The 57,671-nt window shown below is 47.4% G+C and carries 55 protein-coding genes, 2 rRNA genes and 1 riboswitch (2 of these 58 cut by a window edge); of the genes, 48 read left to right on the forward strand and 9 right to left on the reverse strand.

The genetic code is table 11. The features are described from left to right. The 3 genes from MNQ98_RS04445 to MNQ98_RS04455 form a co-directional block, all read left to right on the forward strand. A 23S ribosomal RNA gene (locus MNQ98_RS04445) occupies positions 1-1,420 on the forward strand; it begins 1,506 nt to the left of the window's first position. Between the two features lie 126 nt (positions 1,421-1,546). Next, positions 1,547-1,663: ribosomal RNA gene (rrf, locus tag MNQ98_RS04450) — 5S ribosomal RNA — on the forward strand. 217 nt (positions 1,664-1,880) lie between these two features. Continuing rightward, positions 1,881-2,861 (forward strand): ketoacyl-ACP synthase III, encoded by a 981-nt coding sequence (locus tag MNQ98_RS04455; protein WP_277883728.1) that lies wholly within the window; start codon positions 1,881-1,883, stop codon positions 2,859-2,861. 262 nt (positions 2,862-3,123) lie between these two features. Here the strand turns inward: MNQ98_RS04455 and MNQ98_RS04460 are convergent, their stop codons facing one another. After that, positions 3,124-3,384 (reverse strand): GlsB/YeaQ/YmgE family stress response membrane protein, encoded by a 261-nt coding sequence (locus tag MNQ98_RS04460; protein WP_241932097.1) that lies wholly within the window; start codon positions 3,382-3,384, stop codon positions 3,124-3,126. A gap of 264 nt (positions 3,385-3,648) precedes the next feature. On the opposite strand from MNQ98_RS04460, the gene MNQ98_RS04465 reads away from it, so the two are divergent. Next, a complete protein-coding gene (locus MNQ98_RS04465; RefSeq protein ID WP_241932098.1) occupies positions 3,649-4,347 on the forward strand; it encodes an N-acetylmannosamine-6-phosphate 2-epimerase in 699 nt (232 codons plus the stop codon). Positions 4,348-4,469: 122 nt separating this feature from the next. On the opposite strand, the gene MNQ98_RS04470 is transcribed toward MNQ98_RS04465, so the two are convergent. Further along, positions 4,470-5,243, reverse strand: a complete 774-nt coding sequence (locus MNQ98_RS04470) for a MurR/RpiR family transcriptional regulator (protein WP_241932099.1) — start codon at positions 5,241-5,243, stop codon at positions 4,470-4,472. 197 nt (positions 5,244-5,440) lie between these two features. On the opposite strand from MNQ98_RS04470, the gene MNQ98_RS04475 reads away from it, so the two are divergent. The 24 genes from MNQ98_RS04475 (at position 5,441) to MNQ98_RS04590 (ending at position 32,749) form a co-directional block, all read left to right on the forward strand. Continuing rightward, the gene (locus tag MNQ98_RS04475; protein WP_241932100.1) at positions 5,441-6,169 is read left to right on the forward strand and encodes an acyl-[acyl-carrier-protein] thioesterase; all 729 of its coding nucleotides are present in this window, start codon (positions 5,441-5,443) and stop codon (positions 6,167-6,169) included. 64 nt (positions 6,170-6,233) lie between these two features. Next, positions 6,234-6,938, forward strand: coding sequence for a response regulator transcription factor (locus MNQ98_RS04480; protein WP_241932101.1), 705 nt, complete (start codon positions 6,234-6,236; stop codon positions 6,936-6,938). Beyond that, positions 6,935-7,921 (forward strand): sensor histidine kinase, encoded by a 987-nt coding sequence (locus tag MNQ98_RS04485; protein WP_241932102.1) that lies wholly within the window; start codon positions 6,935-6,937, stop codon positions 7,919-7,921. Before MNQ98_RS04480 ends, MNQ98_RS04485 begins: the two co-directional genes overlap by 4 nt. A gap of 237 nt (positions 7,922-8,158) precedes the next feature. Next, on the forward strand, positions 8,159-8,929 hold the full coding sequence (locus MNQ98_RS04490) for an ABC transporter ATP-binding protein (protein WP_241932103.1): 771 nt from the start codon (positions 8,159-8,161) through the stop codon (positions 8,927-8,929). Beyond that, entirely contained in the window at positions 8,904-10,835 is a 1,932-nt protein-coding gene (locus tag MNQ98_RS04495) for an ABC transporter permease (RefSeq protein ID WP_241932104.1), read from the forward strand. The genes MNQ98_RS04490 and MNQ98_RS04495 overlap by 26 nt, the downstream gene beginning before the upstream one ends. A 435-nt stretch (positions 10,836-11,270) precedes the next feature. After that, positions 11,271-13,412, forward strand: coding sequence for a DNA topoisomerase III (locus MNQ98_RS04500; protein ID WP_241932105.1), 2,142 nt, complete (start codon positions 11,271-11,273; stop codon positions 13,410-13,412). A 65-nt stretch (positions 13,413-13,477) separates the two neighbouring features. Then, on the forward strand, positions 13,478-13,615 hold the full coding sequence (locus tag MNQ98_RS04505) for a hypothetical protein (protein WP_241932106.1): 138 nt from the start codon (positions 13,478-13,480) through the stop codon (positions 13,613-13,615). 209 nt (positions 13,616-13,824) lie between these two features. Beyond that, positions 13,825-14,088 carry a DUF1294 domain-containing protein gene (locus MNQ98_RS04510; protein WP_208920730.1) on the forward strand — a complete coding sequence of 88 codons (264 nt, stop codon included), beginning with the start codon at positions 13,825-13,827 and terminating at the stop codon, positions 14,086-14,088. A 117-nt stretch (positions 14,089-14,205) separates the two neighbouring features. Continuing rightward, positions 14,206-14,640, forward strand: coding sequence for a universal stress protein (locus MNQ98_RS04515; protein WP_241932107.1), 435 nt, complete (start codon positions 14,206-14,208; stop codon positions 14,638-14,640). Positions 14,641-14,814: 174 nt separating this feature from the next. Then, positions 14,815-14,916, forward strand: a riboswitch (purine riboswitch). Positions 14,917-15,110: 194 nt separating this feature from the next. After that, positions 15,111-15,596 carry a 5-(carboxyamino)imidazole ribonucleotide mutase gene (purE, locus tag MNQ98_RS04520; RefSeq protein ID WP_241933846.1) on the forward strand — a complete coding sequence of 162 codons (486 nt, stop codon included), beginning with the start codon at positions 15,111-15,113 and terminating at the stop codon, positions 15,594-15,596. After that, positions 15,593-16,777: a 5-(carboxyamino)imidazole ribonucleotide synthase gene (gene purK, locus MNQ98_RS04525; RefSeq protein ID WP_241932108.1), complete on the forward strand. Its 1,185-nt coding sequence runs from the start codon at positions 15,593-15,595 to the stop codon at positions 16,775-16,777. Before purE ends, purK begins: the two co-directional genes overlap by 4 nt. Positions 16,778-16,780: 3 nt before the next feature. Further along, positions 16,781-18,076: an adenylosuccinate lyase gene (gene purB, locus MNQ98_RS04530; RefSeq protein WP_241932109.1), complete on the forward strand. Its 1,296-nt coding sequence runs from the start codon at positions 16,781-16,783 to the stop codon at positions 18,074-18,076. Positions 18,077-18,154: 78 nt separating this feature from the next. After that, entirely contained in the window at positions 18,155-19,057 is a 903-nt protein-coding gene (locus tag MNQ98_RS04535; protein ID WP_241932110.1) for a phosphoribosylaminoimidazolesuccinocarboxamide synthase, read from the forward strand. 44 nt (positions 19,058-19,101) lie between these two features. Continuing rightward, entirely contained in the window at positions 19,102-19,347 is a 246-nt protein-coding gene (gene purS, locus MNQ98_RS04540; RefSeq protein WP_208915780.1) for a phosphoribosylformylglycinamidine synthase subunit PurS, read from the forward strand. Positions 19,348-19,349: 2 nt separating this feature from the next. Then, positions 19,350-20,042 (forward strand): phosphoribosylformylglycinamidine synthase subunit PurQ, encoded by a 693-nt coding sequence (gene purQ, locus MNQ98_RS04545; protein ID WP_241932111.1) that lies wholly within the window; start codon positions 19,350-19,352, stop codon positions 20,040-20,042. Further along, complete coding sequence (gene purL / locus MNQ98_RS04550; RefSeq protein WP_241932112.1) at positions 20,017-22,263, forward strand: phosphoribosylformylglycinamidine synthase subunit PurL; 2,247 nt, start codon at positions 20,017-20,019, stop codon at positions 22,261-22,263. Before purQ ends, purL begins: the two co-directional genes overlap by 26 nt. Next, entirely contained in the window at positions 22,248-23,726 is a 1,479-nt protein-coding gene (gene purF, locus MNQ98_RS04555; RefSeq protein WP_241932113.1) for an amidophosphoribosyltransferase, read from the forward strand. Before purL ends, purF begins: the two co-directional genes overlap by 16 nt. 245 nt (positions 23,727-23,971) lie before the next feature. Continuing rightward, positions 23,972-25,012 carry a phosphoribosylformylglycinamidine cyclo-ligase gene (gene purM, locus MNQ98_RS04560; protein WP_241932114.1) on the forward strand — a complete coding sequence of 347 codons (1,041 nt, stop codon included), beginning with the start codon at positions 23,972-23,974 and terminating at the stop codon, positions 25,010-25,012. Beyond that, on the forward strand, positions 25,012-25,635 hold the full coding sequence (gene purN, locus MNQ98_RS04565) for a phosphoribosylglycinamide formyltransferase (RefSeq protein ID WP_241932115.1): 624 nt from the start codon (positions 25,012-25,014) through the stop codon (positions 25,633-25,635). Before purM ends, purN begins: the two co-directional genes overlap by 1 nt. A 138-nt stretch (positions 25,636-25,773) precedes the next feature. Continuing rightward, positions 25,774-27,321, forward strand: coding sequence for a bifunctional phosphoribosylaminoimidazolecarboxamide formyltransferase/IMP cyclohydrolase (gene purH, locus MNQ98_RS04570; protein WP_241932116.1), 1,548 nt, complete (start codon positions 25,774-25,776; stop codon positions 27,319-27,321). 139 nt (positions 27,322-27,460) lie between these two features. Continuing rightward, the gene (gene purD / locus MNQ98_RS04575) at positions 27,461-28,729 is read left to right on the forward strand and encodes a phosphoribosylamine--glycine ligase (protein ID WP_241932117.1); all 1,269 of its coding nucleotides are present in this window, start codon (positions 27,461-27,463) and stop codon (positions 28,727-28,729) included. A 455-nt stretch (positions 28,730-29,184) separates the two neighbouring features. Then, positions 29,185-30,492 carry a sugar ABC transporter substrate-binding protein gene (locus MNQ98_RS04580; RefSeq protein ID WP_241932118.1) on the forward strand — a complete coding sequence of 436 codons (1,308 nt, stop codon included), beginning with the start codon at positions 29,185-29,187 and terminating at the stop codon, positions 30,490-30,492. 101 nt (positions 30,493-30,593) lie between these two features. Next, positions 30,594-31,907 (forward strand): carbohydrate ABC transporter permease, encoded by a 1,314-nt coding sequence (locus tag MNQ98_RS04585; protein WP_241932119.1) that lies wholly within the window; start codon positions 30,594-30,596, stop codon positions 31,905-31,907. Next, the gene (locus MNQ98_RS04590) at positions 31,904-32,749 is read left to right on the forward strand and encodes a sugar ABC transporter permease (RefSeq protein WP_208915770.1); all 846 of its coding nucleotides are present in this window, start codon (positions 31,904-31,906) and stop codon (positions 32,747-32,749) included. The genes MNQ98_RS04585 and MNQ98_RS04590 overlap by 4 nt, the downstream gene beginning before the upstream one ends. Before the next feature lie 436 nt (positions 32,750-33,185). Here MNQ98_RS04590 and MNQ98_RS04595 read toward each other — a convergent pair whose 3' ends face one another. Continuing rightward, positions 33,186-33,935: an SDR family NAD(P)-dependent oxidoreductase gene (locus tag MNQ98_RS04595; protein ID WP_241932120.1), complete on the reverse strand. Its 750-nt coding sequence runs from the start codon at positions 33,933-33,935 to the stop codon at positions 33,186-33,188. A 155-nt stretch (positions 33,936-34,090) separates the two neighbouring features. Here MNQ98_RS04595 and MNQ98_RS04600 point away from each other — a divergent pair, with 155 nt between their 5' ends. Both MNQ98_RS04600 and MNQ98_RS04605 read left to right on the forward strand, forming a co-directional pair. After that, positions 34,091-34,987: a LysR family transcriptional regulator gene (locus MNQ98_RS04600; RefSeq protein WP_241932121.1), complete on the forward strand. Its 897-nt coding sequence runs from the start codon at positions 34,091-34,093 to the stop codon at positions 34,985-34,987. Positions 34,988-35,247: 260 nt separating this feature from the next. Beyond that, positions 35,248-35,739, forward strand: coding sequence for a hypothetical protein (locus MNQ98_RS04605; protein ID WP_241932122.1), 492 nt, complete (start codon positions 35,248-35,250; stop codon positions 35,737-35,739). A gap of 195 nt (positions 35,740-35,934) precedes the next feature. Here MNQ98_RS04605 and MNQ98_RS04610 read toward each other — a convergent pair whose 3' ends face one another. Beyond that, positions 35,935-38,076, reverse strand: coding sequence for an alpha-amylase family glycosyl hydrolase (locus MNQ98_RS04610; protein ID WP_241932123.1), 2,142 nt, complete (start codon positions 38,074-38,076; stop codon positions 35,935-35,937). Between the two features lie 305 nt (positions 38,077-38,381). On the opposite strand from MNQ98_RS04610, the gene MNQ98_RS04615 reads away from it, so the two are divergent. From MNQ98_RS04615 to MNQ98_RS04640, 6 genes are all read left to right on the forward strand, one after another. Beyond that, a complete protein-coding gene (locus tag MNQ98_RS04615; RefSeq protein ID WP_241932124.1) occupies positions 38,382-39,521 on the forward strand; it encodes a serine hydrolase domain-containing protein in 1,140 nt (379 codons plus the stop codon). Between the two features lie 367 nt (positions 39,522-39,888). Continuing rightward, positions 39,889-40,503: an alpha/beta hydrolase gene (locus MNQ98_RS04620; protein WP_241932125.1), complete on the forward strand. Its 615-nt coding sequence runs from the start codon at positions 39,889-39,891 to the stop codon at positions 40,501-40,503. Between the two features lie 208 nt (positions 40,504-40,711). After that, the gene (locus MNQ98_RS04625; RefSeq protein ID WP_241932126.1) at positions 40,712-41,905 is read left to right on the forward strand and encodes a glycine C-acetyltransferase; all 1,194 of its coding nucleotides are present in this window, start codon (positions 40,712-40,714) and stop codon (positions 41,903-41,905) included. A gap of 15 nt (positions 41,906-41,920) precedes the next feature. Further along, complete coding sequence (locus MNQ98_RS04630) at positions 41,921-42,889, forward strand: NAD-dependent epimerase/dehydratase family protein (RefSeq protein ID WP_241932127.1); 969 nt, start codon at positions 41,921-41,923, stop codon at positions 42,887-42,889. Between the two features lie 31 nt (positions 42,890-42,920). Beyond that, on the forward strand, positions 42,921-43,490 hold the full coding sequence (locus tag MNQ98_RS04635; RefSeq protein WP_208915762.1) for a helix-turn-helix domain-containing protein: 570 nt from the start codon (positions 42,921-42,923) through the stop codon (positions 43,488-43,490). A 343-nt stretch (positions 43,491-43,833) separates the two neighbouring features. Then, entirely contained in the window at positions 43,834-44,034 is a 201-nt protein-coding gene (locus MNQ98_RS04640; protein ID WP_241932128.1) for a DUF6199 family natural product biosynthesis protein, read from the forward strand. A gap of 81 nt (positions 44,035-44,115) precedes the next feature. Here the strand turns inward: MNQ98_RS04640 and MNQ98_RS04645 are convergent, their stop codons facing one another. Continuing rightward, a complete protein-coding gene (locus tag MNQ98_RS04645; RefSeq protein ID WP_241932129.1) occupies positions 44,116-44,622 on the reverse strand; it encodes a DUF3231 family protein in 507 nt (168 codons plus the stop codon). Between the two features lie 264 nt (positions 44,623-44,886). Here MNQ98_RS04645 and ilvA point away from each other — a divergent pair, with 264 nt between their 5' ends. After that, positions 44,887-46,155, forward strand: coding sequence for a threonine ammonia-lyase IlvA (gene ilvA, locus MNQ98_RS04650; protein WP_241932130.1), 1,269 nt, complete (start codon positions 44,887-44,889; stop codon positions 46,153-46,155). 261 nt (positions 46,156-46,416) lie between these two features. Here the strand turns inward: ilvA and MNQ98_RS04655 are convergent, their stop codons facing one another. Together MNQ98_RS04655 and MNQ98_RS04660 are read right to left on the reverse strand one after the other, a co-directional pair. Further along, positions 46,417-47,079: a DUF1129 family protein gene (locus tag MNQ98_RS04655; protein WP_241932131.1), complete on the reverse strand. Its 663-nt coding sequence runs from the start codon at positions 47,077-47,079 to the stop codon at positions 46,417-46,419. After that, positions 47,076-47,417 (reverse strand): PadR family transcriptional regulator, encoded by a 342-nt coding sequence (locus MNQ98_RS04660; protein ID WP_208915757.1) that lies wholly within the window; start codon positions 47,415-47,417, stop codon positions 47,076-47,078. Before MNQ98_RS04660 ends, MNQ98_RS04655 begins: the two co-directional genes overlap by 4 nt. A 192-nt stretch (positions 47,418-47,609) precedes the next feature. Here MNQ98_RS04660 and MNQ98_RS04665 point away from each other — a divergent pair, with 192 nt between their 5' ends. Both MNQ98_RS04665 and MNQ98_RS04670 read left to right on the forward strand, forming a co-directional pair. After that, positions 47,610-47,900, forward strand: a complete 291-nt coding sequence (locus MNQ98_RS04665) for a hypothetical protein (protein WP_241932132.1) — start codon at positions 47,610-47,612, stop codon at positions 47,898-47,900. A gap of 230 nt (positions 47,901-48,130) precedes the next feature. Then, positions 48,131-48,958 carry an alpha/beta hydrolase family protein gene (locus tag MNQ98_RS04670; RefSeq protein WP_241932133.1) on the forward strand — a complete coding sequence of 276 codons (828 nt, stop codon included), beginning with the start codon at positions 48,131-48,133 and terminating at the stop codon, positions 48,956-48,958. A 119-nt stretch (positions 48,959-49,077) separates the two neighbouring features. Here MNQ98_RS04670 and MNQ98_RS04675 read toward each other — a convergent pair whose 3' ends face one another. Then, positions 49,078-49,608: a DoxX family protein gene (locus MNQ98_RS04675; protein WP_241932134.1), complete on the reverse strand. Its 531-nt coding sequence runs from the start codon at positions 49,606-49,608 to the stop codon at positions 49,078-49,080. Between the two features lie 287 nt (positions 49,609-49,895). On the opposite strand from MNQ98_RS04675, the gene MNQ98_RS04680 reads away from it, so the two are divergent. The 6 genes from MNQ98_RS04680 (at position 49,896) to corA (ending at position 55,028) form a co-directional block, all read left to right on the forward strand. Beyond that, on the forward strand, positions 49,896-50,135 hold the full coding sequence (locus tag MNQ98_RS04680) for a helix-turn-helix domain-containing protein (RefSeq protein WP_241932135.1): 240 nt from the start codon (positions 49,896-49,898) through the stop codon (positions 50,133-50,135). An 18-nt stretch (positions 50,136-50,153) separates the two neighbouring features. Beyond that, positions 50,154-50,663 (forward strand): peptide deformylase, encoded by a 510-nt coding sequence (def, locus tag MNQ98_RS04685; protein WP_241932136.1) that lies wholly within the window; start codon positions 50,154-50,156, stop codon positions 50,661-50,663. 209 nt (positions 50,664-50,872) lie between these two features. After that, on the forward strand, positions 50,873-52,114 hold the full coding sequence (locus tag MNQ98_RS04690) for a DUF3048 domain-containing protein (protein WP_241932137.1): 1,242 nt from the start codon (positions 50,873-50,875) through the stop codon (positions 52,112-52,114). A gap of 213 nt (positions 52,115-52,327) precedes the next feature. Next, complete coding sequence (locus MNQ98_RS04695; protein WP_208915753.1) at positions 52,328-52,942, forward strand: DUF47 domain-containing protein; 615 nt, start codon at positions 52,328-52,330, stop codon at positions 52,940-52,942. A gap of 13 nt (positions 52,943-52,955) precedes the next feature. Then, entirely contained in the window at positions 52,956-53,945 is a 990-nt protein-coding gene (locus MNQ98_RS04700; protein WP_208915752.1) for an inorganic phosphate transporter, read from the forward strand. Positions 53,946-54,071: 126 nt separating this feature from the next. Then, entirely contained in the window at positions 54,072-55,028 is a 957-nt protein-coding gene (gene corA, locus MNQ98_RS04705) for a magnesium/cobalt transporter CorA (RefSeq protein ID WP_241932138.1), read from the forward strand. A 203-nt stretch (positions 55,029-55,231) separates the two neighbouring features. On the opposite strand, the gene MNQ98_RS04710 is transcribed toward corA, so the two are convergent. After that, positions 55,232-55,819: a hypothetical protein gene (locus MNQ98_RS04710; protein WP_241932139.1), complete on the reverse strand. Its 588-nt coding sequence runs from the start codon at positions 55,817-55,819 to the stop codon at positions 55,232-55,234. 265 nt (positions 55,820-56,084) lie between these two features. Here MNQ98_RS04710 and MNQ98_RS04715 point away from each other — a divergent pair, with 265 nt between their 5' ends. The 3 genes in view from MNQ98_RS04715 to MNQ98_RS04725 are tightly spaced (at most 28 nt apart) and all read left to right on the forward strand, a layout consistent with a single transcriptional unit that may run on beyond the window. Next, positions 56,085-56,375: a YerC/YecD family TrpR-related protein gene (locus tag MNQ98_RS04715; RefSeq protein WP_241932140.1), complete on the forward strand. Its 291-nt coding sequence runs from the start codon at positions 56,085-56,087 to the stop codon at positions 56,373-56,375. Further along, positions 56,375-57,130, forward strand: coding sequence for a sirohydrochlorin chelatase (locus MNQ98_RS04720; protein ID WP_241932141.1), 756 nt, complete (start codon positions 56,375-56,377; stop codon positions 57,128-57,130). The genes MNQ98_RS04715 and MNQ98_RS04720 overlap by 1 nt, the downstream gene beginning before the upstream one ends. A 28-nt stretch (positions 57,131-57,158) precedes the next feature. Further along, a protein-coding gene (locus MNQ98_RS04725; RefSeq protein WP_241932142.1) for a diacylglycerol kinase crosses the window boundary here: on the forward strand, positions 57,159-57,671 show its 5' portion. Its footprint extends 369 nt past the window's final position; only the first 513 of its 882 coding nucleotides appear in the window; it begins with the start codon at positions 57,159-57,161; the stop codon falls past the right edge of the window.

The raw sequence follows: 57,671 nt of genomic DNA on the forward strand, positions 1-57,671 counted from the left end.
ATGTCCGTCCAAGCAGTGAGGCTGATGTGTAGGCAAATCCGCACATCGTTAAGGCTAGGCTGTGATGGGGAGTGAAAATTATAGTAGCGAAGGTCATGATCTCACACTGCCAAGAAAAGCCTCTAGTCAGGTGAAGGTGCCCGTACCGCAAACCGACACAGGTAGGCGAGAAGAGAATTCTAAGGCGCGCGGAAGAACTCTCGTTAAGGAACTCGGCAAAATGACCCCGTAACTTCGGGAGAAGGGGTGCCCCGGTAGTGTGAATAGCACGAGGGGGCCGCAGTGAAAAGGCCCAAGCGACTGTTTAACAAAAACACAGGTCTGTGCGAAGCCGTAAGGCGAAGTATACGGGCTGACGCCTGCCCGGTGCTGGAAGGTTAAGGGGAGTGGTTAGGAGCAATCCGAAGCTATGAACCGAAGCCCCAGTAAACGGCGGCCGTAACTATAACGGTCCTAAGGTAGCGAAATTCCTTGTCAGGTAAATTCTGACCCGCACGAATGGCGTAACGATTTGGGCGCTGTCTCAACGAGAGATCCGGTGAAATTTTAATACCTGTGAAGATGCAGGTTACCCGCGACAAGACGGAAAGACCCCATGGAGCTTTACTGCAGCTTGATATTGGATTTGGGTACGATCTGTACAGGATAGGTGGGAGCCTAAGAAACAGGAGCGCAAGCTTCTGTGGAGGCGCCGTTGGGATACCACCCTGATCGTATCTAGGTTCTAACCTAGTACCGTGAACCGGTGCGGGGACAGTGTCTGGTGGGCAGTTTGACTGGGGCGGTCGCCTCCTAAAGAGTAACGGAGGCGCCCCAAGGTTCCCTCAGAATGGTTGGAAATCATTCGAAGAGTGCAAAGGCATAAGGGAGCTTGACTGCGAGACCTACAAGTCGAGCAGGGACGAAAGTCGGGCTTAGTGATCCGGTGGTACCGCATGGAAGGGCCATCGCTCAACGGATAAAAGCTACCCTGGGGATAACAGGCTTATCTCCCCCAAGAGTCCACATCGACGGGGAGGTTTGGCACCTCGATGTCGGCTCATCGCATCCTGGGGCTGAAGTAGGTCCCAAGGGTTGGGCTGTTCGCCCATTAAAGCGGTACGCGAGCTGGGTTCAGAACGTCGTGAGACAGTTCGGTCCCTATCTGTCGTGGGCGTAGGAAATTTGAGAGGAGCTGTCCTTAGTACGAGAGGACCGGGATGGACGTACCGCTGGTGCACCAGTTGTTCCGCCAGGAGCATGGCTGGGTAGCTACGTACGGAAGGGATAAGCGCTGAAAGCATCTAAGCGTGAAGCCCCCCTCAAGATGAGATTTCCCAATTAGTAAGACCCCTTGAAGACGACGAGGTAGATAGGTTGGAGGTGGAAGTGCAGTAATGCATGGAGCTGACCAATACTAATCGGTCGAGGGCTTATCCTAAAAGTTTCACGAAGTGAAGCTTGCATCGAAAGCATACGCTTTGAACTACGGTGTGAGGTACTTCGGAAACACTATTCGCAAATAACGTTTCGTATCTAGTTTTCAAGTGATCAAACACTTGATCCGTTTGGTGGCGATAGCGGAAGGGTTCCACGCGTACCCATCCCGAACACGACCGTTAAGCCTTCCAGCGCCGATGGTACTTGGACCGAAGGGTCCCGGGAGAGTAGGACGTCGCCAAGCGAACAACCGGAGAAACCACTATCGAGCAATCGATAGTGGTTTTTTTTAGAGATAAGAAAGGTTTAGCTTCGTTGATTCTTTATAAGATGGCTAATATTAGGTATATAATATATATAATCTGAGTTTTTTTGCAGATGATTCGTAATTATTTGATAATATTAGTACCAAGTACTAGTACTTGGTGATATAATAAATACAAAAGATGGAGGTGTGCACTGTGACTCAATCAAAATCAAAAATTACTGCAATTGGGACGTATGTTCCTGACAAGGTGTTGGCAAATGCTGATTTGGAGAAGCTTGTTGAGACAAGCGATGAATGGATTGTACAGCGTACAGGCATGAGGGAGCGTCGTATTGCTGAACCAGAACAGTATGTATCCGATCTAGCGGTTGGTGCAGTTAGAGATATGATACAGCGTTACGGTGTAGATGTCATTGACTCTGATATGATTCTTGTGGCCACGAGCACACCTGATTATTCTTTTCCGAGCACCGCCTCCCGAGTTCAATCTCAATTGGGGATTAAAAGTACTGGAGCGCTTGATCTCAATGCCGCCTGTGCTGGATTTGTATATGCCCTTCAATTAGCTGATGGCTTGGTTACAAGCGGAATGTATCGTAAAGTTTTGGTCATCGGCGCAGAGACGTTATCCAAAATTACTGATTATAGTGATCGGACAACATGCGTACTGTTTGGTGACGGGGCAGGAGCAGTTCTTATTGAAAGAGATGAGAATTATTCGGGCTTTGTGGCTTCATTATCAGGTACCTTCGGTGAAGGAGGCATTCATCTATATAAAACAGCTCTCTCCGAGAAGATGGATGGCCGGGAATTGAAAAGCGGCTGCCTAGTTCAGAATGGCCGAGAAATCTACAAATGGGCTGTAAGAAATATCCCGGATGGTATGCGGGTGCTACTGGAAAAGGCAAAAATGAAAGCGGATGAAATAAACTGGTTCGTGCCGCATAGTGCTAATTTACGAATGATCGAAGCGATTTGTGAAAGAGGCCCCATCTCCATGGACAGAACATTAACAAGTGTCGAGTACCGCGGAAATACCTCCGCAGCTTCAATACCTCTAGCTCTGCAATTGGCAATTGATGAGGGTCGCCTAAAATTAGGTGATCATGTGATGCTCTATGGCTTCGGCGGAGGTATGACTTATGCCGGCTCCATTATTCAGTGGTCTATATAGAATCTGGTTTTTCGCAATAGATTAGCCGTATTTAGGCTTACACTGAACTTTCTATGAAAAATAATAAAAACCACGATCAATTCGTGGTTTTTTGCTGTCTTGAGACCACTAGATACGTACAGTAAAGTAGATAGCCGATAGTAATAGTAGATAGACTTCTCTTTTTCATAATACAGCAAAACCCCCTCACGGAGACAGTGCCGCGTTCGATTGAACGAACTGCTTATCACTGTCCATCGTGAGGGGGGGGCGCATTGGATGCTTATTTCGAGCGGCCTTTATTCATCGAGCCCATAATGAGGCTGACGATGAACACGAGCACAACTGCACCAATCAATGCTGGAAGGATGTAGAAGTTGCCGATTACTGGACCCCAAGATCCAAGCAGCAATCCACCGAGCCATGCACCGATAAACCCGGCAATAATGTTACCAATGACACCGCCAGGAATGTCGCGCCCCATAATCAGACCAGCGATCCAACCAATAATACCCCCAACAATTAATGACCAAAGAAATCCCATTCGTATCACCTCGTAAATGATTTATTTGTTTGTGCTTTACTATTAACCAAATGAGTAACTTTTAAACGCAATCAGGTTATAAATAAGGTTAGTTAATTTCATCCACCTTGATGTGACGCGTTTTTTTGTACTTTTGTTTATTATGGAAACCATTAGGTGTGCAAATCATTTGACGAAAATAACTTTCATGATATATATTATTAGTGAAATTAGTTTTCTGTTGATAAGCATTCATTATGATAAATACATGGGAGTGTCTCAAACATGAATAATTCGACTTTGGAAGGGTTAGGCTTAGGCAAAGGACTTGTTGTTTCTTGTCAGGCTTTGGAGGATGAACCGCTTCACAGTTCTTTTATTATGGGGAGAATGGCCGTAGCGGCACGTATAGGTGGTGCAGTAGGAATACGGGCCAATTCGGCAGAGGATATTAAGGAGATCAAAACGCAGGTGGACCTGCCGGTCATCGGGATCGTTAAGAGGGATTATCCGGATTCGAAGGTGTACATTACTCCAACGATGAAGGAAATTGATGAGCTGGTTGGCGCAGGTTCGGATATCATCGCTTTGGATGCGACCACGGACATTCGTCCAGGAGGGCTTCATCTAACAGAACTGATTCAGCAGATTAAGGACAAATATCCACAGCAGTTTCTGATGGCCGATATTTCGACCGTGGAGGAAGCTGTAAAGGCTGAAGAGCTTGGGTTTGATCTGATCGGAACGACGCTAATCGGTTATACAGAGTCTACGGTGGGACAGAAAATGTATAATAACGACTTTGAATTGCTAAAACAAGTCATTCAAGCCGTTAAATCACCGGTTATCGCGGAGGGGAATGTGCTTACACCGGAAATGGCGAAGCGCTGTCTGGAACTCGGCGTATACTGTGTGGTTGTTGGCGGCGCCATTACCAGACCACAGCAAATTACTGAAAGATTCGTTAAACATATTCACTCATAAAAAATGAGAAGCTGATCGTCAGAACGGCTTCGCGCTCCTAATGAAGGGAGGCGAAGCCGTTTTACGTATCAGCTTCTTTTTATATCTTCTCTTAAATTTTCATACAGTGTTTCGAGTGTATCCTAGCGCTTCCGAAACAGCTTCTCATCGTTTAGAAGTAGCATGGAAAGCACATCAAGTACATAAATGATAGCCAGTTGGCTGTTAATGAAATGAGTGTCGCCCATCCGGTGCAGGCTTGGCGTAAATAACGAAATGTCGGAGATATCGGTTAACGGAGTGTGATTATAGTTCGTAATGCTGATCGTTGCGGCACCGTTTTTTTTGCCGATTTTCAGAGCGTCGATAATTTCCGTAGTTTGTCCGGAGTTGGACAATCCGATAATGAGGTCGTTCTCATTCAACAGGGCTGCGCTCCTGATCATCATATGGGAATCAGTCATGGCATCAATCGTAATATTCATCCGCATGAGACGATATTTAAATTCAAGAGCAGATAATCCGGAGCTACCGAGCCCGTATACTTGAACCCGCTGTGCAGTCTTGATCATCCGTACCACATTCTCAAAGTCTTCCTGGTGCATCATATCTGCCGTTGCATTAACAATTTCGTTGTAAAGGCTCTGTACCTGAGTAAAGCCATTACTGTCTCCTGAGGGCTTCTCAGCCTCCCGGCTCAGCCGGATTTTGAAATCAACAAAGCTGTCGCAGTGGATTTTTTTGCAAAATCGGGTGATCGTTGAGGTGGATGAATGCGTGTGGTCAGCCAATTCACGTATATTAATATTTTGTATTGAGCTTTTATGTTGAACGATATAGTCGGCGATTTCTTTTTCTTTCAAGGATAGACTATGGTACTGTAGCTGAAGCTCGTCCAAAACACCTCGGTGCATCATCTTCACCTTCTAAACATTAATAATATTAGTATTTTACCCATTATAGCGCGTATTACTTCTTTAGGTAAGGAGTCAGTCAGTACTGTTTTGAAAACCGTGTAGCGATTGTTTATGATGGAGTAAGACCGCACTTGGTCATCATACAGCATTTATGGATGTTACTGCTTGGTTCAGAACAAAGGAGATGTATATACATAATGATAGCTATATGGACAGAAAATAATATGATCCAATCAGATGATGTCGACTTTAATTCCGTCATTCGTTGGTCCTCGTTACTCGGTCTTATGCAGCGCGCTGCAGATGGACACATTGAAGCATTGGGAGTTAGCAGAGAGCAGCTGGTGGAACACGGCATGGGCTGGATGCTTATAACGCTGGAAGTAGAGATGACCAGTCTGCTACGATACATGGATACTATTGAGATCAGCACATGGAGCAGAGGTTCAAAGGGCGCGCTCTGGAACCGTGATTACCGTTTTAAAAATGCTGCAGGTGAAGAAATCGGTACAGCCCGTTCCGTATGGGCACTCGTGGATATACAGAAACGTAAAATTATGAGACCCTCTGCATTTCCTTACGAGGTGCCAGTTCATACGGAATCAGTTGGTAGTCCTCTGGATAAAGCGGTCATCCCGGAAGGGACACTGATGGAGGACACATATTCTCATACGGTGCGGTACAGCGGTATCGACAGCAATGGCCATTTAAACAACGCACGGTACGCTGATTTATGCTGGGACACGCTTACGGCAGAAGAGCTTAAGAAGAACGTTACCGGATTCAAAATCACATACCATCAAGAGGCAAGGTTGAATGATGAGATGACGTTGAGACGATCTTCCGTAGAAAACAACGCCATTTATGTACAGGGGCTTTCTTCGGAGGGAGCAAACTTTTTTGAAGCAGCCATCGTTTTAGAATAATGAAAAGGGCTGCTTCTCGCATGACGGGTAAACAGCCAGACGTTTCATGGAAGGAGCATGAAATATGTACAACATCATGATCGTCGAGGATGACCCTAAGCTTGCGGAATTGCTGCAATCTCACATACGCAGATACGGGAACGAAGCCATCATTGTTAATGATTTTGACCATGTACTTGAGCGGTTTCAGGAGATCCGACCGCATGTTGTTCTATTGGACGTAAATCTGCCGAGCTTTGACGGTTATTACTGGTGCAGGCAGATTCGCTCCCTCTCGACATGCCCTATCATATTTATATCTGCCAGAAGTGGGACAATGGATCAATTAAGGGCTCTCGAGAATGGTGCCGATGATTATATAACCAAGCCATTTCACTACGACATCGTTATTGCCAAAATCCACAGTCAACTTCGACGAGTTTACGGTGATTATGCCGCTGTATCCGGAGAACGGACCGTAGAGAAGGAGGGGCTTGTTCTATACCCTGAAAGAATGGAGCTTCAATTGGGAGAACAGACCGTGGCTTTGACCAAAAAAGAAACGATACTGCTAGAGACTTTGCTTGGCCGTAGCCCTCGCCTGGTGAGCCGGGAGACCATTCTCGAAAAGCTGTGGGATGATGCTTTTGTCGATGACAATACTTTGAGCGTCAACATTACGCGGGTGCGTAAACGATTGGCAGAGATGGGGATTGAGGATGCGCTGGAAACGGTTCGGGGTTCAGGATACCGGATCAACATCGTGTGGAAGACTGAGCATTCGAAATGAAAAGGTTATTTTGGCGTGAGCACATCCCGCTCATTCTTTTTACCGTTGTGCTTCTTCTGGTTGTACTTCTGGTGTTCTGGTTCGATGGATATGATCACCCGGTCACGGCTTCTTATGCCGTATTTCTTGGACTGTTCATTCTAGGTGGATACTTGATGTACCGGTACTACAGTCATCGTGATTTTTATGAGAGGCTGTCCCGGCCGATGAGGTCCCTGGAGGAATCCATTAAACACAATGAATCGGCTCCGCTGCCTGCGGCCCTGAGTCATCTTATGGAAGAACAGTACCGCCAATACCGGAATCAGCTGCAGGATTGGGAACGGAAAAGGAAAGAGCACTTGATCTTTATGAATCAATGGGTACATCAAATGAAAACTCCCTTGTCCGTGATCGAGATGATTACGCAGGAAGATGACAATGACAGCTTCAGGAGTATTTCCGAAGAGTCAGACCGGCTACGGCGCGGACTTGATATGGTGCTGTACATGTCGAGACTTGAAACATTTGAACAGGATTTCAGTGTAGAGCCCGTGTCTTTACAGCAATTGGTTAAAGAGGCGGTGCATGAAAACAAACGCTATTTCATCCACAGTCATGTATATCCCGAAGTGCTGGTGGATCCCGAGATTGTAGTGCAGACGGACATCAAATGGCTCCGGTTCATCTTGCTGCAGCTGCTCTCGAATGCTATTAAATATTCTGCGGGTAGCGGACAGAAGGTTACCATATCGGCTTTCAAAACATTGAATGGACGTGAAATTCGGCTGGAAGTACGTGACCGGGGAATCGGAATTCCAAAGTCGGATCTGATGCGTGTATTTAATCCTTTTTACACCGGGGAGAACGGAAGAAAGCTGAAGGAGTCCACCGGAATGGGGCTATACCTGGTCAGAGAGGTTGTACAAAAGCTGAACCATAGCATAGAGTTGGAGTCCGAGGTAGGCAAGGGAACCGTAGTCCGGCTTATTTTTACTATATAGAGCGAGTACTCTAACCGTAGAGGATCTTTTAAGGTGTTTGAATTTTATTCTGTCAAAAGAAACCTATCCTTAAGTAAATGGTGATGCGGGCCACCATTACTAGTGATGAGGTTTTTTTGTTTTTATAACCTTACATCGATGTAAGGTGGGTGAAAGCATGATCGATAGGAGAAGAAGGTGGGGTAGATTACACTAAAGTTAAAGATAAGCTGATATTCAGGAAATGAGGTATTCATTATGGAAATATTATCGGTACGCAATTTGGGAAAGGTTTATAAAGCTGCTGTATCACACGAAGCACTTTCCAATATAAACTTAAGCATCAACGAAGGGGAGTTTGTCGGGATCATGGGACCCTCAGGCAGCGGAAAAACGACTCTGCTCAATATGATATCCACGATCGACCGGCCTACATCGGGTGAAATCCGGATTGGCGGCGAGGACCCGTTCCAGCTGTCACAGGATCAACTCGCTATGTTCCGGCGTCGTGAGCTTGGATTTATATTCCAATCGTTTAACTTGCTGAATACGTTGACGGTAAAAGAAAATATTTTGCTACCGCTCGCACTGGACGGTGTGGATTTGAACGAGATGAACCGCCGTATCGGGGAGCTGGCCGAAAAGCTTGGCATTACGTCCATCCTGAACAAGCGCACCTATGAAATCTCAGGAGGACAGGCACAGCGGACGGCAGTCGCGCGGGCCATGATCCATGTTCCGAAGCTGGTTCTGGCGGATGAGCCTACCGGAAATCTGGATTCCAAGTCGGCACAGGATGTGATGGAAATAATGGATCGGAGGAATAAAGAAGATAAAGTGACCATGCTTCTTGTCACTCATGATCCGGTGGCAGCCAGCTACTGCAATCGGGTTGTCTTTATTAAAGACGGACAGCTGTTCAACGAAATTAACTATGGTGAAAGCCGGTCTGCATTTTATCAGAAGATTATTAACGTGTTATCGCTGCTAGGAGGGTCAGGACATGAATTTTCGCCAGTTCGCGGTTAATAACGTCCTGCGCAGCAAGCGCACGTATGTCGCTCATTTTTTGAGCAGCGCCTTTTCCGTCATGATCTTCTTTACGTATGGGCTGCTCGCATTTCATCCGAATCTGAAAGATGGTATCGTTTCTTCCAGCAGAACGATGAGCACGCTTGGTATGATGGGCATGCAGGTATCCCAGTATATCGTATTTATTTTCTCATTCTTCTTTCTATTGTACTCGGTAGGCACCTTCATCAAGATGCGCAAAAAAGAGTTCGGCATCCTGCTCATTCTGGGGATGTCGCGTAAACAACTGAACCGGATGCTGTTTATTGAAAATATTTTGATCGGAGTAGCTGCGATTATAACAGGGATCGGCATCGGATTTGTTTTCTCCAAGCTGATTCTACTGATCAGCTCCAAGCTGCTAGCGGTGGATAACGGACTTCCGTTTTACTTCCCAGGGAAAGCGCTGCTGCTTACGGCAGGTGCCTATGCTGTACTTTTTCTGCTGATCGCCTCATTCTCGTCGGTTATGCTCAGAAAAGGAGCACTGATTGATCTGGTGAAAGCTGAAGACAGCCCGAAACCTCAGCCGAAAGCCTCACCTTGGCTGGCTCTGCTTGCCATCGTTCTTATTGGAGCGGGTTATGGCTTGGTTATGATTTTTGCGGTACTGCAGATTTTCTCTATACCGTTGTTGTTTGGCGGTGTGGTATTAGTCATTATCGGTACGTATTTTCTGTTCACCCAGTTTAGTGTGTTTTTCATGCGCTGGCTGCAGAAGAAACAGAGGTTCTTTTTCCGAAGAACGAATCTGCTCACGATTTCAGAGCTCATGTACCGGATCAAGGATAACGCGGTTATGTTTTTTCTCGTATCCATCATATCTGCTTCTGCCTTTACCGGAATTGGCACGACACTGGCGATTGGCGATCCGGGCCTGTCGGCTATGGAGAATCCGTATGCGTATACGTACTCGGCTTATCATGAAGATCAGAAGTTTGCCACAAAACATCTGAATATCATCAGCAAGGAGCTCGAAAAGGCGGGAATTGATTATTCCCAGGCGTCGGTCACACCATTCTTTGATGATAACTGGTTAAAGTTAATTAAGCTCAGTGAATACAACAGTCTGCTTCTTGCACTTGGCCATCCTGAAGAAACATTGGGAGATTCTGAAGGCATTTTAACGCCAGGGTCCGTAAGTAACAAGAACAAATACAGGATTAACGGATTAGATTCCGATCAGATTAAGTTGTTAAGCAAAACGGTTGAGCATAATGTTAATGTGATTAAAGCGGAAACGTTTATTGCAATACCTCTCGCATATGATGATGCACTGGTCATCTCAGACGTTTTGTTTGATAAGCTTACAGAAGCGCAGGACGAGGAAATCATCTATCAGACATACCATGCTTTCTATATTCCAGATTGGAAAAATACCGGTGACGTTTCAAAAACCATTGCTGATTCCTTTAACGAGGATGAAGAAAAAGAAAACAGTTATTATTTGAACTCTCTTTATTTCGATTGGAAGAGTTCGTTACAGCAAAACGGAATGCTGCTTATGACCAGCGGCCTTATCGGTATTGTGTTCTTTACTTTTGCGGCAAGCTTTATTTACTTCCGGCTTTATTCCGATTTATCCCGCGATGAGCAGCAGTACCGCATGATTGCGAAGGTCGGTTTAAGCAGACGGGAACTAAGTAAAATGGTAACTAGACAGTTAATTATTATGTTCTTTCTTCCGATGCTCATTGCGGTAGTCCACAGTGGGGTTGCTTTTGTGGCGCTGCAGCAGTTGGTTGATTTCTCAATTCTGTCCCATACGATAAAAATCTTTATCTTTTTCCTGACGGTACAAATCATTTATTTCTTTGTGACACGCTGGCGTTACCTTGACCGTCTGTACAAAACGATTGAATAAAGTTATTCCTTCTTCAGGCGGGCCGATGGCCCGTGTCGCACCGATGTTTCCTTATAAAGGCATCAACCTGGGTTTCAGAATACATCCGCTTCCAGAGGATGGCACGATCCCGGGTCTCCGGAATGGCACTGGATTCATACACCAGGCTACAGTCCGGGACAGTTATCTTTGTTCCATACTAAATAAAGTGAACTAATAAAAGTCTCCACTTCAACGGAGAAGGCGGAATCATTCTGGAGAAGCGAAGCGGTCGCCTTTGTCCCCGGATTTCAACCAAACCAACAAGATTTCAGAAGAAATTCGGGGACAACAGTGATCGGATGAATGATCCGCATTCGTAGTGATGTAAAGGCAAAGATAGGCTTCTGGGAGGCCTTTTTTTTGTGGATAAAAGAGCGGGAGGTTATAATAGCAGTACAGAGGAAGGGGAGGGCTATGAAAGCATTAATTTTGGCGGAGAAGCCGTCTGTGGCAAGAGAGATTGCGCGGGTCATGGGAAGCCGCGAGAAGCATAAGAACTATTTTGAAGGACCGAAGTATGTGGTCACCTGGGCGCTGGGACACTTGGTGGGACTGGCCGAGCCTGAGGATTATGATCATAAATATCAAACATGGGCATTGGAGGATCTACCGATTCTGCCGGGTAATATGAAACTGAAAGTGCTCCGGGAGACCAGTCATCAATTCAAAACAGTGCAGTTTCTGCTTAAACGCAAGGACATCGGAGAAGTGATTGTTGCGACAGATGCCGCTCGCGAAGGGGAATTGCTTGCCCGTTGGATATTGAATATGGCGAAATGGAACAAGCCGTTTAAACGGCTGTGGATTTCATCCCAGACAGATAAGGCGATCAAGGAAGGTTTTGCAGCACTTAAGCCAGGCAACCAGTTTGACCGCCTGTACGAATCTGCCCGCTGCCGGGCCGAGGCTGACTGGATGGTAGGTCTTAATGTAACGCGTGCCTTAACATGCAAATTTAACGCCCAGCTGTCGGCAGGCCGTGTTCAGACTCCAACACTCGGTATGATCATGGAGCGGGAGAAGGAAATTACAGGTTTCCGTTCCCAGGAGTATGACACCATCAGTGTGGATTTAGGGCATTTTGAAGCCTCTTGGCGACCTGCAAGCGGAGACGGACGTCTCTTCGACAAGAGCCAGTCCGACAAGTTGAAGCAGAAGGTGGATGGTCGATCTGGACGTATTGCCAGTGTGAAAAAAAGTGAAAAATCCGAGCCTCATCCGCTGGCGTACGATTTGACTGAACTGCAGCGGGATGCGAACCGGCGCTTTGGATTTTCCGCGAAGCAAACATCGAATGTGCTGCAAAAGCTCTATGAACAGCACAAGCTGGTCACTTATCCGCGTACAGATAGTCGGTACCTCACTTCTGACATGGTTTCGACGCTGAAAGAGCGACTGGAGAGCGTTGCAGTAGGTCCGTATGCGTCACTTGCGCGTCCCCTGCTTCGTAAGAGTCTGTCACCAGGCAAACGTGTGGTAGATGACAGCAAGGTTACCGACCACCATGCCATCATCCCGACTGAGGAGACCGTTCTGCTCAATAAGCTGAGTACGGAGGAACGGAAGCTGTACGATTTGATTGTTCGCCGGTTTATCAGTTTGTTCTACCCTCCGGCCAAATATGATGCTGTATCGGTTACGGTACAGATTGAGGGGGAAAGCTTCTTCGCCAAAGGTACGACTGTAAAAGACAGTGGCTGGCGTGAAGTATACGGCGGTAACTACGAGGATGACGGAGATGACGACAACCAAGATTCTGGAGGAAGTGTAGAGCAATCCGGACGTCTGCTGCCTGAGCTTTCTGAGGGAGAGCAAGTAACAGTCCGCCGCTGCATCGTAAAGTCGGGCCGGACACAGCCGCCGAAGCGACATAATGAGGCATCGCTGTTGTCGCAGATGGAAAAGCACGGTCTAGGAACACCGGCTACACGTGCCGACATTATCGAGAAGCTCGTAAGCTCGGATACCATTGAACGCCAGGGCTCATCACTGCATCCAACCGGAAAAGGGAAGCAGCTGATTGAGTTGGTTGCACCGGCCCTGAGAACACCGGACCTTACGGCAAAGTGGGAAGCGGATCTAGAGCGGATTGCGAAAGGTCAAGGCAAGGCAGAGCCATTTTTGCGCGGTATTCGCGATATGACCAAGGAACTAGTGTCCGGTGTCAAAGGCAGTGATGCTGAATACAAACCTCACAACGTATCGAACAGCAGCTGTCCAGACTGCGGTACAAGACTGCTTGAGAAGAAAACGAAGCGTGGAAAGTTTCTGGTCTGCCCTAGCGAGGATTGCGGCTATAAACGCTCAGGAGAGAAGCAGCTGTCCAATAGGCGTTGTCCACAGTGTCATAAGAAGATGGAGATGAAAGAAGGCAAAGCCGGATTGTTTGTTCAATGCTTGGGTTGCGGCATTACCGAAACGTTGAAAAAAGACAGCAAGCATATTAACAAGCGTGAGGAACGTAAGCTTGTACAGCAGTACGGCAAGCAAGAATCCATCGGTTCCAATCTGGGAGAATTGCTGAAAGCAGCGTTGGAGAAAAGTAAATCGGATTAAACAAGAATGAGTAAGGCATAACCTGTCGTGGAATGGTTCATTCTACGAACAGGAGGTGATATGTCGTGCCGCATCACAAACCGAGAACAAGTGAAAATCAGCAGAACAAATCGAGCATCATGGAAGAGAGCAAGACGCTTAAGCCTAAAAAGGCTAGCGACTATGTTCCCAGTCTGAATGAAATCCCTAAACAGGAATCTTAAGTCTGCTCTCGCAGTTAGATGTTCCGGCTTGCCCGCAAAAAAAAGATACGGTTGATTCAGGTCCGTTATTTTTCTGCGGGCTTTAGTCGGCTTCTCTCTGCATTAATTAACGTCATTGTGTTCATGAACATGTAGTTTTATAATAAAGAGAGAGCAATGATGCCTGTCAAATGGAAATGTTTGATCGGGGATTGGAGGTGCGGATCAATTTGAGAACTGCGCTGGGTGTCTGGTTTGTATTTATTAATGCTGTGGCTTATCTGGTCATGTCCGATGACAAAAAGAGAGCCCGCCTCGGAAAGGATCGTGTTCCCGAGAAGACATTATTCTTGCTTGCAGCCGTCGGAGGTGCTCTTGGTGTGTGGGCTGCAATGTACCGCAAAAGGCATAAAACGAGGCATCTGTCTTTTAAGATTGGTGTTCCGCTGCTGCTGTTTCTAAATGCAATGCTTTACGGGTATTTTTGGAAATGAGCTCATACCTACATACATTGTGATTTTGGAAGCGCGTGGGGAGTTCGTTTCACCTCAGTGCGTAATGGTTTAATGATGTGCAGTTCGTCTTAACACACAGAGAAAGAGGTGGCCTGTATGCTATTCACCAAAATTTTACTGGCTTATGACGGCTCTAAAGCTTCCATTAAAGCGCTTGGTCGGGCGGTTGAGCTTGCTAAAGTGACACCGGGAGCTAAACTGGAGATTGTACATGCATATGATTACCCTCGTTTTTTTGTCGGTGAGGGACTCGCTCCTATTCCGGCATCACTGAACAAAGATATTTATGATCTTGCGGTGCAGACAACGGAAGAGCTTAAAGAACGTATGGTGCATGCAGAAGCAGATAGCAAGGTTGAAATGATCCAGGGATCTCCGGCGGAAGTTATTTTGGAATATGCCAAAATAAATGAGAGCGATCTGATCATCATCGGTAGCCGTGGTTTAGGTGGTATACGGGAGTTTGTTCTCGGCAGTGTTAGCCATAATGTTGTGCAGCATGCTAAAGTTCCGGTACTTGTCGTAAAATAATATATAGAGCAAAAGGGATGCCGTGGGCATTCCTTTTTTGTTTGTTTTGCTCATAGTGAAAAAACGAACATTATTTTTTATGTATTATGGAATGTTCGTGTTTAGGTTGACATGAGGTGTTAGAGATTGATAAACTGGACTTGTTAAGGTTCAATTCATCTGATGAAATGTAAATTCAGTAAATTAAATATTTCTCGTATAAAGCTGGGGATATGGCCCGGAAGTTTCTACCCGAAAACCGTAAATTTTCGGACTACGAGGGAATACGGCGGTGCTGCAAGAACAGAAGCAGTGTTTCTTCTGGATCTTTGACGGCGAGTACGTGGAGTTTCTTCTGTCTTTGTGCTGTAATGACATTGGGAGGCGGAAACGGTATTCCCCCGAAAGTCCGATGTCCCGCACAAGATGTTAAGGGAGAATCGGACTTTTTTTAGGTGGATTCAGAATAAGTGGAGAGAGCAGGTGGAATCATGGCGGTGCAGGTAGCAGTCATTATGGGCAGTCAGTCGGATTGGGACACCATGTCCCATGCGTGTCAGGTGCTGGATGAGATGGATATAGCGTATGAGAAAAAGGTTGTTTCTGCGCACCGGACACCGGATCTGATGTTCCGGTACGCAGAGGAAGCGGAAGGACGTGGCATCCAGGTTATTATTGCCGGTGCCGGAGGTGCTGCGCATCTTCCCGGCATGGTGGCGTCAAAGACCGTGTTACCCGTGATCGGCGTTCCGGTTCAATCGAAAGCCTTGAACGGGCTGGACTCCCTGCTCTCCATCGTACAGATGCCGGGTGGTGTACCGGTTGCCACGGTGGCGATCGGCCGGGCTGGAGCGGTCAATGCGGGTCTGCTGGCGGCTCAAATTCTGGGATCTGCCGATCTGGGCGTTCGTGCCAAGGTACAGGAGCGGCGGGACCGGATACGTGATGAAGTGCTGAAGGGCAGTGATGATCTATGACGGAGCGTGTAACTCTGCATAGTGACAGCAAGAGCAAGACACTGCTTCCGGGATCGGTGATCGGCGTTCTTGGCGGCGGACAGTTGGGCCGAATGATGGCGCTGGACGGAACGAGAATGGGCTATAAGTTCATTGCATTGGATCCGGCGCCGGACTCTCCGCTTGGACAGATTGCTGAGCAGATCACCGCCCCGTACGACGATGCAGATGCAGCGAATGAGCTCGCATCTCAGGCGGATGTCATCACGTATGAATTCGAGAACGTGGACGCGGGTGTGGCTAAATTGCTGGAGGAACGTTCGTACGTTCCTCAGGGAAGCAGGCTGCTCTACACAACACAGCATCGCCTCCGTGAGAAAGCAGCCATCGAAGCGGCCGGAGTACCTGTGGCGCCATACCGTGAGATCACAAGCCTGGAAAGCTTGCAGGAAGCGGCAGCCGAACTGAGCCTGCCATGTGTTCTGAAGACGGCTACCGGTGGTTATGACGGGAAGGGACAAGTCGTCCTGCGGCGGGAAGAACAGCTTGAAGTTGCTTATGCGGAGCTGTCTTCAACAGGTGCAGAACTTGTTCTGGAGAAATTCATTTCGTTCACGAGTGAGATTTCGGTCATCGCGGCACGCACGCCGGAAGGTGAAGTGAAGAGCTTTCCACCAGCTGAAAATATTCATGTAAACAACATTTTGCATCTATCGATTGTACCTGCACGCATACCGAGTGATGTACAGCGCAGAGCGTGCCAGATCGCAGAGCAGGTGGCGGAAGGCCTGGATGCGGCAGGACTGCTCGCAGTAGAGATGTTCCTTACGGAAGAAGGTTTACTCTATGTGAACGAGGTTGCTCCAAGGCCGCACAATTCGGGGCATTATACGATGGAAGCGTGCAGTACTTCACAGTTCGAACAGCATGTAAGAGCGATATGCAATCTTCCACTGGGAGACACAACACTGCTAAGCCCAGTCGTTATGGTGAACGTGCTTGGACAGCATCTGGATGAAGCCATCCGCCGGACTACATCACAAGATCCGGCAGCGGAATCGCTGGGCATTGTGCCAAAACTTCATCTATATGGAAAGAGCGACAGTAAGCATAACCGTAAAATGGGCCATATTAATCTATTATGCGGTGATGTACATGACGCATTGGAATGGGTAGAGCAAACTAATATTTGGAGGCATTAATATATGATCGAACGTTACAGCAGACCGGAAATGCGGGCCATCTGGACCGAGGAGAATAAATTCAGAGCATGGCTTGAGGTGGAGCTTTGCGCTTGTGAGGCTTGGGCTGAGCTTGGTGTCATTCCGAAGGAAGATACGGCCCAGCTTCGCAAGAACGCCTCTTTTGACATCGAACGGATTTATGAAATCGAGCAGGAGACTCGCCATGACGTCATTGCCTTTACCCGGGCGGTTTCGGAAAGTCTTGGCGCGGAACGCAAATGGGTCCATTACGGCCTGACTTCTACGGATGTAGTAGATACAGCGAATGGCTACCTGCTGAAGCAGGCCAATGATATTTTGGAGCAGGATATCCTTCGTTTTATCGGGATTTTGCGGGAGAAGGCAATTGCCTATAAGCATACGCCGATGATGGGCCGTACGCATGGTGTGCATGCAGAACCTACGACCTTCGGTTTGAAAATGGCGCTGTGGCACGAGGAAATGATCCGTAACCTGGAGCGCTTCCGACATGCGGCTGACGGCGTTCAGTACGGCAAAATATCGGGTGCGGTTGGCACGTATGCGAACATCGATCCTTCTGTAGAACAGTTTGTTTGCCAGAAGCTTGGCACAAAGGCGGCTCCGATTTCCACCCAGACGCTGCAGCGTGACCGTCATGCTGAATACATGGCAACACTGGCACTGATCGCAACATCACTTGATAAATTCGCTACGGAAGTGCGTGCACTCCAGAAGAGTGAAGTGCGTGAAGTGGAAGAAGCTTTTGCGAAAGGGCAAAAAGGGTCCTCGGCGATGCCTCATAAACGTAATCCGATTGGTTCCGAGAATATTTCGGGTCTTGCGCGCGTCATTCGCGGCCATATGGTTTCCGCCTACGAGAATGTGCCGTTGTGGCACGAACGGGACATTTCCCATTCCTCCGTGGAACGGATTATTTTGCCGGATGCGACGATGCTTCTGAACTATATGCTGAACCGTTTCGGTAATATCGTGAAGAACTTGACGGTATTCCCGGACAATATGAAGCGGAACATGGCTCGGACCTATGGAGTTCCTTTCTCAGGCCGTGTTATGACAAAGCTGATCGACAAAGGCTTCAGCCGTGAGCAAGCTTACGATACTGTACAGCCGCGGGCGATGCAGGCATGGGAAGAGCAGCGTCAGTTCCGTGAGATTGTCGAAGCGACACCGGAAATTACCGAAGTGCTTAGTACGGATGAGATTGAGGACGCGTTTAACCCAAGCTGGCATCTGAAGCATGTGGATACGATTTTTGAGAAGCTTGGACTGAACTAAGTACCGAAGGCACCAATACTTTCTTATATTTTGATAACGGCCGCTTCGGCGGCCCCCGTTAAAAGGGAGTGAGATGACATGGCATTACCTGCGCTTTCCACGGCTGTCGATTTGATCGATGCGCCTCTCTTGTACAAGGGCAAGGTTCGCGAATTGTATGACCTGGGAGAACACATGCTGATCGTGGTCACCGATCGCATCTCAGCCTTTGACTATGTGCTGGATCCGCCCGTCCCTGCCAAAGGAACGGTGCTGAACAAGCTGAGCTCTTTCTGGTTTGAACAGACGAAACACCTGATCCACAATCACGTCGTCCATACGGATGTGGAGTTGCTTGGAGATGTAGCCAAGAATAAAGAACTGTTGGATGGGCGGATTATGGTGGCCCGTAAGGCAGAGCGTATCGATATTGAATGCGTCGTACGCGGTTATATTACAGGCGGGGGCTGGCGTCAGTACCAGGCAACCGGAGAGGTCAATGGAATCCGGCTTCCGGAGGGGATGCGTAAGAATGAGCCTTTCCCTGAGCCGATCTTCACACCGGCAGCCAAAAATGATGTCGGTCATGATGAAGATATTTCGATGGACCGTATGAAGGAACTGGTCGGCGAGGAGCTGGCGCTGGAGCTGCAGGAACAAAGCCTTATGCTGTACCGGTTTGCGCGTGATTATTGCGCGGAGCGGGGAATTATTTTGGCGGACTGTAAATTCGAATTTGGTCTGATCGATGGGAAGGTTATTTTGATCGATGAGATTTTTACACCGGATTCATCCCGTTTCTGGGATAAGGGCAATTACGCGCTGGATATTGAGATCGACAGCATGGACAAGGAGCCGGTACGTACGTACTTAGCGTCATCCGATTGGGACAAGAACAGTAAACCAGAGCCGCTGCCAGAGTCTGTTGTTGAAGAAACGACGAATCGTTATACCGAGATTTACCGCCGGATTACGGCACCAAGTTTCACAAGCCAATCATAAGCAAGCAATTATTCATATACGATACCGAGGAGGAACAGGGAACGATGTTGAAAGCAAAGGTCTATGTCACCATCAAGCAAAGCGTATTGGATCCACAAGGGGTAGCAGTGCAAGGGGCATTACATTCGGTTGGATTCCGGGAAGTGGAAAGCCTTCGTATCGGAAAGTATATGGAGCTTGAGCTGGATACAGATAACCGCCAGGAGGCGGAAGAGCGTCTGCAGCAAATGTGCGAAAAGCTTTTGGCCAATACGGTAGTTGAAGATTACCGTTATGAATTGGAGGGCTAAACATGAGATTTGCAGTACTCGTCTTCCCTGGCTCCAACTGTGATATCGATTGTTATAAAGCAGTGGAGCAGACACTGGGACAGCCAGTCGATTATGTATGGCACACTGAAACTGATCTATCACTCTATGATTGCATCTTGGTGCCTGGTGGTTTCTCTTACGGAGATTACCTACGGTGCGGTGCGATTTCCCGGTTCGCCCCGGTCATGAACGAAGTGGCCAAAGCGGCGGAAGAAGGAAAGTTTATTCTTGGGATATGTAATGGATTCCAGATTTTGACGGAAGCGGGCCTACTACCAGGTGCGCTGCGTCGTAATGAATCTATGAAATTCCGTTGTCAAGACAGTGTGCTTCAAGTTGTAAATCATGAAACACCGTTTACACGTGATTACTCGGAAGGGCAAGAGATCGTCATTCCTATTGCTCATGGTGAAGGTAATTATTATTGTGATGAAGCTACACTGCAAAAACTCCGGGACAACCGGCAAATCGTATTTACGTATAAGGATAATCCGAACGGATCCGTTGGGGATATCGCAGGGATCTGTAACGAGCGCGGTAACGTGCTCGGCATGATGCCTCACCCAGAACGGGCTGTCAGCAGCCTGCTCGGTTCGGAAGACGGAAAGGCAATGTTTACATCCATCATTCAGACATGGAGGGATCGTCATGGCGCAGCAGCAAGTGTCCGCTAAAGAACCGACAGCAGAGCAGATTGCGGAGTTTCGGGTATATGAGCAAATGGGTGTATCAGACAGCGAGTATGAACTAATCTGTTCGTTTATGGGACGGAAACCCAACTACACGGAGATCGGTGTCTTCAGTGTGATGTGGTCCGAGCACTGTGCTTACAAGAACTCGAAGCCACTACTTCGGCGTTTTCCTACAAGCGGTCCCCGTGTTCTGATGGGACCTGGTGAAGGAGCCGGTATTGTGGATATCGGTGACAACCAGGCCGTGGTGTTCAAAATCGAGAGTCACAACCATCCGTCCGCTGTTGAGCCTTACCAAGGCGCGGCTACGGGTGTAGGCGGCATTATCCGTGATATTTTTTCCATGGGTGCAAGACCGGTGGCACTGCTGAACTCTCTTCGATTCGGCAAGCTGGAGAGTGACCGTGTTAAATACCTGTTCGAACATGTGGTCTCGGGTATTGCTGGTTACGGTAACTGCATCGGGATTCCGACCGTTGGCGGAGAGGTTGTCTTTGATGAGAGTTATGACGGCAACCCGCTCGTAAACGCCATGTGTGTAGGAATTATTGATCATGACAAAATTCAGCGCGGTGTCGCCAAAGGAGTTGGCAACCCGGTTTACTACGTAGGTCCTCCTACAGGTCGGGACGGTATTCATGGTGCAACCTTTGCATCCGTTGAGCTGACAGAGGAATCGGAGGCTAACCGGACGGCTGTTCAGGTCGGCGATCCGTTTATGGAGAAGCTTGTCATGGAATCTTGCTTGGAGCTTATTGATACCGGCATCGTGCTGGGGATTCAAGATATGGGCGCAGCGGGCCTGACATGTTCAAGCGCAGAAATGGCTAGCAAGGCCGGCAACGGTCTGGAGCTGTATCTTGACCAGGTGCCGCAGCGGGAAGAGGGCATGACGCCTTATGAAATGATGCTGTCTGAATCCCAGGAGCGCATGCTGTTCGTGGTTGAACCGCGTGATGAAGCGCAGGCACTTGAAATATTCGAACGCTGGGGTGTTATCTGTGCCAAAGTCGGAAAGGTTACGGACGATGGCCGACTGAAGCTGATCCATCATGGTGAAGTAGTAGGGGATATGCCTGTGAAAGCGCTGGTGGATGAGTGTCCGGTATACAACAAGCCTTCTGCAGTTCCTGCTTATTATGAAGCACAGGCTTCGATCGATACGCTTCGTTATGAGGAAGTGAAGGATCTTGGCGACGCGCTCAAAAAGGTGCTTGGTTCTCCAAGCCTTGCAAGCAAAGCATGGGTTTACAATCAATATGATTATATGGTTCGTACCAGTACGGCGGTTCGTCCAGGTTCCGATGCGGCTGTCGTTACCGTTGACGGCACACGCAAGGCGCTTGCGATGACAACGGACTGTAATGGACGCTATGTATATCTGGATCCGGAACTCGGCGGCAAAATTGCAGTCAGCGAAGCAGCTCGTAACATTGTCTGCTCCGGTGCTGAGCCGCTCGCAATTACGGACAACCTGAATTTCGGAAGTCCTGAGAAGCCTGATATTTTCTGGCAGATGGAGCGTGCGGTTGACGGGATGGCGGAAGCCTGCCGTGAGCTGAATACGCCGGTCATCGGTGGTAATGTCAGTCTTTACAATGAGAATGCGAAGGGTGCGATTTACCCGACACCCGTCGTAGGGATGGTTGGTCTGATTCACGATACCGATCATATTACGACCCAAGGGTTTAAATCGGAAGGTGATGTGATCTATCTGCTGGGAGAGACACGAGCAGAGCTTGGTGGCAGTGAGTTCCAAGCCATTCTGCATGGCGTTTCAGAAGGTAAACCTCCTGTACTGGATTTGCGTACGGAGAAAAGATTGCTGGATAGCGTCCTGACCTCTATTCAGTCCGGCTTTGTCTGCTCCGCTCATGATGTATCCGAGGGAGGAGTGGCGGCAGCCTTGGCTGAAAGCTGTATCAGCGGGAACATAGGAGCTGCGGTCAACTTGAATACGGAGCTGAGAAATGACGTTGCGCTCTTCAGCGAGAGCCAGTCCCGTATTATTCTTTCCGTATCACCTCGCAAGCAGTCTGATCTGGAACAGCTTCTGAAAGAAGCAAATGTTCCGTTCGCTGCGATTGGCCGGGTTGGAGGAGAAGCCTTGTGCATCAACATTAACGGTACTTCCACTGTGCAAGAACCGGTGGAGGCTTTGAAATCCGTCTGGGAGGATGCCATTCCATGCCGCATGAAATAACACCGGAAGGATTATGGACTGGCGATTACTATAACGAAGGAACAGGACAGAGCGATATTTTCGATACGCTCAAAGAGGAGTGCGGCGTGTTCGGGGTATTCGGACACCCGGATGCCGCCTCATTGTCCTATTACGGTCTGCATGCCCTGCAGCACCGGGGTGAGGAAAGCGCAGGGATCTGCGTGGCTGATGGCCATGAGTTTAACTACCATCGGGGGATGGGGCTGGTCAAGGAAGTGTTTGACAAGGATCGGTTGGAATCGTTAACGGGTAATATGTCGATCGGGCATGTTCGTTACTCCACCAGCGGAGACAGCCGGCTGAGTAATGCCCAGCCGCTCGTATTTAAGTATCGCGAGGGTAATCTGGCGATTGCCACGAACGGCAACATTGTTAATGAGCCGAAGCTTCGGCATGAGTTGGAAAATTCGGGTTCGATCTTCCAGACCACAAGTGATACCGAAGTCATCGCTCACTTGATCGCACGCTCGCCTAAGGATTTTGTCGAGGCAGCGAAGGACGCGCTGCAGCGTCTTGTCGGCGGATTCGCTTTTCTGCTTATGACCAACGACAAGTTACTTGTCGCTTCCGATCCGAACGGACTTCGTCCCTTGACGATGGGCCGGCTTGGCAATGCCTATATTTTTGCCTCTGAAACGTGCGCAATGGAGGTTATCGGAGCTGAGCCGATTCGTGACATCGCGCCGGGTGAGTTGCTCGTACTGGACGTGAACGGACTGCATGAGGACCGCTATACGGAACCTGGGCCAAAAGCACTGTGCGCGATGGAGTATATTTATTTCTCCCGCCCGGACAGTGACCTGAACGGATCGAATCTGCACTCTGCACGCAAACGCATGGGCAGCCGGATGGCACTGGAATCGTTCGTGGATGCGGATGTCGTGACAGGTGTTCCCGATTCCAGTATTTCAGCCGCGATCGGTTATGCTGAGCAGACGGGCATTCCGTATGAGCTGGGCCTGATCAAGAACAAATATACCGGCCGGACCTTTATCCAGCCGAGCCAGGAACTACGTGAGCAGGGCGTGAAGATGAAGCTGAGCGCCGTGCGGCGTGTTGTAGAAGGCAAACGTGTTGTGATGATTGACGACTCTATCGTGCGCGGGACAACGTCCCGCCGGATTGTGAATCTGCTGCGGGATGCGGGAGCTGCGGAAGTGCATGTCCGCATTACTTCACCGCCGTTCAAGAATCCTTGCTTCTACGGAATAGATACACCGGATCGCCGGGAGCTTATTGCTTCCGGGAAGAGCGTGGAGGAGATATGCAAGGAGATCAATGCGGACTCCTTGTCGTTCTTAAGTCCGGAAGGACTGATTGCAGCGATTGGTGGATATGACGAGAAGAGTCACAAGGGCGGGTTATGTATGGCGTGTTTTGACAACGAATACCCGACACAGATTGATTTTAACGGTGAGGAAAAGATGGGTTGCAGCTGCTAACTTTAAATGCGTGTTCAAAAAGTCAGACTTTTTGAACGACCTCTTTAAATAATTCCGGAGCAGTCATGAGCCATTAGGTGGCTGTCTCCGGATATTCATTCAGATACTTGGCTTATATTCTTTCGCGAAGCGTAATCTTTGGCCGTTAAAGACGGTGAAGCCGTTTACGCTTGTCTGCTGAGTCATTAAGGCTATTAAACATTATTCAACTTAATTCTCTCTTTAAACAAAGGAGTGTAAAGCGCGTGTCTGATACTTATAAAAATGCCGGTGTAGATATTGCTGCAGGTAATGAAGCTGTAGAACGGATGAAAAAGCACGTCAAAACGACCTTCAGACCGGAAGTTATGACGGACCTTGGTGGTTTTGGAGCTCTGTTCCAACTGAATAAGGATCAATATGAAGAGCCGGTTCTCGTCTCAGGTACCGACGGCGTCGGCACAAAGCTGAAGCTTGCATTTGCGATGGATCGTCATGATACCATCGGAATTGACGCGGTAGCCATGTGCGTAAACGACGTTGTGGTGCAAGGCGCGGAACCGCTCTTTTTTCTCGACTATTTAGCTTGTGATAAAGTCATTCCCGCGAAAATTGAGTCGATTGTCAAAGGGATTGCCGATGGTTGTAATCAGGCCGGTTGTGCTCTGATTGGCGGAGAAACGGCTGAAATGCCCGGGATGTATGCAGAGGGTGAGTATGATATCGCCGGCTTTACTGTCGGCATTGTCGACAAGAGCAAGATGATTAACGGATCATCGATTACATCTGGTGACGTCGTCCTAGGTCTGGCTTCAAGCGGCGTACACAGCAACGGTTTCTCGCTCGTTCGTAAGCTGCTGTTGGAACAGTCGGGATATACACTAGATCAGGTAATGCCTGAGCTTGGCAAGTCTCTCGGAGACGCGCTGCTCACTCCAACGAAGATTTATGTTAAGTCACTGTTGGCTCTTATGAAAGAGATTGAAGTGAAGGGTATGGCTCATATTACAGGCGGCGGATTTATCGAAAATATTCCGCGGATGCTGCCGGATCACGTCAATGTCGACATCGAATACGGCTCATGGCCGATTCTGCCGATATTCAAACTGATGCAGGAACAGGGCGATATCTCGAACAAAGACATGTTTACGACATTTAATATGGGGATTGGCATGGTTGTTGTCGTTGCAGAAGAGAATGCAGACAAGGCACTACAGCTTCTGCGTTCCTCAGGGGAAGAGCCTTATGTTATCGGACGAGTAACAGATGGAGAGCGTGCGGTTACCTTTACAGGAGCGGATGTGTAATGGGTTCTTACCGGATTGCGGTGTTCGCTTCCGGCAGGGGAAGCAACTTTCAGAGTTTGGTTGACGCGCAAGTGAGAGGTGTACTGGGTGGAGAAATTAGTCTATTGGTATGTGACAAGCCGCAGGCACCCGTCGTCCAGCGTGCACGTGAAGCGGGGATCGAGAGCTTTGTATTCCAACCGAAGGATTATGCATCCAGAGAGGATTATGAGCGCGAGATTGCGGCGGAGCTGCAAAAAAGCGGGATAGATCTGATCGTTCTCGCTGGCTATATGCGGTTGTTAACCTCTGTCCTGGTAGAGCCTTACTCCGGCCGGATGATTAACATTCACCCATCTATCTTACCTTCGTTTTCAGGTAAAAATGCGATTGGACAGGCGTTGGACTATGGGGTGAAGATGACAGGAGTCACCGTTCATTTTGTCGACGGGGGTATGGACACAGGGCCGGTTATTGCTCAGCGTGCCGTAGAAGTTGTTGAGGGAGATGACGAAACATCCCTTGCCGAGCGGATTCACGCCGTAGAGCAGCAGCTGTACCCGGAAGTCGTATCCTGGTTCACAGCGGGGCGAATTGAGCTGATTGGGCGTAACGTGGCGATTGCTGCACTGGGAAAACGGTAAAACCGGACAAGGGACGCCCAATCATCGACATGTTCGATATTTCTCGGGAAATACTTTAGGAATTATCTCTTATCGACAGCATTTACGTTACAAGGCAAACATATGGGGAACTTTCGAAAATGTTAGGGAGGAATGAACGTGAGTATCAAAAGAGCGCTGGTTAGCGTTTCAGATAAGACGGGAATTGTGGAGTTTTGCCGCGAATTGGCTTCTCTCGGGGTGGAGATTATTTCAACAGGAGGCACAAAAAGTCTGCTTGCAAAAGAGGGAGTGCCGGTTATCGGCATTTCGGACGTAACGGGCTTCCCAGAAATTTTGGACGGACGTGTGAAGACACTTCATCCGGCTGTGCACAGCGGTCTGTTGGCCGTCCGTGACAGCAGCGAACACCGCCGCCAGATGCAGGATTTGGGGCTCGATTATATCGATCTGGTTGTTGTGAATCTGTATCCGTTCCAGGAGACTATTGCTAAGCCGGATGTCGAATACGAGGATGCGATTGAGAATATCGACATCGGTGGTCCGACGATGCTCCGTTCTGCCGCGAAAAACCACGCATTTGTCAGTGTAGTTGTAGATGCGGACGATTATAGCGCCGTGCTGGAGGAAATCCGTGCCGATGGAGATACGACACTTGAGACGCGCAAACGTCTTGCAGCTAAGGTGTTCCGTCATACCGGAGCGTATGACACGCTCATTTCTGAGTATTTGTCGAATGTGACAGGCGATCCGCTGCCGGAACGCTTTAGCGTAACCTATGAGAAAATTCAGGACTTGCGTTATGGCGAGAACCCGCACCAGAAAGCGGCATTTTATAAGAAACCGCTGGCTCCGTCTGGTACTTTGACCACAGCTGAACAGCTTCACGGCAAGGAATTGTCCTACAACAATATTAATGATGCTAATGCGGCATTGCAAATTGTGAAAGAATTCGATGAACCGGCTGTTGTTGCGGTAAAACATATGAACCCTTGCGGCGTGGGTGTAGGTACAAATGTGCTTGAAGCGTTCAAAAAAGCTCATGCAGCCGATCCAACCTCAATTTTCGGCGGCATTGTAGCAGCCAATCGCACGGTAGACGGACCGACAGCTGAACTGCTGAAGGATATTTTCCTGGAGATTGTTTTGGCACCAGATTTCACACCGGAAGCGATGGAGCTGCTCACGAAGAAGAAAAATATCCGATTGCTGAAAATGGGCGAATTTGGCTCTGCGAAGGATCGGAAGAGTGTGCTTGCTGTAACGTCGATTGAAGGTGGCATGATCGTACAAGAGAGCGATGTTCATTCGCTGGACGCAACTGATCTGAAAGTGGTCACAGACCGTCAGCCAACAGAAGATGAGCTGAAACAGCTATTGTTCGGATGGAAAGTCGTGAAGCATGTAAAGTCCAACGCGATTGTGCTCGCTGCTGATGATATGACTGTTGGTGTCGGCGCAGGACAGATGAACCGTGTCGGTTCAGCGCGCATTGCCATCGAACAGGCGGGTGAGAAGGCTAAAGGAGCGGTACTCGCTTCAGATGCGTTCTTCCCAATGGGAGACACCTTGGAATTTGCAGCTAAAGCCGGAATTACCGCAGTAATTCAGCCAGGAGGCTCCATCAAAGATGAAGAATCGATCAAAGTGGCTAATGAGAACGGGATTGCCATGGTATTTACGGGCGTAAGACATTTCAAACACTAGAATTGTTGGAGGAATCGTATATTCGGGGTGGTATGGCAGCATGTAAGGCTGGACGCCCCGGGCGGTTCCTTTGCTGTATAAATGATTCATCTCATAAATCGGTTTTGCGTTAACGAACTTTTCTCATGGGAGGGGAAGCATGGATATTTTAGTCATCGGAGGCGGAGGACGCGAGCATGCGATTGTATGGGCGCTGTCCAAGAGTCCCAAAGCCGGAACGATATACTGCGCACCAGGAAATGCCGGAATTGCACAGCTTGCTGAATGTGTGCCAATCGCTGTCAATGCATTCGAACAATTGAGAGCATTTGCTCAGGAAAAAGAGGTCGGGCTCGTCGTTGTTGGACCGGATGATCCCTTGGCGGACGGTATCGTTGATGTGTTCGAAGAAGCCGGTATACCCGTGTTCGGACCGCGTAAAAATGCCGCAGAAATTGAGGGAAGCAAGACGTTTATGAAGGATCTTCTTCATAAATATAATATTCCAACCGCAGACTACGCGAAATTCGACGATTTCGAGAAGGCGCTTAGGTATTTGCGAAGCAAGCAGGCTCCAATTGTCATCAAAGCTGACGGATTAGCTGCAGGCAAGGGGGTTACTGTGGCCCGTACGCTGGAAGAAGCGGAGCAAGCGCTTCGTGACATTATGGAGTCCAAGGTATTCGGAGATGCGGGCAGCCGCGTTGTCATTGAGGAATTCCTGGAGGGACAGGAAATGTCCATTTTAGCGTTTGTTGACGGGGAAACCGTAAAGCCGATGTCGGCCGCTCAGGATCATAAACCGGCTTTTGATGGCGACTTAGGGCCGAATACAGGCGGAATGGGCACATATTCTCCTCTGCCGCATATCCCGGACTTCGTCATTGAGGAAGCGATCGAAACAATCATAAAGCCAACGGCCAAAGCCATGGTGTCCGAGGGACGCCCATTCCGGGGTGTGCTGTTCGCGGGATTGATGATTACACCGGACGGTAAACCGAAGACAATCGAGTTTAATGCCCGTTTCGGCGATCCTGAGACACAGGTGGTGCTGCCGCGTCTGAAGACAGATCTGCTGGAAGTATTTTTGGCAGCGGTAAACGGAAGTCTTGCGGAGCTGGAGCTGGAGTGGAGCGAAGAATCGGCAGTTTGTGTCATTTTGGCATCAGGAGGATATCCTGCTTCCTATGAGAAAGGGCTGGTTATATCCGGCTTGGATGCCGGGGATAACGACTCGATCGTGTTTCATGCCGGAACGGCTCTCGATGAGGAAGGTCGATGGATTACGAACGGTGGACGTGTACTTGGAGTGGTTGGTATGGGTTCCGACATCGCTTCAGCCCGTGTCAAAGCCTATAAGCGTGCTGAACATATTATTTTTGAAGGCAAGCACAGCCGGACAGATATTGCTGTCAAAGCTTTGGTTTAATTCAACTGCCAGGTTGATGTACGCTTGCATCGAACAGGCATGATAGCATTTTTGAGGTGTGTGACAAAAGGCCTGCTGTGACTGCAGGTCTTTTGATTCTGATTTAGTGCAAACGTTTGTTTATAAGCGTTTCATAGTTGTCTTTATTTATGGACAATTGGGCGATATTCCAAAGTTTTTTTAACAAAAACATGATATGTTACGAAAAACAGCGAAAACGAGAGAGAAAATTAGATTAATGCACAAGAATTACCTTAAATACAATGTGCAAACGTTTTTACAACGGAAGTTGATTATTGTATGATGATTTCAGTGGATGAAGCGCTTTCTAATCATGGATGTCCCAGAAAATCCCGTTGGCTCTACATAGAAATAGCGAGCTTGAAAATTTTCTGAAATCGTTTGCGCAGATTTCCAACATTTTCTGTACGTTTACTGAGAGGGGTTATATTGGAATGAAAATGAAAAAAGTACTTACGCTCGCTGCCGCTTTCACGATGGCAGTGTCCATTACAGCATGCGGAGGCAAATCAGCTACTCCTGAACCAGCACCAGAAAGTCCTTCTACGGAAGCAAAAACATCAGCACCAGATCCAAGTGCTCCTGAATTGAAGCCTGAGGACGGCGCAAAACTGGTTGTTTGGGAAAGTAAGGATGAAAGAGCTTATACAGATGCTGTTATTAAAGCATTTACTGAAAAATATGGCGTGGAAGTAACATTGGAAGAAGTGAACCCTACGGACCAAGCAGGTAAACTGCTTCAAGACGGACCTTCCGGTATGGCTGCTGACGTTGTTATGTTCCCTCACGATAACTTGGGTAAAGTTGCAGCTGCTAATCTGGTTCTGCCTAACGATTCATTCGAAGCAGAAACCAGAGATCAGAATACGGAAGCTGCCATTCAAGGTGTAACCTTCAACGATGTGCTGTATGGATATCCTCGTGCGGCAGAAACTTACCTGATGTACTACAACAAGGACTTGATCAAAGAAGCTCCGAAGTCCTTTGAAGAAGTAATCGAATTCAGTAAAACGTTTACGGATAAATCGAAAAATAAATACGGAATTATGTGGGAAACCGGTAACCTGTACTTTAACTATCCGTTCCTTGCATCGACCGGCGGTTACATCTACGGTAACGGCGGTACAGACATTAACGATATCGGACTTAACAACGAAGGCACTATTAAGAGTATGGAAGTATACTCAAGCTTGAAAGAAGTTCTCCCTGTAAAATCCGGTGACATTACTCCGGACATTAAGCGTGGTCTGTTCACTTCCGGTGACCTGGCTATCGACATCAACGGTCCTTGGGAACTGGGCACCTACAAGGAAGCTCTTGGCGACAAACTGGGCGTAGCTCCAATCCCAGCCATTGGCGGACAGCCAGCTGTCTCCTTCTCTGGTATTAAAGCTTGGTATGTTAACTCATACAGCAAATATCCAAATGCAGCCCGTCTGTTTGCAAACTTTGCAACATCAGAAGAAGCTCAATTGCAGCTTAGTGAACTCGTAGGTTCTGTACCAACAAACAAAAAAGCTCAAGAATCCGACCAAATCAAGAACGATCCATATGTATCTGCATTCACTGAGCAGTTCAAGAACTCGCAGCCAATGCCTTCTATTCCTGAAATGGGTAACGTATGGGCCCCTGTAGGTGCTGCTCTTGCTGAGATCTGGGATAATAACAAAGATGTTAAAGAAACATTGGACAAAGCAGTGACACAGCTTCAGGAACTGAACAGCAGTGCAGCTGGGAAGTAAATCTTACAATTCAACATACACAGACTATTAAAAAATGATGTTCACCCGCCGATGTCCGGCGGGTGATTCCTCGATTATACGGAGAGGAGAATGGATGGAGCATGCGTCAACATCGTACGACTGCAGCCGTGTTATCGGCCATTTGCATGGGATTCGGACAGCTTTATAATCGCCAATGGATCAAAGGCGCCATTTTGACCGCTTTAGGAATATCAAGTTTGTACTTCTTTATTAATAATTTGGGTGACGCCTTGTGGGGGATTACGACACTTGGCGAGAACGGCAACCACTTCGAGAAAGTAAACGGTTTAACCAAGCTTGTAGAGGGTGACCATTCCATCAATCTGTTGATTGAAGGACTCATCACTTTGATTTTGCTTGCTCTATATCTTATTGCTTACTACGCGAATATCAAAAATGCGTATAATACCGGAAAACAAAGGGACAACGGTGGAAAACCTAACACGTTTAGAGAGACCCTTAACTATATTTTTGAAATTAAGTTTGCACAATCCTTCTTGACACTCCCCGCTTTCGGGATTCTGTTTTTTACGATTATGCCGATCATATTCATGGTCATGCTGGCGTTTACGAACTATTCAGCTCCGAACAACCTTCCTCCTGCCAAGCTTGTTGACTGGGTTGGGTTTGAGACATTTACAAATCTGGTAGCCCTGAAATCATGGAGTCACACCTTCTTTGGTGTTTTGACTTGGACGATTATCTGGGCGATTCTGGCTACGGTTACTACCTATTTCGGTGGTGTTCTAGTAGCGCTGTTGATTCAGCAAAAAGGAATTCGTTTCAAGGGCGTATGGCGCGTCATTCTTATTATTCCTTATGCGATTCCGCAGCTGATCTCTTTGCTCGTTATGCGTAACATGTTCAACGGACAATTTGGACCAATCAACCAGTATATGAGATATTTCGGTTTGGAAGGCCTACCATGGCTTACCGATCCGTTTTGGGCAAAGGTAACGGTTATTGTCGTTAACATGTGGGTAGGTATTCCAGTATCGATGCTGCTTGTTATGAGTGTTCTTACTACGATTCCTAAGGATCTTTACGAAGCTGCCGATGTGGACGGCGCGAGCGGATTACAGAAGTTTAAAATTATCACGCTCCCGATGATTTTGTTCTCTACGGCACCTGTACTCATTACTCAGTTTGCAGGTAATATCAACAACTTTAACGCCATCTTCCTGTTGACGAACGGAAATCCGGTTGTCGGGGACTATCAGTATGCGGGGGCAACAGACCTGCTTGTAACCTGGCTGTATAAATTGACGCTTGATCAGCAGCGGTACAGTATGGCATCGGCCATCGGTATCATAATCTTCCTGATTATTGCTTCCTTCTCCATCTTCAACTACCGCCGCACAAGATCATTTAAAGAGGAGGATATGATCCAATGATCGGACAGAAGCTCAAGAAAACCATTCGTCTGACGGCGAGTTATATTATGTTGGTCATCATCGCTATTTGCTGTATCTATCCGGCACTATGGGTTGTTCTTGCATCCTTCCGTCCTGGTAAATCACTGTACAGCAAATCTCTTATTCCAGAGAGCTTTACAATTGCGCATTATCAGGAATTGTTTACTTCAAAAACCTTTATGTTCGGCACCTGGTATTTGAACACCTTGAAAATTGCCGTTCTGACTACGGTTATCGGTACACTCCTTGTCTTACTGACAAGTTACGCGGTATCGCGTTTCCGGTTTAAAGGCCGGAAAAATGCTTTATCTACCATTCTCGTACTGGGGATGTTCCCTGGCTTTATGAGTATGATCGCGCTGTATATTTTGCTGAACTCATTGGATCTTCTGAACACACACATGGCGCTGATCATCGTGTATGCAGCAGGGGCCCCGCTCGGTGGAACGCTCATTATGAAAGGCTTCCTTGATACGATTCCACGAAGTCTGGACGAAGCGGCGAAGATCGACGGAGCGACGAATTTTGCAATTTTCCGTAAAATTATTCTTCCATTGTCCAAACCGATGATTACGTATATGGGTCTGACCCTGTTCGTCGGCCCTTGGGTGGATTTCATCTTTGCCCGCCTAGTGCTTCGGACGAAGGAGAACTGGACACTAGCTGTCGGCCTGTGGGACCTTGTTAACTCCCAGCAGGACAGTAACTTTACACTGTTCGCGGCTGCAGCTGTTCTGATCGCACTGCCAATCACAATCTTGTTTGTATTCCTGCAGCGGATGCTCGTTGACGGCATGACAGCTGGGGCAAGCAAGGGGTAATCCTAGATCCAAGCCAAATAAAACAGACAAAGATTTTAAGACATCGAGAGGCACAGCATTGAAAGATCGCTGTGCCTCTTTTGTATCTTAAAAGCATACTTGAAGGGCAATGGATATGAAAGTAGTAGGGCGATTTCAATTCAGATCGGTAGGAATGAAGCTGTTCGGCAAAAACGGTCGATCCATGGTACTAACCAGGGATCGACCGTTTTTTTGCTTATGTTTTTTTAATGGGTTCTCGCACGAAGTAGCGGAGAGGACGAAACGATTCCGGAAAAGTGGTAACGGTAAAAGCTTTCCAGAGGAAAGCTCGCATCAGAAGCATACGCTCCTTTGTCCCCGAATTTCTTCTTTTAAGAAATAATTTAAGAAATTTGAGGGCAAGAGCGATTGTAGGAACGGTTCGTACTCGTAGCGTCTCCCAAACAGACTCGCTCTATTTAAAAGAAGCGTAACCTTCGTCAGCCATGACCACACTGCCGTTGATGGCACTGGCTTCAGGAAGAGTCAGCAGGTATACGGAGTCGGCAATCTGTTCCGGGTGCGTTAGTTTGTTACCCATAACTTTAGATTTCATCGATTCTACCATACCGTTATCCTTATAACCTTGGATGATAGGAGTATCCACCGCGCCAGGAGCTACTGCAACAACACGGATGCCGTATGGAGCCATTTCAAGTGCAGCAGATTTAGTCATCATGATGACGGCACCTTTGGAAGCGTGATAAGCAAACGTACCGGGAGACGCAAGGAAGCCGAATACCGAAGCTGTATTGATGATGACACCTTTGATAGACAGCTCACGCATTTTTTTGCCGGCTGCAATAATACCGTGCGCTACACCATGTTGGTTGACATTAATGACAGTGTGATAGTCCGCGAGATTCTGATCCAGTACGGGAGTAATACGTCCGATGCCGGCATTGTTGAACATGACATCGATTCTGCCAAAGGTTTCTACAGCTTTCTCGACCAGTGCTTCCACGTCTTCATACTTGGACACATCCGTTTTGACAAAGATAGCTTCTCCACCTGCAGCTTGAATTTGTGCAACCGTTTCGTTTCCTGCAGCTTCATTGAAATCCGCCACAACGACCTGATCGCCCTTGCTTGCAAATTTCAATGCGGTTTCTTTTCCGATTCCACTGGCAGCGCCGGTAATAATGGCAACTCTTTTATTAGACATTCGATATTCCTCCCTAATATGTAATTCATGTGCTTAGAAATAATGATGAATAGGTTTTCTTAATCTATTTTTATGGTAACATTGCATAGTATTAATTAAAATTTAAATATAATTAGGTTTAGTTAAGTTAAATTGAACTGAATTGAGGTGGGGATTTGAATCTTGAACAAATGGAGTATATCGTACAAGTGGCCAAAACCGGTTCATTGACAAGCGCCGCTCAGCAATCCCATGTCACATTATCGGCGATCAGCCAATCGATTTCAGCGATGGAAGCGGAGTTAGGAATCACCTTGTTTACGAGGTCCCGGGGATCAGGCGCTACACCTACCGCGGAAGGACAGGTTATTATCCAAAAAGCAAATGAGGTGCTGATGAAGCTCCATGAGTTGAGGGAAGAAGCTCAGTCGTTCAGCAATGAATTAAGCGGTAGGCTTAAAATCGCAACCATTCCGGGTCCCATGCATCTTCTGGTAGATGTTATCGCAAAATTCAAGAGGGAAAATCCGAATGTGAAGATCGAAGTTTATGAAAAAGGACCAAAGGAGATTTTGCATGATATTGAGCACAATCACATCGACGCCGGATTAATCGTCCTAACTGAAAATGTGATGCGGAAGTACAAAGCGTTATCTTTTGAACGGCTATTGGAGGGTAAAATCGTCGCTGGCGTAAACAGCAGGTCCCCATTATCGCTTAAGAAATCCGTTACTCCTGATCAGCTGGTCAACCAGACGTTTGTCTTGTACGATGATGAACAGATTCGGGATATTGTTACAGACTTCATATCTGTGTACGGAAACCTGGATATTCTGTTCATCACTAATAATACACAGGCTATTGATAATGCAGTTAATGAAGGTCTGGCAATAACCCTTGGACTCGACTATTCATTTCATGGCTATGATGATAATAGAGATAGTAATATCGTTACGGTTGATTTAGATCTGCCAGGTAAGGAGCCGGTATATTACGGATGGGTTAGTCCCAAAGGAAAGAACACATCCCATATTTCCAAAAGATTTATGAATAAACTTAAATACGAATTATAGAATCGCGTATAAAATAAAAAGAAGAGCAGTCCGGAATTCCGGAACTGCTCTTCTCATATTACGGCTGCCATTTCGTGAAATGTCGTTTCCGAAAACTAACGAGTAACTATAGGATACAATCTTATATTTTAAATCTGGTCACGCAACTAATGACACTTTTGGCGCTTAACTATGGCGTATCAATCTGTGCAGTTCTAAATCAAACCTTTGTTCAAGAATGTACGTCTAATTATAAAATATTACCAAAAGGTGGTTGCGAGATGCAAAAAAATTTTGGGTTGTTGATATTGTGTTTGGCTTTAATTGCAGGCTGCAGTGCCAAGAGCGATAACAATGAACGACAACAGCAAAATGATACATCTTTGAACATTCAAGAAGTTCTCGATCAAGAAAATGTATCACCTCATTATATAGAAACCGGTAATTTTTCTGGGGATGAATTAAAAATTATCAACACATTAAACGAGTCAATGAAATATAGTCTCTTGGATGATATCCCAGGAATTATAACCTTGTACTCTGAAGACTACCCCGGTAAAAATGATGATTATTCTGATGTACATGTTCTAAGTATTACAGTATCACTCGATTCACCAAAGTTTAATTTTATTTCTGATAATAGCGCGGAGGTTTTTGTTGATCAATCAGACATTGTCTTAGCAGATCCAGAAAAGAGTGTCAGTACAGTCGCAAAAATCTATTTTATGGTGAAGGAAAATGGAGAATGGAAAATATCTTCAATTCAGAACTAGATGTTTAAACAGGAACAACGGCGAGACATAGACATACAGTAATAACATCAGCTTTGTAAGAAAAAGAGGGAGCTAAACTCCCTCTCTTCTTGTTATTCAGCACAAGTATTTACTTCTAAATCTAACGGTATCTTAAGTCCAAGTCGTAGCATTAACGGTAACCTTACTGTGAACTTGCTGCCCCCTGCTACTCGATTACGGCTGCCAGTTCACGTTGACGGTTGCAGTACCGCTGGTAGGAGCTGTGAAAGAATGGTTGGCACCGCCTTCCCATGTGACCGTAGAGCCGTTCTTTTTCAGAAACTTGAATTCAATTGTTTTACCTGCAGGAACACTGACGTCATAGTACCAGGTCGGGTAACTGTAAATGACTTGATTATATATCGGACCTATCGCTTTGGCCGGTTCCCAATTGCCCATTTCACTTACATTGCCTGAGAGATAAACATTTTGACCAGGAACAGTGGTTGCGTTGTTCACGACAAATCGGACACTAACCTGATCGCCGGTCAGAATTTCGAAGTTATCATATACATTGCTTGCGGTTCCAGCTGAATTCGCGATTTTGATATTATATAGTCCTGGGGTTACCGCTGGGATTTTCACTTGAATCTGGCTGTCTTCCCATGCGGTGATGTTGCTTCCTGTCACAGCTGTTGTGCCGAAATAGACCGTTCCTTTGGTTGATCCGAAGCCCCTTCCGTCAATGGTGATCGTTGTGCCTGCCTTAGCCATCATCGGACCGACATGACCGATAATCGGTGTAGACTGAGCTGTTGTGTATTGCCATACAGCCGCTGCGCCTGCAGCAAGCGTAAAGTTGTTAACGGCACCGCCGCTGCCGACTGTAATTGCGCCACCGTTTAGTGTGCCGCCGAGTACATCAGCGTAAGTTTCTGCAGGAAGGGATGTAGCAAGGCCAGTAATGGAAGCGGAGGACGACAGGTTGCGGTTGACTGCTACAACAGCAACGCTGCTGCCGAATTTGCGCTCAAATATGAGAACATCGTTATTGATCCAGCGCTCTTGCGTGGAGCCGTAGGCAATGGCTGGATTTGATTTGCGCAAAGGAGCGAGTTTTTTAATAACATTGTATGCGGTTGAGCTTGTTGAGAATGAAGGAATCCGTGCCCGGTTGTTCGGGTCTGTTCCACCAGACATGTATTGTTCCGTTCCATAGTAAATAGCAGGAACACCCCGAGAGGTGAGCGTGAAGGCGAGTGCTTGCTCAAGCTTACGCTTATTCGCGCTGGAGTTGTGGAAACGCTCCATGTCGTGGTTATCGATGAAGGTAACCTGATCGTCCACCTGGGCATAGTCACTGGCCGAGCCTTCCAACATGGACTTTAAGCCATACATAGTGTCCGTGTTGTCACGGAATACCTCGCGGACCTTCTGGGCAAATCGAAAATCGAGCAGACTCATACCGGTTTCGTTCGCGAACTTATGATTCTCTGCGCTGACCTCATTAACACCCAGGAACCATTCACCGAAAGTAAACACAGGTTTGTAGTTGTTGATGGAGGACATAAAGTTTTTTTGCCAGCCGAAAGGCATGTGCTTCACAGCGTCAACCCGGATACCGTCGATGCCGAGATCAAGCCACATTTTGATTGCATCCTTCATATATGTATCAATCGTGCTGTTGTTATGATTCAGATCGGCAAGATCATAGAGGTTTTTGTAAATGCCATTTTCGGTGGTGGAGAAATCGGTGCCTCCATTATGGTGAAACCAATTTTGTGTATCGTTGGTATAGCCGCCGAGTAGAGTGCCGTTGTTATAGAGTTTGCCGTTCTCTGCGAATGAAGGTTGGTCGGAGGAAGCAGGTGATGTATGATTCGGTGCGAAGTCGATGACGACTTTGATGTTCTTGGCATGGGCGGCAGCAATAAGATTATTAAAATCTGCTATTGTGCCATAGGCCGGATTCGTTTTCTTGAAATCCCTTGCCCAGTAACCGTGATAAGCGGTGTTGTTGACACCGGAATAGTTGATCACGCTATAAATATTCTCCACCGGCTGTGAGATCCAGATCGCGGTGATGCCCATACCGGTGAGATAACCGTCGTTAATCTTGTTGATGATACCCTGCCAATCGCCGCCGCAGTACAGTCTCAGATTGGTGCATGTTCCATCAAAGGCTGACCCCGTTGGGTTGTTGGCGGCATTGCCATCCGAGAAGCGGTCCGTAAAGATTTGATAAATAACGTCCGTGCTGAAATTCTGTTTATTGGATACAGCAGTATCCGGTGCCGCTTGAGCAGTTGTAAACATACTGAGTGAAAGGGATAAAGCGAGGGTTAATGCGGCTGTTACCTTGGTAAACTTGTTCATTAGTTAATACCTCCTTTGATAACATGTAGTTTCGCAGTGGATATGTTGAACAATTTGAATCCGGTGAACACCTTGACTGCATCACCTCCATAAAAAGTTACAAAAAACCCCGGCATCTCAGAAGAGAAACCGGGGTTGTTCTTAACCGTTAAGGTTGAAGAAGGCATAGCCCTTAAATTCTATGAATCGCTTGATTTCAAGAACATTTTATATGCAAGCGTATTCAATTGTCAATGCAGCTGTTAAAATATGATGAGAAGACTTAAAAATACAGGCGAATACGAAATAAAGGAAGGGGGATCACGATGTCTCTTGATTATATTGAAGAGGGTGCGGAAACACTTGAGCTTGAACCGGATAGTGTGAAGGCAGCTTGCAGAGCCATTGATCGGGAAATTGAAGCCGGTATTGCACCGGGGGCGGTGCTTGCAGTCGTATATCGCGGTCGGGAATGGATGTATACAACCGGTTACGCCAATCCGGAACATCGGATGCATGTGCACGAGGACACGCTATATGATTGTGCGTCGTTAACCAAAGTTGTAGTTACACTGCCGCTTGTTCTGAGTCTTATTGACGAAGGGATTTTATCGCTTGGAACCACGATATCATCGTGGCTTCCTGAATTTGGAGCAGCGGGTAAGGAAGAGGTAACGGTCGGACAGCTGTTGACCCATACGTCCGGCTTACAGGCGGATATGAACCTTCATTCACACGGCTGGAGCATGGAGCGGATGTGGGAGGCTATAAACCAAGTGGCGCTCCAGAGAGAGCCGCAGACTGCAGTTGTATACAGTGATTTAGGCTATTTGATACTGGGACGTCTAGTTGAGGAAGTGCTCGGGATGCCGATTGATGAAGCTGCTAGAATCCGGATTTTTGAGCCACTGGGAATGAAAAGTACCGCGTTTTCTCCGATTCTTGATTCCAAGAGTCGTTGTGCGGCAACAGAGTATGACGACGAGTTCGGGGGACATTTATGCGGAGTCGTGCATGATGAGAAGGCACGTGCATTAGGAGGGGCGTGTGGGCACGCCGGATTGTTCGCAAGTGCGGGTGATCTAGCACGTTATGCGCGGATGTGGCAGGAAGGCGGTCAGGTCCCGGATGATTCCTCTACTCCTTCGGGAAGTGCACAATACCAGCGTATTTTGTCCCGGGCTGCAGTGGGAATGTCCATACAAAGTCATACCATCGGAATTCCAGACGCGAACAGGGGACTCGGCTGGGTTCTTAAGGGAGACCGGATGGATGCATCCGGCGATTGGATGAGCACACGAAGCTATGGACACACGGGGTTTACCGGCACGAGTCTGTGGATTGATCCCGATCATGATCTCGCTGTCGTTCTGCTGACGAATCGGGTCTATGGAGGGCGCAGCGGAAGTGTTGCATCTCTTCGAGCTCGTGTGCACAACGCGTTAACGGCTGCGGTAAGAACCTGATTCTAGGTTGGATGCAACACTCGATATGGAACAATGTCTAAATGAACTGAGAAATTTTTGTGATAACACCCAAAACATAAGCTGACACGAGATTTATCTTTTGATATAATAAGGGAGTTACGGGGGAACACGTACGGTATTTATAGATAAAATATATAAAGAAGAGAGAAGACCTTCCATGGATTTGGAGGGTCTTTTCCTATTTTAAAAATAAATAGCATGGTGGTAGATACGGGTTGCGTTTTTCTTTAAACATGGTAATATAGATTGAAGAATCTTAATGTTAAGATAATATCGAGAGCTGTTAGGGTAATGATATTAAGGGTAGTTATGTTCAGGGTACGAGTTGTGAAAGGAGATGTATAATATGGAGCATCGTCATATTTACCGGCAGGGAACGTCGGCTGAGGCCCCAACACTGCTGCTGCTTCATGGTACTGGGGGGAATGAGCAGGATCTTCTACCGCTCGGGGAGATCATCTCCCCGACTTCAAATCTGCTTGGCGTCCGGGGAAATGTACTGGAAAACGGCATGCCACGCTTTTTCAGGAGATTGTCTGAAGGGGTATTCGATGTAGAGGATCTGATCCAGCGTACGGAGGATTTAAAGACTTTTATCGATGACGCGGCAGTACAATACGGTTTTGACCGGAGCCGTGTAGTTGCTGTAGGATATTCCAACGGCGCGAATATCGCAGCCAGCCTGCTCTTTCATTACGTGGATACTCTGCAGGGTGCTGTACTGCATCACCCGATGGTGCCGCTGAGAGATAAAGAGCTGCCGGATATGACAGGTGTACCGGTGTTTATTGCTGCGGGGCAGCGCGACATGATGTGCCCTCCACAGGAAACAGAGGATCTTGCCTCACTGCTGAACGGAGCTGGCGCGGACACCCTGGTTCATTGGGAGCATGGCGGACACCAGCTGAGCCGTACTGAGGTGGTGGCCGCGGCGGCCTGGTTCAAGGAGAAGTTTGCATAACCTTCGGTTTAAATAGAGCGTTTGTAGAGAAGAGGGAAGAACATGCCTTCTTCTCTTTTTTTAATAAAATGAAATCGTTTCCAATTGGGTGTGTATCTAATATAACATATCTTTGTGCGGTATATTGCATAAGTGTAGTATTTTGAATACAATGAAATTGTAATTAAAAGGTATTGTTTGAGATCCATACCCATGGGAGGGAATTTATATGGCAAGCAAAATGTTAAGCGCTTTCTTGCAGCAGAATCTTACAGAGCTCAAGGGACAGGGACTCTATAATACGATCCAGCCTCTTGAAAGTCCGAATGGTCCATTGATCACCATTCAGGGCCGTGAATTTGTGAATCTATCCTCCAATAACTATCTGGGCCTTGCGAATGATGAACGATTGAAGGAAGCAGCCATCCGGGCAACAAACGATTTTGGTACGGGAAGCGGCGCTGTCCGCTCTATTAACGGAACGCTAACCCTTCATGTTGAGCTTGAGGAGAAGCTTGCACAATTCAAGGGAACGGAAGCGGTACTTACGTTTCAATCCGGTTTTAATTGTAACATGGCGGCGATCTCGGCTGTGATGGGGGCCGGTGATGCAATACTATCCGATGAATTAAACCACGCGTCTATCATCGATGGCTGTCGTTTAACTAAAGCGAAGGCTATTCGTTATAACCACTCGGATATGGAAGATTTGCGGACCAAAGCGAAAGAAGCGAGAGAGTCCGGGCAATACGGCAAAATCATGGTCATTACCGATGGTGTGTTCTCGATGGATGGCGACATTGCGAAGCTTCCGGAAATTGTAGAGATTGCGGAAGCCTATGATCTTATCACATATGTAGATGATGCCCACGGCTCTGGGGTTCTTGGGGGCGGAGCGGGGACTGTGAAGCATTTTGGATTGTCGGACAGAGTGGATATTCAGATCGGAACTTTGTCCAAGGCTGTCGGTGTGGTCGGAGGGTATGTTGCCGGATCACGTGATCTGGTTGATTGGCTCAAGGTCCGCAGCCGGCCGTTCCTGTTCTCAACGGCACTGCCTCCAGGCACTGTTGCCGCCTGTATTACCGCTGTTGACACTCTTCAGAACAGTAAGGAGCTTCAAACCAAGCTCTGGGAGAATACCAGATACCTGCAGGAAGGGCTCAAAAATCTTGGTTATTCTATAGGGTCTACGGAAACTCCTATAACGCCTTGCATCATCGGGGACGAAGTGACAACACAAAAGTTCAGCATCAGATTGTACGAAGAAGGCGTATATGCCAAAGCGATTGTGTTCCCGACAGTACCGAAAGGGACAGGAAGAGTTCGTAACATGCCTACCGCTATGCATACTAGGGAGATGCTAGATCGTGCACTCTCCGCATATGAAACCATCGGACGCGAACTGGGTCTGGTTCGTTAAGGGGGGCACGAAACAATGAAACGGATTATGGTAACAGGTGCGCTCGGTCAGATCGGTTGTGATTTGGTGGCGAAATTGCGGCAAATCTACGGTGAAGAAGCCGTACTCGCGACAGATATCCGCCAGATCCATCATGAAACGGTACAGTCAGGACCTTTTAGAACATTAGATGTAACGGATAACACTGCATTTTATGAGGCGGCAAGGGAGCACAAGGCGGATACAATTATTCACCTTGCAGCACTTTTGTCCGCTAAAGCAGAATCAGATCCAGCGCTTGCTTGGCACCTGAACATGGGCGGTTTGTTAAGCGGGCTGGAGACGGCGCGGGCGTTGTCCTGTCAGTTCTTTACACCGAGCTCCATAGCAGCATTTGGATCAGACACCCCCAAAAATTCCACACCGCAAGACACGCTGCAGCGTCCTTTAACGATGTATGGCGTCAGCAAGGTTGCCGGTGAACTGCTATGTGATTACTATTACCATAAATATGGAGTGGACACCCGTGGCTTACGTTTTCCGGGGCTGATTTCCCACTCAGCGCCTCCGGGAGGAGGAACAACCGATTACGCGGTTGATATGTATGGATCTGCTATAAGTAGTGGTAGCTATACTTCCTATATTAATAAAGGGACATACCTTGATATGATGTACATGCCGGACGCTATCCAAGCAGTTATCACACTCATGGAGGCAGACCCTTCCAAGCTGAAGCATCGTAATGCCTTTAATGTATCGGCGATGAGTGTTGATCCTGAAGCAATTGCCACCAACATCCGCCGGCATATTCCGGAATTTACGCTTGATTATGATGTGGATCCGATCCGCCAAGCCATCGCAAACGAATGGCCGGATTCCATTGATGCAACGGCAGCACGCGAAGAATGGGGATTTGATGTACAATATGATTTGAACCATATGACCGATGATATGGTGTCAAAGCTTATGGTGAAGCTGCAGGCTGATCAGAGCAAGATCAGTTAACCGCTAGGATCAGAAGGAGGATATTGTTCGATTGGAACCCATTCATAAAAAGGTAGGGAGAAATTTACAAGCAATTCGTAAATCACGGGGCTTAAGCCTCGATAACGTTGCCGAGTTGACCGGTGTAAGCAAAGCCATGCTAGGACAAATCGAACGCGGAGATTCAAACCCGACAATTTCCGTACTGTGGCGAATCGTTAGCGGACTGGGCATTTCATTCACCACACTCATTGAGGAGTCGGAAACTGAAGTGACCGTGGTGTCGCCTGATGAGGTGGAGCCTTTTCATGAGGCAGAGGGTGCTTACCGGGTGTACCCGTTGTTTTCTTATAATCTGCGTACCAAATTTGAGTCTTATATGGTGGTGATGGATCCGGGGTGTGACCACGGGTCTGAGGCACATAATGATGGCGTCGAGGAATATATTTTTGTACATGAGGGGGAGCTTGAACTCTGGCGTGAAGACGAAAGTTATACGGTTCCTGCCGGAAATTCCGTTCATTTCTCTGCTAACCGGCCGCATCGATATCGCAATCCGGGCAAGAAGACCACGAAATTTTACACCATTATATTCTATGCGGATGCTGCAGCTCGTCGTTAAATGACCTTCTGTATTAGTATCCTTGAAAAATACGATTTACTTTAAGAAACGTAGCCATTTATGGTTGCGTTTTTTGTTTCTTACCCGAGATCCCTCAAAAGGGGCGGCTCGTCCAATTAAGAGCGAAAAGAGCAGCATGATTTACTTAGAAACATCCAGTAAATATGGTACATATTTCTTATTCGTAGAAGGGAAATTAAATAACTAAGAGAAGTATATTGTTATGAAACTGCTTACAGGAGGATTAAGGATGAGATAAAAAATAAGTAAAGTCGGGTCATTTGCTGCCGTACTACTATATTTTATAGCGTATTAGCGTATTTATCTCTAAGGAGTTGATCAAATGTCAGTTTTTCCGATACTACTTGGTCTTGCTGTGATTGCGGTTGGTCTGATTGCTAACAAAAATCCAGAATCATGGTTGTTCAGAAGAATCGATGATGATTTTGAACGAAGCGATGTCCAATTATCTTATACACGGTATGGCGGAGTAGTATGTTCAATGATGGGTGTCGTAATTAGCATGTTTGGTATGCTTTTTTGATAGCCTATAAAGCAGATATTTAATCAGTGAAAATATCAAAAAAATAAATCAATAACCCGCTCAAAGGAGCGGGTTATTGATTTATTCAGGTTGCTTCATCTGAAGGGGTGGAGGGATAAGCCAGCCTTTTTCTTTATTCATCTGGAGGATTCTTACGCCTAATCCTGCCATGGCAAGATGGTACTTAGCAAATAAGGCACCTATGTCCACCCGAATGGACTGTCCCATAGCTTGGCTGCATGCTACAAGTCCAGCTGCGGTTTCCATTGTAATTTTGGCGGAAATTTCCGGATCTGTGAATCGTGCACCCGCCGGAATGTCCTCAAGTTTGACTTCAGGTCGTTCAGGTAACATGGGAGCAGGAGCAATGCCGTTATCCGTGAGCAATTTATCGAGTTCCTTAATTTCCAGCGAGGCTTGATCGACCAGGTCGTTCAGTATTTTTTTGAGATCGTTGTCCCCGGCGTGGTTTAAATAGGCTTTGTAGCAGGAGACGGCGCCTTTAGCGACCGTGGAAGCTGTCCACACAACAAAGATTTCACCGTAATGCATCGGTTCATCTTTGGGATTACCGTTTAAAATACCCATTCTTCAGTAGCTCCTTATCGTTTGATATTTAACGAATAGTATTATAGCCTTTGGAATGGAAGTATATGCAGATATGAAGTGGGAGAACGACGACCAATGGATAGTTATAGATACGATTAAATCGCGGAACTGTAAGTCTCTTTTCACAACTAGCGAAATGACCCAAGAAAATTTCATGAAAAGTGATACAATAGGATAAATAAAACAAGTTCAAGGGTAGACGGAAGGTGATCCGCCACCCGGGCGGCGAAGTGGAGTGGGATTATGAAAGAGACGCAAACTCAGAAAAAAACAGTTGGTATGGAGGATATTGTACGTGCTCACCACGTGCTGCGTGAGGTGATCATACGGACACCGCTGCAGCGGGATGCGGTACTGTCTGCCAAATACGGCTGTAATGTGTACTTGAAACGTGAAGATTTACAGGTGGTCCGGTCCTTTAAAATCCGGGGCGCCTACAATATGATTCGCAGTTTGACCGATTCGGAGCTGACAGCAGGCATTGTATGTGCGAGTGCCGGTAACCATGCTCAGGGCGTGGCTTTTTCATGCAAGGTACTTAACATTCGCGGCAAAATCTTTATGCCAAGCACCACGCCGAACCAGAAGGTGAAACAGGTTAAACGGTTTGGCGGGAGCAGCGTGGAGGTCATTCTGACTGGAGATACATTTGACGATGCGTATGCTGAAGCAATCAAGATATGCAAAGAACAGGGAATGACCTTCATTCATCCGTTCGATGAACCCCGTATTGTAGCGGGTAGCGGAACGATCGGGATGGAAGTGATGGAAGAGCTGGACGTCCCGGCTGATTATATGTTTGTCACCATTGGTGGCGGCGGTCTTGCAGCCGGAGTATCAACTTATGTAAAAACCGTCAGTCCGATGACCCAGATGATTGGTGTTGAACCATTGGGAGCGGCTTCCATGATTGAAGCCAAGGAACGCGGTGAGGTGGTTACGCTTAACGAGATCGATAAGTTCGTTGATGGTGCCGCGGTCAAAAGAGTTGGCCAGCTCCCCTATGAAATTTGTAAAGAACTTCTGGACGATATCGTCATGGTTCCCGAAGGCAAAGCATGCACAACCATCTTGGAGCTATACAATGAGAATGCCATCGTGGTTGAGCCGGCTGGGGCTCTCTCCGTAGCAGCCCTTGATCTGTATGGTGACAAGATCCGCGGTAAAAATGTAGTCTGCGTTATTAGCGGCGGCAACAACGATATTGACCGTATGCAGGAGATCAAGGAACGCTCTCTGATCTATGAAGGCTTGAAGCATTATTTCATGATCAATTTCCCACAACGTGCGGGAGCACTGCGCGAGTTTTTGGAGGAAGTACTTGGGCCGAATGACGATATCGCACGGTTTGAGTATACGAAGAAGCACAATAAGGAGGACGGTCCTGCACTAGTCGGGATTGAGCTGCTGTATCCAGAGGATTACGGTCCGTTGGTCGAGCGGATGAACCGGAAAGGCCTCGATTACACTGAACTTAACAAAAACATGAACCTGTTTAACCTGCTGATCTAATCCGCAGGAGCAGGACTAAGCTCTGACAACCGGCATACTGCCGTCATACGATTCTACATGTAAAAAGAGCCTGCATTCCGTTTGAAGGAATGCAGGCTCTTTTTGTAGAGATAAGAAAGTGTAAACTTCAGTGTAAACCACATCCTTATCTCGCAAGAAAAACTACCATAAAATGCGGTCTGTCTTCTTTGAAGTACGTCGATAGACGTTTTTCTTACTATTGCTATCTTTATCTTGATCCAAGGAAAAACGAAAAACGATTTATCTTCTGGAGAATAACACTTTAGTTCCGATCAAACCGACGATGAAAATTACGAGGCTAGCCCAAGGCGGGATAACGAGAACGGGAAGAGAGCGGCCAAGCCAAACCCCTGCAACCAGTATGACAACAACGACCGCGATATAAATTCCCATGTTACGAATGTTGATTTTGCGTTTGCTGTCTTCTGGCTGGAAGGTATCTTTGTTCATCAGGTTCATGATCAGCTTGATCAAAATATAGGAGCCTGCAGCAACGAGCAGAAGGGTGGATATACGCACTTGAGACATTTTCTCCACATGACCACCCGTCATCATCGTAAAGAAACCAACCAGAGCCTGTGCGAAAAAGAACCAGGTTAGTGCCACCCAAGGAATCATCAAGCTAAGCTGGATCTGGCTCAGACCCTTCAGCTTGGGCAAATTCTCTACAAGCTCTGCGCAATATGCCTCAGGATCGTTGCCGAAGACTTCTTTCGCACTTTTTCCCTTGCTCTGGGCATCCAGCAGATGCTGGGCCATCTCGAGCAGAAGCTCTTCACCCCGGGCTTCATTTACAGCACTGGTGCGGATATAGACGACCATGTCTTCGTAATATTTCAAGTTGGATGGTGTCATCAGCTCTTGTAGCCGGTTGTTTTCCCGGACCATCTGTTTAATCTTCATGACTTTGTTCCTCCGTTGTCTAAAATGTGATCCACACTATGCTTCAGCGTACCCCAATGCTGCTTAAATTGAGACAGGGTGTCCAGTCCTTTCTCTGTCAGGTTGTAATATTTCCGGGGGGGTCCGCCGGAGCCGGTGTCTGAACGGAGCGTGCCCTCAATCAATTGCTCTTTCTGCATCCGGAGGAGAAGGGGGTAAATGCTACCTTCGCTAACGAACGTTAAGCCACTCTGTTCAAGCAGGGTGCTGAGCTCATATCCGTACACTTCGCGATTTTCCATTAGTGACAGGATGCAGCCTTCCAATATCCCTTTTAGCATCTGACTTTGCGTTGTCATGGCCAACTCCTTTGATCTAAGTATGTTGTAATACAATATAGTTTATAATGATCTACCTTGTAATGCAAGTTAATGTGTGAAAAAAGTGAATCTTTGACTAAAAGAGAATAATTCCCGGTCAGCTTCTCAACAATATAAGCAATCTTGAATGAACATTCAGGAACAACCACACACGAAAGGGTGAACATTCGTATGACACAACAGTACAATGCACGCAGCATAGCGGCAGAAAGACAGGCTTCAGAAAGGGCCAGAATGGATGGTGTCGATACGGACAACGGGATTGTAACTCCGGACGATCACCCTTTTACGGCAGGTAGCATGGACCTGGATTCCCCGGAGGAGATAAACGGAGCTGAATCGGAAGAAGAAGGGGCGAGCGCGTTAAACATCTGGATTAATGAACGGGATGATGCACAGTGGATGAATGACTGGAGTGGCCGGATCGAGACACATTCCATGTTCCGCGCTAGCTACGAGTAAAGATGAAGAAGGACTGCTGAATGTTTTAAATATTGCTATCATCCCGGGGTCCCCGAAAAGTAATCGGAGTTGCTTTAAAGCTTTAGGTCACTTTTTTGGGGGTTCAAAAAATGTTCCGTTTCGTCCCGTTGACAACTCATATAGGTAATGCTAAGATAATTTTAATTAATTCATATTAAACTTATCGGAATTATTGTTATATATGAGAAATCTTTCGGGGAGGAATGGGCATGGAGCGGCAGATCATCATCCGTCACAATCAGGAGGAACTAACGGCAAGTATACATTATCCGTCTAAAGACGGGCGACAGGAAGGGCGCTGCAATCGTGTTCCACTCGTTGTCATCTGCCACGGCTTCGTCGGAAGCCGGATCGGCGTAGATCGCCTGTTCGTGAAGACAGCGCGGGAGCTTGCAGAGGATGGGTATATGGTACTCCGCTTCGATTATATCGGCTGCGGAGAAAGCTCTGGCTGCTACGGAGCTGAAGGGCTGGAGTCCATGATTGCTCAGACCCGTTCCGTACTAGATTACGGACTGAGCTGCACCGATGTTGACCCAACCCGGGTGACGCTGATCGGTCACAGTCTTGGAGGAGCCGTAGCGCTTCAGACAGCTGTCCGCGACCGCCGGGTCAAGAATCTTGTCCTATGGTCGGCTGTAGGCTATCCGTTTAACGATATTGTGACTATTACGGGCCGTGATGTGTACGACGCGTCCGTGAAATCCGGAAAAGCAGATTACCTCGGCTATGAATTCACACCGGCGTTTTTCGAATCGCTTGCAGCGGGGCAGCCGTTTCAGGAGGCGATCAAATTCACTGGAGATGTGCTGGTCATCCACGGAACGTCTGACGAAATTATCCCGGTCGATTATGCGTTCCTGTATCAAAAAGTGTTCTGGATGCGTCCCGAGGGACGTTGCGATAAAGAGATCATCTTCCAGGGAGATCATACGTATTCTGCGGGGCTGCAGCGATCACAGCTGTTGAAACGGACCCGGGAATGGTTGAACGAGCTGGAGAGCGTTCAGCAGGATTGGCAGCATTGGATGATATGACAAAGACCTCCGCTTCACCTGTTCGGGTGAAGCGGAGGTCTTTTCGATACTTATTAGGATTGAAGTTAGTATGGTTTCTCTATATGTGGAACAATGAATTTCGAGCTTGAGATTGTTCTTTACACGGTGTGCTTTTTAAACTTTGGAGCACTGTCGCCATAGGTTGTTCGTCCGCCTTTGTTAAACAATCCACGAAGGTAAGGGAGGACATAGCGGTCAAGACCGATTTTGCCAGCATTAGCGGCTGCAACGATGATCAGTACTTCAAGCAGTAGCAATTGTGCGTTGGTGCTCACGGTACCCGAGAAGAGGAACGCTGCGTTCATCACGAGTCCCATCAGTGCAGCAAAGGTGGTAAACGTTCCGAGAATGAGTCCAAGACCTACCAGGAATTCACCAAGCGGTACAAGGACGTTGAACAATTTTACTCCAGGCAGTGCGGCATGTTCCAGAAACGCAGCCCACCATCCTTGTACGGCGGGGTGGTCACCCGCTGCCTTTGCGATTGCCCCCTGCATAAACCCTGCGGCGTCAAATCCGCCCGTAAGCTTGCCCCAACCTGCTGTTAACCACTCGTAACCAACATAGACCCGAATTACGGTCAGAAGCCACATTGCAAATTTATTCTCTCTCAGCCATTGGTTAAACATATGAACCACTCCTTAGATGATTTATAATTTCGTGTTATGTTGTTGACTGCTTCTTATTGCTGATGGAAGATGATCATCTCTTTCATGGCTTAATTATAAGTGAAAAAAATCACATGACTTGTGATTTAAATCACAATTTTAAATAAAATTTAAAATTAATTTTAAGTATCTTTAAATGGATGCGATTTCATTAAATACAGAGATGTATAGAGCTTGAGATCAAAGCATGATATATTAGTTACTACCTAATAAATTAAGTTAATGCCTAAAGAATGGAGGATACTTTTATGCTCGTATGGATGCTGCGAAGCATTATGGCTGAACGCGGTATTTGGTCAGGGGCCGCCTTGGCGAGATTATTAAAGGAGAAGGCGGGGTACAGCTTATCAGCTCCCTCCATTAGTTCATTGATTAACGGTTCACCGAAGCAGATGAAAGCAGAGACGTTGGACGCTTTATGTACAGCATTAGAATGTACGCCTAGCGATTTGTGGGTTCATACCCCTTCGCGTTTTAAGGGTGCTTAATAAGGAGGAGTAAATAGCATGGCGGAAAGAACGATACTTCCTTTTGGTAATTCTCTATTAAGAAAAATAGCGAAGCCGGTCGAAGAAGTGAACCCACGTATGCTGAAATTGCTGGACGATATGGTGGATACCCTTTATGCGACGGAAGGCAGAGCTGGCTTGGCCGCTCCACAAATCGGAATTCTAAGGCGAGTGGTCGTCATGGACTGTGGAGAAGGGCTGATTGAGCTCATAAATCCCGAAATCATGGAGTCTAGCGGTGAACAGTTCGGACCGGAGGGTTGTCTATCATATCCCGGATACAATGGTATGGTGACAAGGTCCCATTATGTAAAAGTGTCTAGTCTGAACCGTCAAGGGGAACCCTTTATCCTTGAAGCTGAGGGTTATCTGGCCGTGTGCATTCAGCATGAGATCGATCACCTGAACGGCATACTGTTCATTGATCATGTAAAGGACGATTTTCTTTATCATGAGCAGGACGGACATCGAGTTCGTCTTATGGATGTACTTAAACTGACAAGATGACAAAAAGCCCGTTAACGGGCTTTTTGTTGTGTTTACGAGTAATAGTGACTCGTTTCCTTTTTACCTAAGTAATTTTCCTTCTATAATGTACATTTACAGACAAATAATGCGTTATATGATTAAATGTAAAATATGGTCTAACTGTCAGTTCAACTTGAGATTTATTGGATTAGAATTTGGGAGTGCTATGAATTAGGGGGAAAACGAAGATGTTGTTGAACAAAAGAAAATCCGTGTGGAGGACAAGCATTCTCTCCATCTCGGCGGTGCTCATGCTGTCTGCATGTAGTGGGGAAAAAAAGGAAGAGCCTGTCGTAACGCAAGAGGTCCAGACTCCAGTGGAATCGCCAGCGGAAACACCGCCTGGGAAGGAGACTGCTGCATTTACGGCACCGCTTACAGGACTGCCGCTTGAAGAGGCATCCAATCGGAGGCCGCTGTCTGTTATGATCAACAATGCGCCTGCCGCGCGGCCGCAATCTGGACTCAGCCAGGCAGACATTGTCTATGAGGTGCTGGCCGAAGGCGGAATCACACGTCTGATCGCTATTTTCCAAAGCCAGACCGGTATTGAGAAGATCGGTCCGATCCGCAGCATCCGGCCTTATCTGATTAATATAGGCGAAAGTTACGGCGGCGTCCTTGTTCATGCGGGAGGTAGTCCGGAAGCGTATTCCATCATCAAGAAACAGGGCAAGCAGGATCTCGATGAGATCGGCAATGCCGGAGCTTATTTTTGGCGGGAGAAGGATCGCAAGGCACCTCATAACTTGTACTCCAGTGATGAGAAGCTTCGTGAAGGAGCGGACAAGCATAAGTTTTCAGGTGATGTGACGATACCGAAGTACACTTTTATGAAGGAAGAGGCAGCGGAACCAGACTCGGATAGTGGATCTATATCTGCAGAAGCAGCGGAACCAGACTCGGATAGTGGATCTATATCTGCAGAGGCAGCGGAACCAGGCTCGGATAGTGGATCTATATCTGCAAAGGCAGTAGAACCAGGCTCGGATAGTGGATCTGTATCTGCAGACGTTCCAGCGGGCGAAGCCGCAGCGAAGGTCGACATTACCTTTTTGCTGAAAAATTATGTGGTAGGGTACGCCTATGATGAACAATCTAAGCTGTATCAAAGATCTATTAACGGCCAGCCGCATATCGATCTGAATAACAATTCCGTGCTTACAGCTGCCAATGTCATTGTGCTGGGGGCGAACCATAAAGTGCTCGACGATGTTGGCAGACTGGCTGTAGACATTGATCCGGGTGGAGAAGCGATGCTGTTCCAGCAGGGGAAGGTCATTAAGGGACAGTGGGTTCGTTCAGCCGGAGACGTCATCCGTTTCATGAAAGACGGTAAAGAAGTGCCTTTGGTTCCAGGAACGACCTATTTCAACATCGTGCCAAACAGTCCCGCTTTCGACACACATATTACAATTACTAATCCATAATTCGGATTTGCTGGGATAAACGACATCGAAGCGGGTAAGTTATATTTATAGTCTTCAAAATGTAAGCGTATTGCTCGGCTTTTTTTGCGATTTTGGGCGTTTTTAGACAATACTTTGTAGTACACACGTTTCATTGTATGTGATAAGATAATCAAGGTTGTCTTTTCCTTTCATTTCGACGTTCATGGCAATTTTTCGTAAAGGGGTTAGAGTATGAAATTGAAGAAAAAGGATATATTCTTCCAGACGTTGGAGAATATGGCCGATACAATCGTGCAAGCAGCAGATTATTTCTCACAGCACGTTTCTAATCTACAAGATGTTACAGAATTTGCTAATGAAATGAAAAAATTTGAGTCCAAGTGTGACACTTTCACACATACCATCATCACGGAACTCAACAAAACATTTATTACGCCAATTGAACGCGACGACATCATGGATTTGACAACCAGTATGGATGATGTAATGGATGGTCTTGAAGCCACTGCAGCCCGATTTTATATGTATCAGTTGGGCCAGCCGGACGAGTATATCGTTCAGTTTGGCGAAATCTTGCGTCAATCCTCTTACGAAATCCAGAAGGCGATTCATCTGCTCTCGCAGAAAAAGCTGCTGGCTATTCGTGAGTATACCATTCGTCTGAATGACCTGGAAAACCAAGGTGATGAGCTGCTGCGTATTTGTATTAAAGATTTGTTCGCTACAGTATCTGATCCGATCGAACTGATCAAACGCAAAGAGATTTACGAACGTCTTGAGACTACCACGGACACTTGCGAAGACGTGGCAAATATGCTCGAATCTATCATTATGCGTAATTCGTAAGGGGTCCTGAACTATGGATACAACTATGCTCGTATTAGGTATCGTCGTATTTCTGGCACTCGCGTTTGACTTTATTAACGGGTTCCACGATACGGCAAATGCTATCGCAACCTCGGTGTCAACACGGGCGTTAAAGCCTCGGACGGCGATTATCATGGCCGCTTCCATGAACTTTTTAGGTGCGATGCTGTTTACCGGCGTAGCCAAAACGATCGGCGGCAGTGTAGCGGATCCGACAACGCTTGACAACGGAATTGAGGTTGTTATTGCAACACTCATCGCCGCAATCATTTGGAACCTCGCGACTTGGTGGTTCGGAATTCCGTCCTCCTCTTCACATGCGCTTATTGGTGCTTTGGCAGGGGCAGTATTTGTCGGAGCAGGAAGCGATAAGCTGAACTATGCCGGATTTACCGACATCGTACTTGCGCTCATTCTATCGCCGATCATCGCTTTTGTTGTCGGTTATCTGATCATGCAGCTGCTCAAAGTGATCTTTGCCAAAAAGAGTCCGCATACGGTAAACAAAGGTTTCCGTACGATGCAGATCTTTACAGCGGCACTTCAATCCTTCACGCATGGTACGAATGATGCACAGAAAGCGATGGGGATTATCACGTTCGCACTCGTGACCTCAGGTCAGCTGAGCGAAATGGAAGTTCCGTTTTGGGTTAAGTTGTCTGCAGCTACGGCAATGGCGCTCGGTACTTCGGTGGGCGGATGGAAGATCATCAAAACCATGGGTACCAAAATATTCAAAATCGAGCCGATTAACGGGTTCGCAGCTGATTTTACCGGCGCATCTGTTATTTTTTCGGCTACGTTGCTTCACCTGCCGATCAGTACAACCCATGCTATCACTTCAGCCATACTCGGTGTTGGCTCAGCCAAACGCTTTTCGGCCGTTAAATGGTCTCTTGCGGGTCGTATTGTAATAACTTGGTTTATTACCATTCCGATCACGGCACTGCTTGCAGGTCTTATCTTCAAGATTTTATTCTAGAAACCAGACAACACATACACATATATATAGGATAGTGTGGAGCCAATCATATAAGATTGGCTTTTTTGTTTAAAATATAATAGAAGATTGTTTTGATGAGACTTTTAGAAAAAGGGGGCTGAGGATATGATTCGAACGTTAGCCGTGACCCGCAGCCGTGAGGCTGTCATTGGACTTCCTTTGGAAGAGCTCAATCTGGAGGAATACGATTGGGTCTGGGTCGATTTTAATACGCCGACGACGGAGGAGTCCAGGATGCTGGAAACGTATTTTCATTTTCACCCGCTCGCGGTTGAAGACTGCCTTCATGTTTTGCAGAGACCCAAACTTGACTATTATGAGGATTTGCAGTTTCTTGTTCTGCATGCTCTAGACCCGGATAGCCTGGAAGCTGTGGAGGTCGACTTCTTCCTGTCGCCATCGTTATTTGTGTCATTTCATATGCAGCCCTTGATCGAGGTGGATGAGGCATGGGAGAGGGTAACGGATGGTGCAAAGCGGAGAGGTATTAAGGCGAATGGAGCTACCTTTTCCGCTTATACGGTCATGGACAAGCTGGTCGACCAATATTTCCCGAGCCTGTTTGCCATAGAGGATGAACTGGCAGAGATCGAGAGCAAGGGCGGAGAAGAATCTATAGAGGAACTGATGCATCAGGTGTTTTCCCTGCGCTCCAAGCTTTTGAAGCTGAGACGGACGGTTGTGCCGATGAGAGATCTACTGTACCGGGTCGTGAATTCGCAGCATGTTCAGAAGCACGGTCATCACGCTTATTTCTCGGATATTTATGACCATTTGCTGAAGCTGACGGATATGATCGAGGTGGACAGAGAGATGACGGCAGACCTGCGTGACAGTTACATATCTTTGAATTCCAACCGGATGAACAATATTATGAAGACACTGACCGTTATTACAACGATCTTTATGCCCTTGACGCTGATCGCCGGTATTTACGGAATGAATTTTGATGTTATGCCAGAGCTGCATTGGAGTTTCGGATATGGAGCTGTGCTCCTGCTCATGTTCCTGCTGGGGGCAAGCATGGTATTATGGTTCATACGGCGGGGCTGGTTCAAGTAGGCGAGGTCCGGTGACGGTGGTAATCTTAAGCGGTTTCATGATTTCAGGAGGATGTAGGTGATACTCCATGAATGTTATGCCGAATAGGCCAAACCAAGTGTAAGGCAACGAATGCCTCCTCTCACTTGGATTGGCCATGGTGCTGATTCAATATGAACTTTCGAGTTAACGGGCTTCATAAGCGTAAGGCGTGAAGCGCCAGCTTAAGATCGCCGGCGCTTTCGTCCACCTGAAGAGGGCCTGCGTGAGCCGGATCTCCGTCTGGCGGCTGAGGAGGAACGACGTTTTCTTGGGGTATATCCATAGCTGCTGTTACTGAAGTTGGTAGATTTATTGGAGGAAGCTCCCTTGCCTTTTTTGCCAAACATTCCGGTAAAGAGAGATATCATGGGTGCGAGCTGTTGGAAGCCTTGCATGACTTTCTGGACTTTGCCCACGTTCGCAACGAGTCCGTCAATCCCGCCCATTCGCTCAATAATGCCTTTTACATCGATATTGCTGAGGTTAAGACCGCTGAGCAAGCTACTTAGACCGCCGGATCCGCCGGTGGAAGGAGCAGGGGTGACCGCGGATACAGGAACCGGAAGACTCCCTCCTACTTCAGACGCTCCATCAAAGGGTGTGAAGGATGACTGTGCCGTATTTGAATAAGGATAGAGGGAGGGAGTTCCAACCTCTTCGGGAAAGTCAGCATATGGATTAACACCGGGATAAGACGATGCAGGCGGCATTTCGCTGATTGCCCGCTGGTTCGATGGGCGGCGGTGGTGATAATGGTAATGACTTGGCATGTTTATCACTTTCCTTTTTGAATGGTTTACTATACTGTATGAAATAGGCGGGCTAATGGCTTAGGCGTTTGCCCTTGTTTACGGGATAGGAGCGGAATCGGGCGGGTGCCCATGTGGGCCATTAGTGATTTTTTTAGGTGTATTTTTCCATAAAAAAGCCGATGATATGGTTGTCCTGTAGTGCGTGAAATCGTTAATGCTTGAAAAGACTGTATCTGCTCGGGTACAATGAAGGTGCGTATAAGTAACGGTAGGGGATGATCTAGTGCAATTAAAAAAATTAAATGATAAAAGCATCGATCAATTATTTGAATCAGTCCTGACATTGGAGAGTGTGGAAGAATGTTATGTATTTTTCGATGATCTCTGCACAGTCAACGAAATTCAATCTTTGTCTCAGCGACTGGAAGTTGCGCGGATGTTGGGAAAAGGGAGCACATACAACCAGATAGAAGCAGAAACCGGAGCCAGCACAGCAACAATCTCTCGTGTGAAACGGTGTTTGAACTATGGTAATGATGGGTATAAAATGGCGCTGGAACGTTTAGGGCGTTAATGATGAAATCTGGAGTGCTAGTCATCAGTCATGGCTCCAGAGAAGAGACTTGGGTATCGCTGGTGGACGAGGCTGTCCGGGAGCTGGCCAAGGATGTGGATGTACCGGTAGTGGCTTCATATCTGGAGTTAGTAGAAGGTCGCCTCATTCAAGACGGTATATTAGCATTGGAAGGCCAGGGTGTCACGGACATGCTGGTTATTCCTTTGTTCGTATCGTCGGGTAGCACTCATATTGATGAAATAGCATACGCTTTGGGTGTAAAGTCTGTGCCCGACAAGGAGACGGATCTCGAACCATTTGAGGTGAAGGCACGGGTCCATTTTGGTACCCCAGTCGACGATGATCCGGATATTGCCGTCATGGTATGGGATAAAGTTCGTGAGCTGTCTTATGAACCTTCGAAAGAAGTCGTACTTCTGGTCGGTCATGGCAGCCGTCATGAGTTGTTTCGCACCCGCTGGGAGCTTGGGATAAAATCTCTGGCCCTGCGGGTCGCGGAAGTAGGCGGGACGTTTGCGGATGCTGCGCTGCTGAATCCCGGAAATATTCGGGAAAAAGTGGTAGAATGGAAGGAGCGCGGCTGCGAGGTAATCGTGGCTCCGCTTTTTTTAAGTGAGGGATATTTTACCGAGAAGGTGATTCCGGACCGGCTGGAGGGGCTTTTGTGTCGTTATTCAGGCCGAACGCTACTGCCTCACCCGCTGCTTCCGCAGTGGATGCTGCGTCAGGTTCGTACCTTCTTGAACCCTTGAAATCATGAATACAGGTGGCGTATCGTAAATGAAAAAAGCACGGTTAATTTATAACCCCACCTCTGGGCGGGAGGAAATGAAGCGGCGTCTGGCCGATATATTGCAACGTCTGGACAACGCAGGTATTGAGACCTCTTGTCATGCGACAACTGGCGAGGGGGATGCGACTCTCGCAGCCGCGGAAGCAGTGGATCGGGGTTATGACCTCATCATTGCCGCCGGTGGCGACGGAACATTGAACGAAGTCATTAACGGCATGGCGGAGAAAGAGAATATTCCACCTTTGGGTGTGTTCCCGCTAGGAACGACGAATGACTTTGCACGGGCGCTTGGCATTTCGAAGAACTGGGAGGAATACTGCGATCTGGTGATTCGGAATGAGACCAGGCCGATTGATCTCGGTAAGGCCAATGACCGTTACTTCATTAATATTGCGGGCGGTGGTACGCTGACGGAGCTTACGTACGAAGTTCCAAGCAAGCTCAAGACGATGATCGGGCAGCTGGCGTATTATTTGAAGGGGCTGGAGAAAATGGTCAGC

This window comes from Paenibacillus sp. N3/727, assembly GCF_022637315.1.
Lineage (GTDB): Bacteria > Bacillota > Bacilli > Paenibacillales > Paenibacillaceae > Paenibacillus_AQ > Paenibacillus_AQ uliginis.

Coding starts and splice junctions, on each gene's coding strand:
- MNQ98_RS04460 (WP_241932097.1), bottom strand. CDS start 3,384: ATGGGATTTCTTTGGTCATTAATTGTTGGGGGTATTATTGGTTGGATC.
- MNQ98_RS04465 (WP_241932098.1), top strand. CDS start 3,649: ATGAATAATTCGACTTTGGAAGGGTTAGGCTTAGGCAAAGGACTTGTT.
- MNQ98_RS04470 (WP_241932099.1), bottom strand. CDS start 5,243: ATGATGCACCGAGGTGTTTTGGACGAGCTTCAGCTACAGTACCATAGT.
- MNQ98_RS04475 (WP_241932100.1), top strand. CDS start 5,441: ATGATAGCTATATGGACAGAAAATAATATGATCCAATCAGATGATGTC.
- MNQ98_RS04480 (WP_241932101.1), top strand. CDS start 6,234: ATGTACAACATCATGATCGTCGAGGATGACCCTAAGCTTGCGGAATTG.
- MNQ98_RS04485 (WP_241932102.1), top strand. CDS start 6,935: ATGAAAAGGTTATTTTGGCGTGAGCACATCCCGCTCATTCTTTTTACC.
- MNQ98_RS04490 (WP_241932103.1), top strand. CDS start 8,159: ATGGAAATATTATCGGTACGCAATTTGGGAAAGGTTTATAAAGCTGCT.
- MNQ98_RS04495 (WP_241932104.1), top strand. CDS start 8,904: ATGAATTTTCGCCAGTTCGCGGTTAATAACGTCCTGCGCAGCAAGCGC.
- MNQ98_RS04500 (WP_241932105.1), top strand. CDS start 11,271: ATGAAAGCATTAATTTTGGCGGAGAAGCCGTCTGTGGCAAGAGAGATT.
- MNQ98_RS04515 (WP_241932107.1), top strand. CDS start 14,206: ATGCTATTCACCAAAATTTTACTGGCTTATGACGGCTCTAAAGCTTCC.
- purE (WP_241933846.1), top strand. CDS start 15,111: ATGGCGGTGCAGGTAGCAGTCATTATGGGCAGTCAGTCGGATTGGGAC.
- purK (WP_241932108.1), top strand. CDS start 15,593: ATGACGGAGCGTGTAACTCTGCATAGTGACAGCAAGAGCAAGACACTG.
- purB (WP_241932109.1), top strand. CDS start 16,781: ATGATCGAACGTTACAGCAGACCGGAAATGCGGGCCATCTGGACCGAG.
- MNQ98_RS04535 (WP_241932110.1), top strand. CDS start 18,155: ATGGCATTACCTGCGCTTTCCACGGCTGTCGATTTGATCGATGCGCCT.
- purS (WP_208915780.1), top strand. CDS start 19,102: ATGTTGAAAGCAAAGGTCTATGTCACCATCAAGCAAAGCGTATTGGAT.
- purQ (WP_241932111.1), top strand. CDS start 19,350: ATGAGATTTGCAGTACTCGTCTTCCCTGGCTCCAACTGTGATATCGAT.
- purL (WP_241932112.1), top strand. CDS start 20,017: ATGGCGCAGCAGCAAGTGTCCGCTAAAGAACCGACAGCAGAGCAGATT.
- purF (WP_241932113.1), top strand. CDS start 22,248: ATGCCGCATGAAATAACACCGGAAGGATTATGGACTGGCGATTACTAT.
- purN (WP_241932115.1), top strand. CDS start 25,012: ATGGGTTCTTACCGGATTGCGGTGTTCGCTTCCGGCAGGGGAAGCAAC.
- purD (WP_241932117.1), top strand. CDS start 27,461: ATGGATATTTTAGTCATCGGAGGCGGAGGACGCGAGCATGCGATTGTA.
- MNQ98_RS04580 (WP_241932118.1), top strand. CDS start 29,185: ATGAAAATGAAAAAAGTACTTACGCTCGCTGCCGCTTTCACGATGGCA.
- MNQ98_RS04585 (WP_241932119.1), top strand. CDS start 30,594: ATGCGTCAACATCGTACGACTGCAGCCGTGTTATCGGCCATTTGCATG.
- MNQ98_RS04590 (WP_208915770.1), top strand. CDS start 31,904: ATGATCGGACAGAAGCTCAAGAAAACCATTCGTCTGACGGCGAGTTAT.
- MNQ98_RS04595 (WP_241932120.1), bottom strand. CDS start 33,935: ATGTCTAATAAAAGAGTTGCCATTATTACCGGCGCTGCCAGTGGAATC.
- MNQ98_RS04605 (WP_241932122.1), top strand. CDS start 35,248: ATGCAAAAAAATTTTGGGTTGTTGATATTGTGTTTGGCTTTAATTGCA.
- MNQ98_RS04610 (WP_241932123.1), bottom strand. CDS start 38,076: ATGAACAAGTTTACCAAGGTAACAGCCGCATTAACCCTCGCTTTATCC.
- MNQ98_RS04615 (WP_241932124.1), top strand. CDS start 38,382: ATGTCTCTTGATTATATTGAAGAGGGTGCGGAAACACTTGAGCTTGAA.
- MNQ98_RS04620 (WP_241932125.1), top strand. CDS start 39,889: ATGGAGCATCGTCATATTTACCGGCAGGGAACGTCGGCTGAGGCCCCA.
- MNQ98_RS04625 (WP_241932126.1), top strand. CDS start 40,712: ATGGCAAGCAAAATGTTAAGCGCTTTCTTGCAGCAGAATCTTACAGAG.
- MNQ98_RS04630 (WP_241932127.1), top strand. CDS start 41,921: ATGAAACGGATTATGGTAACAGGTGCGCTCGGTCAGATCGGTTGTGAT.
- MNQ98_RS04640 (WP_241932128.1), top strand. CDS start 43,834: ATGTCAGTTTTTCCGATACTACTTGGTCTTGCTGTGATTGCGGTTGGT.
- MNQ98_RS04645 (WP_241932129.1), bottom strand. CDS start 44,622: ATGGGTATTTTAAACGGTAATCCCAAAGATGAACCGATGCATTACGGT.
- ilvA (WP_241932130.1), top strand. CDS start 44,887: ATGAAAGAGACGCAAACTCAGAAAAAAACAGTTGGTATGGAGGATATT.
- MNQ98_RS04655 (WP_241932131.1), bottom strand. CDS start 47,079: ATGAAGATTAAACAGATGGTCCGGGAAAACAACCGGCTACAAGAGCTG.
- MNQ98_RS04660 (WP_208915757.1), bottom strand. CDS start 47,417: ATGACAACGCAAAGTCAGATGCTAAAAGGGATATTGGAAGGCTGCATC.
- MNQ98_RS04665 (WP_241932132.1), top strand. CDS start 47,610: ATGACACAACAGTACAATGCACGCAGCATAGCGGCAGAAAGACAGGCT.
- MNQ98_RS04670 (WP_241932133.1), top strand. CDS start 48,131: ATGGAGCGGCAGATCATCATCCGTCACAATCAGGAGGAACTAACGGCA.
- MNQ98_RS04675 (WP_241932134.1), bottom strand. CDS start 49,608: ATGTTTAACCAATGGCTGAGAGAGAATAAATTTGCAATGTGGCTTCTG.
- MNQ98_RS04680 (WP_241932135.1), top strand. CDS start 49,896: ATGCTCGTATGGATGCTGCGAAGCATTATGGCTGAACGCGGTATTTGG.
- def (WP_241932136.1), top strand. CDS start 50,154: ATGGCGGAAAGAACGATACTTCCTTTTGGTAATTCTCTATTAAGAAAA.
- MNQ98_RS04690 (WP_241932137.1), top strand. CDS start 50,873: ATGTTGTTGAACAAAAGAAAATCCGTGTGGAGGACAAGCATTCTCTCC.
- MNQ98_RS04695 (WP_208915753.1), top strand. CDS start 52,328: ATGAAATTGAAGAAAAAGGATATATTCTTCCAGACGTTGGAGAATATG.
- MNQ98_RS04700 (WP_208915752.1), top strand. CDS start 52,956: ATGGATACAACTATGCTCGTATTAGGTATCGTCGTATTTCTGGCACTC.
- corA (WP_241932138.1), top strand. CDS start 54,072: ATGATTCGAACGTTAGCCGTGACCCGCAGCCGTGAGGCTGTCATTGGA.
- MNQ98_RS04710 (WP_241932139.1), bottom strand. CDS start 55,819: ATGCCAAGTCATTACCATTATCACCACCGCCGCCCATCGAACCAGCGG.
- MNQ98_RS04720 (WP_241932141.1), top strand. CDS start 56,375: ATGATGAAATCTGGAGTGCTAGTCATCAGTCATGGCTCCAGAGAAGAG.